Origin of the sequence: Novosphingobium sp. GV079 (assembly GCF_003058045.1) — a bacterium.
Lineage (GTDB): Bacteria > Pseudomonadota > Alphaproteobacteria > Sphingomonadales > Sphingomonadaceae > Novosphingobium > Novosphingobium capsulatum.
The window spans coordinates 57436-113604 of record NZ_QBUE01000012.1; the positions used below are offsets into that span (position 1 = coordinate 57436).

Genomic DNA, 56169 nt, shown 5'->3' on the forward strand with positions numbered 1-56169 from the left:
CGCGCACGGTTTCGGCAAGGGCGGTGCCCTTGTTGCCCGCTTCGCCCAGTTCGGCATGCAGGGCGGTCACGCGCTGGTCCAGTTCGGCAAGGCCGGCCTGGCTGGTGCGCAAGATCTCAGGCAGTTCGTTGCGGCTGTGCTGACCCGCGGCCTGGATCAGTTCGAGCAGGCGCACGGCGGCATCGGTGGTGCGCGCGATGTGATCGTCTTGCGTGGTCAGTTCGATGCCGGTTTCCGCCAGGCGCGTGCGCAGCAGATCGAGCGCGCGGGCCACGGCCTGGGCCGTGGTATCGCCCATGCTGGCCGAGGCCGACAGCGTTTCGGCAAGTTCTGCCGCGCGGGCGGCGGCGGCATCGCATTGTGCGGCCAGGCGGCGCGCTTCATCGTGCTGGCGTGTGCGCTGGGTATCGAGCGCGCGATCGAGATCGGCCAGCTTGTGGGCCAATGCCTCGGTCGCCTCGTTGGCAGCGGCGGCGAGCGCGCTGCGCCGCTCGGCAATGGCGCGGTCGATTTCCACCATGCGGCGGGCCAGCGTCTCGCGCTGGTCATCGGCGCCAGCCGCGAGCGCGGCGCGGCGCTGGGCGACGGCGGCGTCGATCGCTTCGCCTTCGGCGTCGAGGGCAGCCACCAGCGCGCGGCTTTCTTCGGCAAAGCGGGCCAGGCGGGCCTGGGCCTGGGCCTGGGTGCTGTCTTGGGCGGCGGTCAAGTCGTCGAGCGCGGCGCGCAACGTGCGCATCTGCGCCTCGCTGCGGGCCTGCCAGCTGGCGAGCGCGGCGCTTTCCTGCTCGGCCACGGCTTCGCCCAGCGTGGCGCTGGCTTCCTTCAGCGTGGCCAGGCGCTGTTCCAGCGCCGTCAAGCTTTCGCGCTCGGCACTGGCCATGGTGCGGCGCTGCTCGCCCAGCGTATCGGCCAGCGCCTGGGCGCGGGCGCGGATCGCGGCAAGCGCGGCATGCTCTTCCTGGTCGAGCGCGGCGCGATGACTGCTCACTTCTTCTTCCAAGGTGGCAAAGCGCGCCTCGGTCTGGCGGGCAAGGTCAACCCCGGCCGCGGTCAACGCGCCGAGTGCCGCCTGAACCTGATCGCGCACGCTGGCCACCTGGCGCTCGCTGGCCAGGCCAAATTCGTTCAGGCGCTGGAACCCGGCGACCATGTCTTCCAGCTGCACGTGCGCGGTGCGCCCGGCATTGGCGATGGAGTTGGTCACGTCCTTGGCGCTGTTGGCGATCACCGGCAGCTGGCTGCGCAGCTTTTCCATGTTGTCGAGCGCGTTGGCCGCCACATCGGCGATCGCGTTGACCTGCGCGCCGTTGTCCTGGATCAGCCCGCGCAGGCTGTCGGCATGAATAGACAGGCGGTCAGCCGCCACGCGGCCCAGCGCATCGAGATCGCGCGCCTGGGCGGCGATGAAATCGCGGGCGAGGGCCAGCTCGGTGTTGATCGCACCCAGCTGCTGGTGCAGCTGCGCTGATTCGCGCGAAAGGCCGCTGGCAATGCTGGAAAACCGGCGCGCCTCGCGCCCGCTGCCGCGCTGGATCAGCAGCAGGGTGACCAGCACGACCAGCACCGGCGCCGCCCACTGGCCGGTGGCAGCTGCCCATGCGGCGGGGCTGCGCACGGCAACCAGTCCAGGAACGCTGGCCCAGGCAAAAAAGCCCGTCCACACCGCGATCACGCCACCGGCCAGGCCCCATGGCCAAGCAGCCGGTGGCGCGGTGGCGGTATCGTCGAACGCGTCTTCGCTTTGATCGGCAAATTCTTGTAAAGATGGGGTAATGGGCAAGGCGGTTTCTGCCTGTTCACGATCCAGCGCCAGGCCATGCCCGCCGGTTTCCGGCTGGTTGGCTTCGATCGGAATGATCCGTGGTCCCCCATTCATGGCCACGTCTCTATCATGGAAAAGGGGGGCGGTTAAACCCGCCTTAAGCCCTGATGCCACACTATCAACAGCATGGCTTATCTTGGCGATCCGATCGATGCGCAGCTGGCGGCCGTGGCGGGCAGTGACCCGGCGCTGTTTGCCGAACTGCGCGGCGCTTTTCTCGACAGCGCGCGGCGGCAGGTCGATCTCATGCGGCGCTCACGTTGTGACGGCAACTGGTCGATGGCCGGCCTGCGGCTCAAAGGCCTGGCTGCCTCGTTCCACGCGCAAGGCTTGATGCGCCTGGTGGAACAGGCGCTGGCCGGTGCGCCGGGCGATCCGGCGGTCTTGCGCAAGATCGCGATGTGGCTGGATGATTTCAGCGCCGGTGCACAGGATCCGGCGCCAGCAGATCCAGCGCCGATCAGCCCCGATCAGGCCTGATCCGAAACGCCCGACGGGCGCTTGGCACGGCGTGGTTGCCGCCCTACCATGCGCGCGATCAGGAGGCATACAGTTGCGGGTCGCGCTCATATCGTTGATGGAAAATGTGCCGGTCGATCTGGCGGGCGACGGCGCCGTCCAATCGGGTGGAAACCCCGGTTTCTTGCCGATCGCCGGGCACAGCATCGCGCGCCACCAGCTGGGCTTGGCGCTGGCGCTGGGCGCCACGCGAATCGTCGTCCATGCCGAAATGCTCTCGGCCGAGATCGTCGAGATCCAGCACGTCGCCGAACAGCGCGGCGCGCGCTTTCACATCATAACCGCGGCGCGTGCACTGGTGCCGTTGGTTTCGGCCGAGGATGAACTGATCGTCTTTGCCGAAGGGTTCCTGGCCATGCCCGAGGATGCCCGCCGCATTCTGGACGAGGCGCCGGGCGTGTTGGCCTTGCCAGTGGAAGCCGGCGTTGCAGCCGGGTTCGAACGTATCGACATCAACCATGCCTGGGCCGGGGCGATGCGCATGCCCGGCCGGGTGGTGGCCGGGCTGGGCGATCTGCCGCCCGAATGGAACCCGGTTGCCGCGCTGCTGCGCCTGGCGACGCAGGCGCGCCTGCCGTTGCGCGCGGTGCCGCAGGCCCTGCTGGCTGCGGGCCGCTGGCGCCTGGTGCGCAACGAGGCCGATGCTCATGCTGCGGAAAACGATTGGCTGGCCCAGCACACCGCGGCCAGCCACGTCCGCTCGCCGGGGGAATGGCTCGCGGTGCAGGCGGTGCGGCGGATCGGCCCTGCGCTCTTGCATGCCCGCACGCGGCCGTGGGTGGCCATGGCGGCGGCGCTACTGCTCGTGCTGCTCGCGCTGGGCGCGGGCTGGTGGGGCAGGGCGGGGCTGGCGTTTGCGCTGGTTGGCCTGGGCTGGGTGGTGTTGCAGGCCGGACGCTTGCTGGCGCGGGTGGAGCAGGCATCGCTGATGCAGGCATCGGGCCGCTTGCGCGGGGGGGCGCTGTTTGGCCCGCTGGTGGATGGTGCGCTGGTGGCGATCTGCGCCTGGCGCGCCAGTGGCGGGCCCACGGCCCAGACGGCGTGGTTTCCGCCGCTGGTCCTGGTCCTGATCCTCTGGCTGTTTCCGGTGGTGCTGCGCGATTTCCGCTGGACGGCATGGCTGTGCGACCGCCTGCTGGTGGCGCTGACGCTGCTCGTGGTGGGGCTGTTCATGCCGCTGGAAACGGGCCTGCGCGTCATCGTCGTCGTGCTGCTTGCCACGGCCTTGGCACAGGCGCATGGTCTGTTTCCTAACCGCTTACTAACCAATGGAACCTAGAACCACGGGCATGCAGCACCCCGCGCCCCTTTCGCACGAAGACGATGCCTGGCTCGCCGCTGGCCTGGCGCGCGCCAGTGCCGCGCTCGACAGCACGGCCCCTATTTTGCGCCATCTGGTCTTGCAGGAAGAGCGTGCGGTGTTCGGCGATACGGTGATCGCCCATGTGCGCGGCATGATCGATGACGTCGCCCGACAACTGGCGGTGGCCCAGGCCCAGGCCGGTGGCGCGGGCGAAGGGGTTGAGCCCGACATTGACGAAGTGGCCGGGTTTGCCAGCCTGCTCAGCGCCAATGGAGCCTTCTTGGCCGCCGTGCATGGCCAGGCATTGGAATGGCAGCTTGCCTGCCGGCTTGAGCAGGATCACGGCGTGGACATGGTGGTGGCGCCCCTGGTTGAAGCGGCGATTGCCGCGCAGGACGGGGATCGCTCGGCCGCAGCCATGGCGGCCCTGGTGGCGCAGGCCCGGTTCTGCCAGGCGCAGCGGCGCATGCAGCTTCCGCTGGGTGAACTGCCGCAAGACCTGCTGCGTATTGCCCTGGTCACGCTGCACGCCCGCGCGCAAGACGATGCCGAGGCGCAAAGCCGTGCAATCATTGCCGAACGGTCGTTGCGCCTGCGTTTCGATGCCGAGCGCGGGCGTCTGGCGCTGCTTCGCCGCCTGGTCGATACGCTGCCTGACCTGGCGCTGGCGCTCGATCCGTTGCACGCTGGACCGGCGCTGTTCCTAACCGCGCTGGCGCGCGCCATGGGCGCCCCGCGTGAGGACGCCGCGCTGTTGACCGCGCCTTCGCATCTGGCGCGGCTGGCGCTGGTCTTGCGCGCGGCTGGCCTCGATGGCGACGCCGTGCGTGGCCATGTCGCGGTGTTCCATCCCGAAGCGCTGGTGCCGGCAGCCCTGGGCGCGCTGTCGCCGCAGGATGCGGCCGAGCGCCTGGCGCATGCCAGGCTGGGCGGCTGACTTTGGCCACGGCCGATCCGATCCACGCCCGCTGCGATGCTGCGGAAACCCTGGTTGCGGCTGACGAGGCCCTGGCCCGGTTGCAGATCGCGGCCGGTGGTACGATGCCGGGCATGCTGGCGGTTCCGGCGCTGCTGGCGCTGGTCCGCCAGGTGCGGGTTTCCGGTTTGGCGCAGGCGCGGCCGATCGTGGCGATGGATGGCGATTGCGCCATCGCGTTTCATGCCCAGGCCACGCCTGATGACGATGGCATTGCCTTGGTGCTGCGCGATTGGCGCCGCGCGGCCGCGCCCGACGATGGCTTGCCCGCGTTTGATGCGGCGGCGCTGTGGCATCATCTTGCGCAGGGGCATGTCCTGCTGGACGAGCAGCAGCGGGTAATCACCGCCGATCTGGCTGCCGCCGATCTTGCCGAACTGGCCGCAGACCTGGCCAGTTCCACCGGGCGCCACTGGGCCTTGTCTCCGGCGCTGTCGCTTGGCCAGGGGCGCATCGAGACGGCGCGGCTGCACTGGCGGCTGCTCGATGACATGGTCGTTGATGTGGCCGGGTCTGCCCGGCGCTGGCGCGTGCGCCTGTTGCCGCGCGTGGGCAGCGGGTTCGATCTGCTGCTCTTGCCTGAAACGATCCTGGCGCTGCCGGCCGATCCCCTGCGTGGGGCAGAGCCTGCCATGGCCGGCGCCGATGCCCCTCTGCCGCCCTGGACCGGGTTCCTCGGCCGTGATCTTGCCCCTGCATTGCGCCAGCCGATCAGCCGGATCATCGCCAATGCCGAAACCATTCGCAGCCGCCTGGCGGGCCCGCTGGCCGATGCCTATGGCAACTATGCCGCCGACATTGCCGAGGCGGGGCGCCATCTGCTCGGCCTGGTCGAAGACCTGGCCGATCTTGATGCGGTAGAGGCGCCGGGCTTTGCCCCCGCGCCCGATCACATCGACCTCGCCGATTGTGCCCGCCGCGCCGCCGGTATCCTGTCTGTCCGCGCGCGCGAGCGGGGCATCGCCCTGGCCTTGCCGGAGGAGGCGTGCCACGCCCCGGCAATCGGGGAGTTCCGCCGCGTGCTGCAGGTGCTGCTCAACCTCTTGAGCAATGCCATCCGCTACACCCCGGCCCATGCCACCGTCACCCTGGCCTGCGGTGTGGAAGGAGCCACGGCGTGGATCGCGGTGGAAGATCGCGGCGAGGGGCTTACTGCCGACCAGGCGGCGCGCGTGTTTGAAAAGTTTGAACGGCTGGGCCGCAGCGGCGATGGCGGATCGGGCTTGGGCCTCTATATCTCCCGCCGGCTGGCCCGCGCCATGGCCGGTGATCTTACCGTATCGAGCACACCGGGCGAGGGCGCCCGCTTTGTGCTGACCCTGCCGGCCGATCTGCCCAGCGCCGGTATCGTCAACGCGCGCTGATTCTTGGCCGCCAGGTTAACCGCACCTTTTCATGGCATTCCGCAAACGTTCAGACCGTCTCGCCCACAACACCGGGCATCGGGGACCGGAAATCTGACGCTTGTTTCGGAGATTCGCGATGATCAGGAAGATGGCGATGGTCGGCCTGTTGGGCGCCTTGGTGGCGACCCCAGCTCTGGCCCAGGCAATAGACCCCAACCAGCCGTTCAACGATGGTTCGGCAGCAGCATCGATGACGGCCCCTCCGGGCGTGGTCGTTCCTGGCCAGGATCCGGGGGTTAGCGCGGTCAATCGCAACGAAGCGCAGGCGCTGGCGATCGATACAAACACCGCCCGCGCCGAGCGGAACGCCGAACTGCAAAGCTACCACGCTGCGGTGCATGATTATCACCAGGCCGTGCAGGCCCGACGCGACACCATCGCCATGATCCGCACCACCCAGTCGCGACGCGACGCCGCCTATGCGCGGGCAATGGATGCGTGGCACGAGCAGGTCGCGGCCTGCCAGAATGGCAATCACCAGGCCTGCCAGGCGCCCACGCCAGACCCTGCCGCGTTCGAATAAATTGTGGGAATGGCGCGGCCAAGCCGGCCGGCGCGGGTCTTGTGCGATCAGCGCCGGCGACCGGCGCGCCACACGGCGGCAATGCCCAGCAGCGCCAGTACGAGGCCACGCCAGGCCCACGGTCGCTGATCGAGCATGAAGCTTTCGCGCGGCCAGTGCACCAGGCCCAGGCCTTGCGCGATCCACAACAGGCCCATGAAAAAGGCGGCCAAGCCGATGATCCGCAGGATCGCCACCATGACCGCCTTTCTCTTCATCGTGTATCTTCCGGCTTAGCGCTGGTTGATCGGAACGTAGTCGCGCTGCGTCGGCCCGGTGTAGAGCTGGCGCGGGCGACCGATCTTCTGGCCGGGATCGCTGATCATTTCGTTCCACTGCGCCACCCAGCCCACGGTGCGGGCGAGGGCAAACAGCACGGTGAACATCGTGGTCGGGAAACCGATCGCCGAAAGGATGATGCCCGAATAGAAGTCCACGTTCGGGAACAGCTTCTTTTCCACGAAGTAGGGATCGTTGAGCGCGATCTCTTCCAGGCGCAGCGCGGTTTCGAACAGCGGATCGTTGACCTTGAGCGCGTCGAACACTTCGCGCACGGTCTTCTGCATCACCGTGGCGCGCGGATCGTAGTTCTTGTAGACGCGGTGGCCAAAGCCCATCAGGCGGAACGGATCGTTCTTGTCCTTGGCGCGCTCGATATAGTGCGGAATCTTGTCGGGCGTGCCGATCTCGCGCAGCATGTTGAGCGCCGCTTCGTTGGCGCCGCCGTGTGCCGGGCCCCACAGGCAGGCGATACCCGCCGCGATGCAGGCAAACGGGTTGGCACCCGACGAACCGGCCAGGCGCACGGTCGAGGTCGACGCGTTCTGCTCATGGTCGGCGTGCAGGATGAAGATGCGATCCATCGCGCGTTCGACTTCGGGGATCACTTCATATTCTTCGGCCGGAACGCCAAAGGTCATGCGCAGGAAGTTGCCGGTGTACGACAGATCGTTGCGCGGATAGAGGAACGGCTGACCAACCGAATACTTGTACGCCATCGCCGCGATCGTGGGGATCTTGGCGATCAGACGGTGCGAGCTGATCGTGCGGTTCTGCGGATCGGCAATATCGGTCGAATCATGATAGAACGCCGAAAGCGCGCCCACCACGCCGCACATCACCGCCATCGGGTGCGCGTCACGGCGGAAGCCGCTGTAGAACTTGGTCAGCTGCTCGTGCACCATGGTGTGGCGCGTGATCGTGCGGGAGAAGTTGGCCAGCTCGTCCTGGTTCGGCAGTTCGCCGTTCAGCAGCAGGTAGCTCACTTCCATGAAGCTGGAATGCTCGGCCAGCTGGCCGATCGGATAGCCGCGGTGCAGCAGGACGCCTTCGTCACCATCGATATAGGTGATCGCGCTGTCGCAGCTGGCGGTGGAGGTAAAGCCCGGATCGTAGGTGAACTTGCCCGACTGGCCGTAAAGCTTACGGATGTCGAGGACGTCCGGCCCGATGGTGCCGCTCTTGACCGGAAGGTCGATGGTCTTGCCATCGATGGTCAAAGTAGCCTGATTGTCGCTCACGCTAGGCTCTCCTGTACAAAGAAACAGTATGTTCTGTGGGCCACCTGGTCAGGCGGCATGGTCACGCAAACGGGCCAGGCTCTCTTCCTTTCCGAGGAGAACCAGGACATCGAAAATTCCAGGTGAGGTCGCTTGTCCCGTCAGGCTTGCGCGCAGGGGCTGGGCGATCTTGCCCAATCCTACTCCCAGCTCCTCGGCCATTTGCTTGAGATTGGCCTCGAGCGTGGCCGCTGTCCAGTCGTTTGCGCCCTCAAGGCGGGTGATCACTTTGGCAAGGATTGCCCGCGCATCGGCGGTGAGCAGGCCTTGCGCCTTTTCATCGAGCGCCAGCGGGCGCTGGGCAAACAGGAACACCGCGCCCTTGGCCAGCTCGTTAAGATCGGCCGCGCGCACCTTGAGCACCGGCATCGCCTCAGCCAGCTTGGCACGGTCATGAGCCGGCACCAGCGCGTCGAGCCGCGGCGCGACAAGATCGGCCAGGCGCGCATCATCCGCTTCGCGCAGGTAGTGCCCGTTCAAGTTGAGCAGCTTCTTGAGATCGAAGCGCGAGGCGCCCTTGTTGACATTGGCGATGTCGAACCATTCCACCGCCTGGTCGCGGCTGATGATTTCCTCGTCGCCATGGCCCCAGCCCAGGCGAAGCAGGTAGTTGAACACCGCTTCGGGCAGCAGGCCCATCTCGTCGCGATAGGCGTCCACGCCCAGGGCGCCGTGGCGCTTGGACAGCTTGGCCCCATCCGCACCGTGGATCAGCGGGATATGGCCATAGACCGGATCGGGCCAGCCACCTTCGATCGCGTTCATCGCGCGGATGATCACCAGCTGGCGGAACGCATTGTTGATGTGGTCGTCGCCGCGAATGACATGAGTCACGCCCATGTCGTGATCGTCGACCACCACCGCGAGCATATAGGTGGGCGTACCATCGCCGCGCAGGATCACGTAGTCGTCGATTTCCACGTTCTGCACGGTGATCGCGCCCTGAACGACGTCGTCGATCACCGTCTCGCCTTCGCGCGGGGCCTTGACGCGGATGACATAGGGCTTGTCGGCCGGCCAGGTGGCGGGATCGGCATCGCGCCATTCGCTTTCCAGGCGGAATGGGCGGCGCTCTTCCTGCGCCTTGGCGCGGCGCGCGGCCAGTTCTTCCTGCGTCAAATAGCAGCGATAGGCGTGCCCGGCGTCGAGCAGCTGGTGTGCCACCTGGGCGTGGCGATCAGACCGCGCAAATTGGAACACCGGCTCGGCATCGCCGCCCAGGCCCAGCCAGTTGAGGCCGTCAAAGATCGCCTCGATCGCGGCATCGGTGGAACGCGCGCGGTCGGTATCCTCGATACGCAGCAGATAGGTGCCGCCGTGGTGGCGGGCGAAAAGCCAGTTGAACAGGGCCGTGCGCGCGCCGCCGATATGCAGGAAACCGGTGGGCGATGGGGCAAAGCGGGTGACAACGCGTGCCGCTGGGGTGGGGCTGGCGCTGGCCGTACCCGATCCTGCAGAAACGGTGTCAGTCTGGCTTGCCATCGAGGGCGCATTCCTTCCAATTCGGCGCATGGCCGGCCTTGTTGCAACACCGCCTGATCCGCAAACGGCGCTTGGCCGGGATAACGGTGCCGGCCCGCAGATAACCGGTCTTGATATGGGACCGAACGGGCTCGGGCGCCATTGGGCCAAAGCGGCGCGTTTGTCCAGCATGCTCGCGCATGCGAATGCGTGGATCGAGCAGCGCGGCACAGAACGCGGCCCCTGGCTAAGTGTGGCGTTTGCCGCGGGAATCTGCGCCTGGGTGGTGCTTCCAGGCCCCTGGCAGTGGCTGGCCCTTATGGTCGGAATCGGCGGAATTTTGCTGCTTGTGCTGCCTCGCGATCGAGACGGCCGATTCGCCCATTTGCGGTTGGCCGTGCTTTCGCTGGGGCTGATGGTGATGGCCGGCTGTGCCACGATCTGGATCAAGTCTGCCTTTTTGGGCACCCCGCCGATTCCCCGGCCCATGCTGGTGGCGCTCGATGGCACGGTGGTCGATCGCCAGGTCCAGGCGGCGCAGGGCCGTTTGCGGCTGATCCTGCAGACGCGGGTAACCTTGCTGTCGGGCGAAACGCGGGACGGTCAGGTGCGGATCAACGTGCCCTTGGCGCCGGCCGGGCAAAACGATTCGGCGCTGGCCGACGGGGCGCGGGTGCGCCTGCGTGCGCGGCTGATGCCGCCGGCGCCGCCGATGGTGCCGGGCAGCTTTGATTTTGCCCGCAGCGCGTGGTTTTCCGGCCTTATGGCCACGGGCAGCAGCGTGGGGGCGATCACCCTGCTGGCGCCGGCGCCGCCGGGCACGCGGCTCGATGCCGTGCGCCAGCGCCTGGCGGACCACATCCGCACGCAACTGGGTGGATCACCGGGCGCGATCGCCGCCGCCTTTGCCAGCGGCGATCGCGGCAGCATCGCCACGGCAGATGAAGATGCGATGCGCGACGCGGGGTTGACGCACCTCCTGTCGATCAGCGGCCTGCACGTCAGCGCCGTGGTCGGCGCGGTATACCTCATCACCGCGCGCCTGCTCGCGCTGGTGCCGTTTCTGGCGCTACGCCTGCGCGTGCCGCTGGCGGCGGCCGCGATGGGCGCGCTGGCGGGCATTGGCTATACCCTGCTGACCGGGGCGGAAGTGCCCACGATCCGCTCGTGCCTGGGTGCGTTGCTGGTCCTGCTGGCCTTGGCGCTGGGCCGCGATCCGCTGTCGTTGCGGATGCTGGCGGTGGCCGCGTTCATCGTCATGCTGTTCTGGCCCGAGGCCGTGGTCGGCCCCAGTTTCCAGATGAGCTTCGGCTCGGTCATCGCCATTATCGCGTTCGATTCGTCCGCGCCGGTGCGGCGCTTCCTGAGCCACGTGCACGAAGGCTGGGCGATGCGGTTGGTGCGGCATCTGGCGCTGGTGCTGGCCACGGGCCTGGTGATCGAACTGGCGCTGATGCCGATGGCGCTGTTCCATTTCCACCGCGCCGGTATCTATGGCGCGGCGGCCAATGTCGTGGCCATTCCGCTCACCACGTTCGTTACCATGCCACTGATCGCGCTGGCCCTGCTGCTCGATCTGGCGGGGTGGGGCGCCCCGGCGTGGTGGGCGGTGGGCAAATCGCTCGATGCGCTGCTGGGCCTGGCCCACCTCAGCGCCAGCCAGCCCGGCGCAGTGACCCTGCTGCCGGGCATGCCCGGCTGGGTCTTTGGCCTGATGGTGGGCGGGCTGCTGTGGCTAGCGCTGTGGACCGGGCGGGTGCGCCTGTGGGGCCTGGTGCCGGTTGGTCTAGGCGCGGTATTGACCGTGCTGCAACCGACGCCCGATGTGCTGGTGACCGGTGACGGGCACCACGTCGCCCTGGCAGGAGAAGGGCCCAACCTGCTGATGCTCCGCGCCACGCGCAGCGACTATACCCCCTCGATGCTGCTCGAAAACGCCGGGCTGGAGGGAGAGGCCCGCCCGCTTGACACCTGGCCCGGCGCGCAATGCAACGCGGACTTCTGCCGCGCCGTGCTTGTGCGCCAGGGCCGACGCTACACCGTGCTGATGAGCCGCGGCCGCGACCAGGTGGACTGGCAGACCCTCACCACCGCCTGCGCCGCCGCCGATATCGTGATCGCCGATCGCACCTTGCCTACCAGTTGCCACCCCCGCTGGCTCAAAGCCGACCGCCGCCTGCTGCGCCAGACCGGCGGCCTGGCGATCTATCTAGCACAAGGCCGGCTGACGACCGTGGCGGAGACGGAAGGCCAGCACGGCTGGTTTCCGACGCCGGAGGCGTGGGTGGGGGAGGGCAGGTGATGGGTAACGGCAGTGTTGATTTTTGGGGCAGCCTGCCCAGTATTCTGGATTGTCGCAACAGTCCGGGCGATAGGTGGATAGCGCCTACTTTTGACCAAAACGTGTCGTTCCCCATGAGGCTTTGAAAGGCAGTTTCCGCCAGAACCAGCCATTCGCTCAGCGCCAAGCCCTTCGTTTCGGGCGGTAGAAGCCTCTCACGTCGAATGCAGGAAACCACCGGAGAAACTGGTATATGGTTCTGTGCTGAGCGGCGGATCGCTAGACATGGGATCGATTTGCTGACACTTTTGCAGAGGGCATCGGTGGATCGGGCGGGGGATTGATGGCGGAACGCAAGGCTATACCGGCGGCCACACGGCTGCGCTTATTTGCCGCGGCATCGGGTCACTGTCAGCGGCCGGAATGTCTCGACGCCCTGTTCCCGGTTGAGTTGGGAGGCGACAAGCACATCGCGGAGATGGCGCACGTTATCCCACATGGCGATGCCGGCCCGCGCTACGAGGATAGGCCGGATGGGGATTTCGATGCCGATTCCTTCGACAACCTGCTCCTATTGTGTCCGACCTGCCATACTATTGTCGACAAGGATCCCGATGCCCATCCCCGCCAGCTTCTCCTGGATTGGAAGCAGGCCCATCTTGCGAACCTAGCACTCAAGCAGGGTATCAAGGCATATGACGAGCGCGCGGAAGTGCGCGAGGCAGTCGCCGCAGTCCTTTCCGAAAACAGTGCAATCTGGGAGCGATACGCCCCTGTGGACGGAGCTGAGTTCGAATATGATCCGGAGTCCGAGGCTGCGAAGGCGTGGGAGCAGCGTGTGAGGAGCGTGATCTTACCCAACCACTACCGCATGCAGGCCATCATCGAGGCGAACCTCGGACTGGCAACCGACAAGGAGCGCCGGACCTTCGCAGAATATCAGGAACATGTGCGCGGCCTGTCCGAACGCCATGTCTGCGGCGCCGCTGGCCGCGCAAGTCGCTTCCCTCCGGCAATGGAAGGCATATTCGCGTGAACTGGCAAATCACCTATGCGCTCGCAAACTTTGCAAAGCCAGGGCGATCTACTGCAGTGCATGTGGAGGACGACCTGATCAGGGTCATGACCCCGGAACAGCCGGACGTTCTAGCTGCCATAGCGCCCGGGGAGACAATTGACCTGGCAACCGCCACATATTACCGGCACCGATTTCCAGCCATGGACTTCCTTTGCGGCTATCGGTCCAGCTGTGTCTGGCAAGGCGAGGCGATCCGCTTTCTGCAGGATCATGGCGTAGGCTGGGGCAGCTTTGGAACGCTCTCTTCGGCTGCCTTGGATGGCAAGGCCAAGACCGCGTCACACAAGACGTATTTCTTCGTGGACCGCCTCCTTAGACAATATGGTCGTGTGGCCCAGGCCGCTCGCGAGTTTGATCGCATCTATCAGGTCACTCTCAAGAATGGCGTCGTTTTCCGATTAGGCATGATCGCAGAGTACGAACCTACCGCCGATGCGGTTCGCAGCCTTTGGGATCGGTTTGGTCCGATGGATGTCGCGTGGAACATCAACCCGAACGGGAGCCCATCTAAAGAAGCGATCGAAGCGGGAAATGAGCTCGGATGCAAGGTGATAAAGTGGGAAGGGCTGAGGGACTACATCCACCAGAGATCATGAAGGCTGGCGCAATTGCAGCTCATCTGCTGACGTTTTGCGGGTCCTTTGCCAATTTCGACGCTTATATGTTCGGCTCGACCCTGAACGGGGTCGGCAAAGACATCGACATTCTTGTCATTGGCCCCGGCGGTGAAGCGCTATCCAACCTCAAAGCGGAAATGCGGTCGGCCGGCGAACAATTGCCACTCCACATTCTCTGCATGTTGCCATCAGAAGCGGATGAGAGTGAGTTCTTGCTCAAGGAGCGATGCGTATCGCTTGTGGATTTGGCCAAGTCTGCTGTGTCACGCGCCTAGCGCGATCGAGTTCTATTTCGACCGCGCACCGCACAGTTGTGAAGGTAGCTTCGCCATTTGGTCCTTTCAATGCCGACTGACTGCTAACGGCCCCGCCTCTGTCGCAGTGGCGGCACCACCCAGGCGAACCCCGAATATCTGCTCTAAACAAGTGCTGAGGTTCCACCCGGCGCTGTCGAACGGCAGGAAAGCCACACTTAAAGGCATTGCGTATTATCGACCCGGCGCAAGGAAACCTGCGCAGAGCGAGGCAGGCTGGGGAGGTTGACCGCTGCCCAATGGAGCAATCACGCCCAACAGTAGCCCGTTGAAGGGCCCGCACGCAGATGCCTATTCACTCAGCACAAACCCCTCTACCACCACCCTCAATGATACCGCCGCAGCAGCCCTGCCAGCTTGCCTTGCACTTCCACTTCGTCGGGGGCGTAGAACTGGGGGTTGTACGCGGCGTTGGCCGGGTCGAGGCGGATGCGGCCTTTTTCGTGGTGGAGGTACTTGAGAGTCGCTTCCTCGCCACGCACCAGGGCGACGACGATTTCACCGTCGCGGGCGGTGTTGGTGCGGCGCACGAGGGCGTAGTCGCCGTCGAGGATGCCGGCGTCGACCATCGAATCGCCCGACACTTCCAGCGCGTAGTGCTCGCCAGAACCGAGCAGGGCGGCGGGCACGGGCAGCATGGCCGAGCCCTCCATCGCCTCGATCGGGGCGCCCGCGGCGATGCGGCCGTGGAGCGGGATTTCGATCACGTCGTTCGCGGCCACTGGCGCCGGGCGCGGGGTGGCGGACGCGGGGGCAGTGGGGCGCGGCGCGGGATTGCGCGCGGCGGCCTTGGTCGCCAGGCTTTCCGGCTCGCGGATCACTTCGAGGGCGCGGGCGCGGTTGGGCAGGCGGCGGATGAAGCCGCGTTCTTCCAGCGCAGAGATCAGGCGGTGCACGCCAGACTTTGACTTGAGATCGAGCGCTTCCTTCATTTCTTCAAACGAAGGGGAAATGCCGGAATCATCAAGGCGCGTCTGGATGAACGAGAGCAGTTCGTGCTGCTTGCGCGTGAGCATCCGCAAGTCTCCTATGGCGAACGAATGCGGAACGAATAAGCAACCAAACCGAACCCGTCAAGCAAATCCGCCAAATTCGAGCAGATAGATCGGCACCTTGCTCCCTTCCGGTTGCATCGCCGCGCCGGCCTCGCGCTGCACCAGGCAATTGGCGCGGGCAATGGGGGCGATTGCGCCGGAATCCTGCAACGGATCGAGTGTGACGGAAACGCGATCCCAATGGCCGCGCAGGAATTCGGTGCGCCCGCCACCGGCCGGCATCGGCTGGGCCAGCGGCATGTGCAGCGGGCTGGGCAGCGGCTGGGCGGCACCCAGCGCGGCGCGCAGCAGGGGGAGCATGAACAGGTGCGCGGTGACATAGGCCGAGGCCGGATTGCCGGGCAGGCCGAGGATCACCTGCGGCGCGGCGCGGTCCTTGGCGCTGCGTTGCCCCACCAGCAGCGGCTTGCCCGGCTTGATCGCCACGCGCCAGAAATCGATGCGCGCGCCCACTGCCTCCAGCGCGGGGCGAACCAGATCGTGATCACCGACCGAGGCACCGCCGCTGGTGACCACGATATCCGCCTCGTGCACGCTATCGAGCGCGGCGGCCAAGGCATCGAGCCGATCGGGCACCGGGCCGATGCGCTGCACGTCCACCGGCAGGGCGGCGGCCATCGCGGCGAGCATCGGGCCGTTGCTGGCCGGAATCTGGTGCGCGGCCAAGGCGTGGCCGGCTGCGGCCAACTCATCGCCACTGTCGATCACCGCCAGGCGCAGGCGGCGGCAGACTGGCACGTGGCCATGCCCGGCAGCAATCGCCAGCGCGATCTGCGCCGCGCCCAGCCGCGTGCCGGTGGGGAGCAGTGGGTCTTGCGCAGCAAAATCCATGCCCGCCGCGCGGATATGGCGCGAGGGCGGTTGCGGCGGCGTGCCGGTGATGGCGAGCGCGGCGCCATCGCGCGCGCAGTCTTCCTGCAGCAGCACGCAATCGGCGCCTGCGGGCATGGCCGCGCCGGTGCTGATCCGCACGGCCTGGCCGGGCGCTACCGTGCCGGCATAGGGATGGCCGGCGGCGCTTTCGCCCACCACGGTCCATGGGCCGGGCAGATCGGCGCTGCGCAGGGCATAGCCATCCATCGCCGAAAGCGCGGTGGCCGGCTGCGTGCGCGCGGCGACGAGCGGCGCGGCGAGATAGTGACCCAGCGCCTCTGCCGTGGCGCGATGGTCGATCGGCAGGCGCGGGGCGAGGGCGATGAGCCGGGCCTGCGCCTGTTCGAGTGGCAGGGGCGGCTGGCGCGGCGGAGCATTCATGGCGCGGACCAATCGCCCGATTTGCCGCCGCGCTTGGCGATCAGGCGCACGGCTTCGATCACCATGCCCTTGTCCACCGCCTTGGCCATGTCGTAGATTGTCAACAAGGCCACGCAAGCGGCTGTCATAGCTTCCATTTCCACGCCGGTCTTGGCCGTGAGCGAGGCGGTGGCGGTGCATTCCACGCCGCCATCGACAAAGCCAAATTCCACCGCCACGGCATCGAGCGAGAGCGGGTGGCACAGCGGGATCAACTCGCCAGTTTTCTTGGCGGCCATGATCCCGGCAATGCGGGCGGTGGCCAGCACATCGCCCTTGGGCACGGTGCCATCGCGGATCGCGGCCAGCGCCGTTGCCGACATGCGGATCATACCGCGCGCCACGGCCACGCGCTGCGTGGCGGGCTTGGCGCCGACATCGACCATGCGCGCATGGCCCTGGGCATCGAGGTGGGTAAGCTCTGTCATCCCACGCTCATGCCATGCGCAGGGAAAGGCGCAAGCCCTGTTGATCGGCCAGCGGCTGTGGCGGGGCGAGGCCGGCGCGGCGATATTCAAGGGCAATGCCGGCAAGGTTCTGCGCGCGGCCGACATGGCGGACCCGCACGCGCGAAAATGAAACGAGGTCGTTCCGATAGGCGGCAAGGCAATCGGCCGTGGCGGGATGGGCGGCGGTGCGGCCGGCGATCTGGTCGATCACGAAGGCGGAATCGCCGCAGAACACGACGTCAGTTTCGCCAAGCTGCCGGGCGAGGTCCATCGCGCCGAGCAGGGCCAGCCATTCGGCGCGATTGCTGTCACCCACACCGCAATCGGGGACAATCCAAGTGCGGCCGCCGGTGACGACGGCGATTTCCATGCGGCCGGGGTTGGGCCGGCAGCCGCCATCGAACCACAGCTTGCGCGGTGCGGGCGGCGGCAAGCTGGGGTCAGCCCTGCAGCAGCGCCTGGGTGGCGGCGGCCACGTCGGCCTCGCGCATCAGGCTTTCACCCACCAGGAACGTGCGCGCGCCGCAGGCGGACAGGCGAACGAGATCGGCGTGGGTGTTGATGCCGCTTTCGGCCACCAGCAGTGTGCCGGCGGGCGCCAGCGGGGCCAGGCGCTCGGTATTGGCGATGTCGGTGACGAAGCGCTTGAGATCGCGGTTGTTCACCCCGATCAGGCGGGAATGCAGGCGCGCGGCGCGCTCCATCTCGGCCTCGTCATGCACTTCGACCAGCACGTCCATGCCGTGCTCGCGCGCCGCGGCTTCGATCTCGGCCATCTGGGCATCCTCGAGCGCGGCCACGATGATCAGGATGGCATCGGCGCCAATCGCGCGGGCTTCGGCCACCTGCCAGGGATCGACCATGAAATCCTTGCGCAGTACGGGCAGCGCACAGGCGGCGCGGGCGGCGACGAGATAGTCTTCATGCCCCTGGAAATAGGGCGCATCCGTCAGGATCGAAAGGCACGCGGCGCCGCCCGCTTCATAGGCGCGGGCATGGTCGGCCGGCTGAAAATCGGCGCGGATCAGGCCCTTGGACGGGCTGGCCTTCTTGATTTCGGCAATCAGGGCAAAGCCGCTGGCGGCGCGGGCACGCAGCGCGGCTTCGAACCCGCGCGGCACGGTTTGCGTGGCGGCGCGGGCGGCCAGGTCAGCGAGCGATGTGGTGGCCTTGCGCTGGGCCACTTCGGCGCGCTTGGTATTGCAGATTTCGGTAAGCTTGTCGGTCATGTGCACAGAGCCTTACTTCAGCGCGTCGATCCAGCAACGCAGCAGGCCAAGGGCCAGGCCCTTGTCGATGGTTTCGGCAGCTTCTTCAACGCCTTCGTGCCAGTCGGTGACATCCCCGGCGACCATCAGCGCGGCCGCGGCGTTGAACAGCACGGCATCGCGATAGGGGCCGGGCTGGCCATCGAGCAGCGCCTGGAGCGCAGCGGCGTTATAGGCAGCGTCGCCGCCGCGAATGGCATCCACCGGTGCGGTGGCCAGGCCAGCGTCGCCCGGCGCGATGCGGTGCATGAGGATCGCGCCACCATGCACGTCGGCCACTTCATTGCCGCCGGCCAGGCTCAATTCGTCGAGCCCTTCATCCCCCGAAACCACGAACGAGCGCGCCGTGCCAAGCCGCGCCAGGGCATCGGCATAGATCGGCACATAGGCGGGGCGGGCAATGCCGACGAGCTGGCGCTGCACCCCGGCGGGATTGGCCAGCGGGCCCATCAGGTTGAAGATCGTGCGGCGGCCAATGGCACGGCGGATCGGCATGATCCGGCCCATGGCAGGGTGGTGCTTGCCGGCGAACAGGAAGCAGATGCCAAGGTCTGCCAGCGTTTCCTCGGCCGTTTCGACCGCGCGATCGAGGTTGAGGCCCAGCGCCTCCAGCGTATCGGCAGCGCCGGCCTTGGAACTGGCGGCGCGGTTGCCATGCTTGGCCACTGGCACGCCGCAGGCCGCCACGACCAGGCTGACCGCAGTGGATACGTTGAGCGTGTGGTGCCCGTCGCCACCGGTGCCGCAGACATCGATGGCGTTTTCGGGCGCAGCAATGCCGATCATGCGCGCGCGCATGGCCTGGGCCGCGCCGGCAATTTCGCTGGCGCTTTCGCCGCGATCGGACAGCGCAACGAGGAAGGCGATGGTCGCCTCGTCTGCTACCTGGCCATCGAGGATCGCGGAAAAGGCGGCTTCGGCTTCATCCTGATCGAGCGGGATTTCCCCGACCGGGGGCAGCACGGTCATGCCGGCATCCGCGCCGCGATCCCGCACAGTGCCAGGAAATTGGCGATCATCGCGTGGCCATGCTCGGTCGCGATGCTTTCGGGATGGAACTGTACGCCGTGGATCGGCAGGCTGGCGTGGCGAAAGCCCATGGTGTGGCCATCATCGGATCGCGCGTTGACGACCAGGCATTCGGGCACGTCTTCGACCACCAGCGAGTGATAGCGCGTGGCGGTGAACGGCGAGGGCAGGCCGGCGAACACACCGGTGCCATCGTGCGTGACGGGCGAGGTCTTGCCGTGCATCAGGCCGCCGCGCACGACCTTGCCGCCGAAATACTGGCCGATGGATTGGTGCCCCAGGCACACGCCGAGCAGCGGCATGCCCGCTTGCGCTGCCGCGCCGACGAGATCGAGGCTGACGCCCGCTTCGTTGGGGGTGCAGGGGCCGGGCGAGAGCAGGAAGCCCTTGGCACCCGAAGCCAGTGCTTCGGCAGCGGTCAGCGCGTCGTTGCGTACCACGTTCACCTCGGCGCCCAGTTCCATCAGATAGTGGACGAGGTTCCAGGTGAAGCTGTCGTAATTGTCGATGACGAGGATCATGGCCAATCTTCTATATTCCCCGCTTGATACCAGCATCGGAGAGGCATTGTTTAAGCGCTGACAGGTTTGCTTCCCCGATTTGATCCTTGGGCAAGCAGAAAAAAGTCAGAGTGGTTTTTGATAAAAGAAAAAGGCGATCGTTCTCTAGCCAGCCGTTCAAATGCGACCAAGGAAGATTGGAACTTTCGAACGGACCGATTGCCTTTATCCCTTCGTTGTCGAAGCTGAACTGGTAGGGTGCGCGGGCAGATGGCTGTTGCGCGTACAGTTTTTTCGTCAAGCGCGGAACATGCCACAGCAAAAAGATGCGGATGCCTGCATAGGCGCAAAGGGCGACAACGAAGGCGGTGATCGCGTCGGCGGCGAGCTTGATCCACGAATGGGGAAATTCGATGACGACGAATAGCGCTGTGTAGGCAACTGTGATCAGCAGAACGAAGCGCAAGATGCCCGCCAAGGTCCATCGGCTGCGCGACCTCAACCGATTGGCTTCCAGATAGTCCTGGTAGCTCATCGTGATCGTCACTTCGTGAGTCACTGCCCGAACGCCGGCTCTGCCGCAACGCGGATCGCCTCGCGCGCGGCGGCGAACAGGGCGCCAGACTTGTGTTCGCATTCGCGCTGTTCGGCCGTCGGGTCGCTGTCGGCCACGATGCCGGCGCCGGCCTGGACGTGCATCACGCCATCCTTGAGTACGGCGGTACGCAGCACGATGCAGCTATCGACCGAGCCATCGGGCGCGAAATAGCCGACCCCGCCGGCATAGGCGCCGCGCGTTTCGGGTTCGAGTTCGGCGATGATTTCGCACGCCCGCACCTTGGGCGCGCCGCTGACCGTGCCGGCGGGGAAGCCGGCGAGCAAGGCATCGACCGAATCCGCGCGCTTGGCATCGAGCTGGCCGACCACGTTCGAGACGATGTGCATCACGTGGCTATAGCGTTCGATCGTATAGCTTTCGGTGACCTTGACCGTGCCGGCGGCGGCCACGCGGCCCACGTCGTTGCGGCCGAGATCGAGCAGCATGAGATGCTCGGCGCGTTCCTTGGGATCGGCCAGCAGGCTTTCCTCGTTGGCGCGGTCTTCGGCCGGGGTGGCGCCGCGCGGGCGGGTGCCGGCGATCGGGCGGATGGTCACTTCGCCATCGCGGATACGCACGAGGATTTCCGGGCTCGATCCGATCAGGGCAAAGCCGGGCAGATCGAGGAAATAGAGGAACGGCGAAGGGTTGATCCGCCGCAGCGCGCGATAGAGCGCCATGGGCGGCAAGGGGAACGGCGCGGTGAAGCGCTGCGCCAGCACCACTTGGAAGATATCGCCGGCGGTGATGTAGTCGCGCGCGCGGGCCACCATCTGGCCATAGCGTTCGGGCGCCATCTGCGGCTCGCGCACCAGATCGACGGTTTTGGGCAGGCGCGGATCTGCGGGCAGGGGGCCATGCAGGCGCGCCAGCGTGGCATCGATGCGATCAGTCGCACGCTCGACCAAGGCCTGCGGTGTGCCGCCCTCGGCCCACACCGGGGCAACGGCGGTGAGTTCGTCGGTCAGGCGATCAAACACCAGGAGCACGGTGGGGCGCACGAACAGCATGTCGGGCAGTTCCAGCGCGCTTTGCGGGGCGCGTGGCAGCTTTTCCACCAGGCCAATGGTTTCATAGCCGAAATAGCCGACCAGGCAGGCCAGCGTGGGCGGCAGGCCTTCCGGCACATCGATCCGGCAGCGTTCGACCAGCGCGCGCAATTCGGCCAGGCTGTTGCCCGGCAGCGCGGCGAAGGCGGCGCGGTCGGTCTGCCAGGCGGCGTTGATCTGCGCGGTTTCACCCGTGGCGCGGAACACCAGATCGGGATCGAGCCCGACCAGGCTGTAGCGGCCACGCACTTCGCCGCCCTGGACCGATTCCAGCAGGAAATCGCCGCGTTCCGGCTCGAACAGCTTGCGCGCGGCGCTGACCGGGGTTTCGCTGTCGGCAATCAGCTTGCGCCAGACCAGCGCCGGCTTTCCGGCCGCCAGCGCGGCAAGGGCCGCCGCGCTGTTTTCGGGCTGGGCGCCGGTTGGCGCAGGACGCGACAGGATCGTGGTCATGGTCTTACTGGTTACCGACAAGCTTGGTATTGAGCGCACGCAGCGCGGTTTCGTTGCGGGTCACGCCCACCTGGTTGCGGATCGCGGTGCGCAGTTCCTCGGCCACTTCGCGGCCCATATCGAGGCCGAACTGCTTGCCAGCCTGCGCCAGGAACGGATCGCCTGCGGGGATGACGCCGGGCGTCACGGTCTTGAGCGAAACCACGTAGAAGCCGGCATTGCCCGGTGCGGCGAGCGGCTTGGCCGTGCCCTTGGACATGGCGAACAGCAGCACCAGCGGCGGGGGCAACTGGCGGCCGCTTTGCTGCATGGCCGCAAGCTGTTCGCGCGTGATCGCCACCGGCTGCGCGGGCGGCAGAGTCACGCCCAGACCCTTGAGTGCGTCAGCCAGCGAGATGCCCTTGGCCATGGCGGCAAGCACCTTGGCCGAGGCATCCTTGGCCTTGGCGGCGCCCTGTTCGGTGGCATAGTCGCGCGCGACCTGGTCCTTGATCTGGTCAAGCGGCGCGGGGGCGGCAGGCATGATCTGGCCCACGTCGAAGATCGCGATGCGCTTGCCATCGGCGAGCGGCGCAACCTGGCCTTCGCCTTCATGCTCCAGCGCAAAGGCGCCTTGCAGCAGGGCGGCAACATCGGCCGGGGCCTTTTGCCCAGGCTGGCCGAACACGCTGCCGTCGGCAGTGAGGGCGGGAGTGGTGGTCAGCGTCACGCCCTGGGCCTTGGCCACATCAGCGAGGCCGGTGTGGTTTTCGAACTGCTCTTCCAGGCGGGAAGACAGATCGAGCAGCGCGGCGTGGCGCTTTTCGGTGGTCAGTTCCGCCACCAGTTCGGGGCGGGCCTGTTCCAGCGTCTTGCCCGGCTTCTTGACGATGGCATCGACGCGAATGACGTGCCAGCCAAGTCCGCTCTTGGCCGGCGTGGCCACCTTGCCCTGGGCGGCGGCGAAGACCGCATCGGCGACGGCGGCAGAGCTTTGCGCGGCGAGCTTGTCACGCGTGAGATCGGCGATCTTGCTGGCGGCAAGGCCCTTGGCGCGGGCAGCGGCCTCGATGCTGGTGCCGGCAGAAACCTGCGCGGCCAGCGCCTGGGCGGCTTGCTCGGTCGGCACGACGACCTGGGTTACCGTGCGGGTTTCGCTGGGCGCATAGACATCGGCCTTCGCCTTGTAGCGGGCGGCAATGTCAGCGTCGCTGGGGGCAGGCACGTTGGCCAGGCTCGCTTCATCGATCACGGCATAGCGCACGGTGCGGCGCTCGGGCTGCTGATAGCGGGCGGCGTTGGCCTTGTAATAGGTGGCCAGCACGGCATCGCTCGGCTTGTCCTTGCCGGCAAAGGCGATGCTGGGCAGGAAGGCAATGTCGCCCTCGCGCTTTTCCTTGAGCATCGCGGCATAGCGCGCCACGGCCGAGGCGGGCATGGCGGCGCCCGGCGCCACCGGCGACAGCACCTGGCGGACGATCAGGCTTTGCGTGATCGACTTGCGCACGGCGGCATCGGTCATCCCGCGCTGGGCGAGGAACGCGCGATAGACCGCGTCGCTGAACTTGCCATCGGGGCCCTGGAACGCGGGCTGCTTGGCGATTTCGCTGTCGACCAGACGATCGCTGACGCCCATGCCGTTCTTGGCGGCCCATTCCTGCATCGCGGCACGATCAGCCAGGCCGGAAAGGGCATCGTTCATCACGCCCTGGGCCAGGAACTGGCGCATCGTCAGCGTCGGGTTCTGCTCGCGCTCCTGCTCGAACGCGGTGGTGATGGTCTTGCCCAGTTCGTCCACGCCAACCTTGGCATGGCCGACCTTGGCTGCTGCCTCACCGTCCGAAGACTGGCCGACACGCAGGCCGCTCACGTCGGCGCCGGCAAAGGCCAGGGCAAGAAGACCGATGAACACCAGGGCGAAAAGCGCGCCGATGCGGGAATGGATCAGTTTACGAAACAGCGAGAGCATGGGATGCGATCAAATCCGCCTGATGACTTGGATTGGCCTGCCTTAGGAGGCTTGGACCGATCCCGCAATGCCTCTGGCAGGGCACATGCCGCCCAAGCACTTCATCGCGGGGGCCTTGCGCTGGCGGGGCAATTGCAGGCAAGGGGGTTGGCACGGAATCGGGCCTGACAACGCGCCACCGCACAACAACCGGCGCGGCAATCCCGATTTTCGGCGGGCACACAGAACGAGGGATCAAAGCCAGCCATGGCGCAACGACCATATATCGTCGGCAACTGGAAGATGAACGGCAGCCGGGTCATGCTGGCCGAGGCGCGCGCGATCGACCGCGCTGCTGCCCGCCATCCGCAGGTAGATATCGCCCTGGCGCCGCCGTTCCCGCTGATCGGCCTGCTGCGCGAGGCCGTGACCGGCATCGGCGTGGGCGGGCAGGATTGCCATACCGAGGCCAAGGGCGCTCATACCGGTGATGTTTCGGCCGCCATGCTGGCCGATATCGGTGCTGATTTCGTGATCCTGGGTCACAGCGAGCGCCGCCGCGACCATGGCGAGAGCAATGCGCTGGTGCGCGCCAAGGCCGATGCCGCGCTGGCGGCCGGGCTGGGCGTGATCATCTGCGTGGGCGAAACGCTGGAAGAGCGTGACGCCGGCCGCGCCGAAGATGTGGTGGCCAGCCAGGTCGACCATTCCCTGCCGCAGGGCGAAGTGGCACTAGAAGCCGTCGCCGGTGGCAAGCTGGCCGTTGCCTATGAACCGGTATGGGCGATCGGCACCGGCCGTGTGGCCGATGTCGAGGATGTGATTGCCATGCACGCCGCAGTGCGGGCGCGGCTTCATGCCGCCTATGACGAAGCCGGCGCGCGCCCGCGCATTCTTTATGGCGGGTCCGTCAATGCCGGCAACGCCGCTGCATTGCTGGCTGCGCCCGAGGTGGGCGGGGCGCTGGTTGGCGGGGCAAGCCTGACGGCCGATGCCTTCCTGCCGATCGTGGCGGCCGCTGGCGCCGGCGAAGGCTGAGCGCAAAATTCGGCCCCTTGCGCAAGGGCGCCCGGCGCCCTAAGTGCGCCGCAACAGTTTCAGGCGGAACCTCATGTCGCTCTTTATCTTCCTCACCGTTATCCAGGCGCTGGTGGCTGCCGCCCTGGTTGGCGTGATTCTCATCCAGAAGTCCGAAGGCGGCGGCCTGGGCGTGGGCGGCAGCCCGGCTGGCTTCATGTCGGCACGCGGCGCGGCCGATTTCCTCACGCGCGTCACCTCGATCCTGGCGGTTCTGTTCGTCGGGCTAAGCATCGTGCTGGCGGCCATGGCCGTCAACGCCGGTGGCAGCCGCACGCTCGACACGTCGCTCCAGCGCACGGCCGATCCGCTGGCCGGCCAGGCCCAGCAGCCGGTTGCGCCCGCTGCCCCGGCGGCTGATCCTTCGGCCGCAGCCCCTGCTGCGCCGGCCGATCCGCTTGGTGGTGCCGCCAAGCAGTAACCCTATGCAAGCATGAAACCAGGCGTTCCCGCCCCGCAGGCGGGGGCGCCGGTTTTGTTTTTGCGGTCCCTTTCGTGATGCCTGCGCGTGCCTGCAACGGGCATGCGTGGTATTGCGGTTCGCCCTTGCGCCTGTGGATTGCCACGCTGTTCGGCGTCGGTTCTGCTTGCGCTCCCCTCCCTTCTGACGCTAAGGCCCAACTCCCATGGCGCGGTACATTTTTATCACCGGCGGCGTGGTCTCCTCGCTCGGCAAAGGTCTCATGGCGGCAAGCCTCGCGGCGCTGCTTCAGGCACGTGGCTATCGAGTGCGGATCCGCAAGTTCGATCCCTATCTCAACGTCGATCCGGGCACGATGAGCCCGTATCAGCACGGCGAGGTCTTCGTCACCGACGACGGCGCAGAGACCGACCTGGACCTTGGCCACTACGAGCGTTTCACCGGCGTTTCGGCCCGCCAGGCCGACAACATCACCTCGGGCCGCATCTATCGCGACATCATCGCCAAGGAACGCCGCGGCGATTACCTGGGCGCAACCGTGCAGGTGATCCCGCACGTGACCGACGCGATCAAGGACTTTGCCCAGGCCGAAACCGAAGACCTCGATTTCGTGCTGTGCGAAATCGGCGGCACGGTGGGCGACATCGAAGGCCTGCCGTTCATCGAGGCGCTGCGCCAGCTGCATAACGAGCTGGACCGCGACCAGACCTGCTTCGTCCACGTGACGCTGGTGCCCTATATCGCGGCCGCTGGCGAGTTGAAGACCAAGCCGACCCAGCACTCCGTGCGCGAGCTGACCGGCCTTGGCATCCAGCCCGATATCCTGCTGTGCCGCTGTGAAAAGCCGCTGCCCGATGGCGAACGCGCCAAGATCGCGCAGTTCTGCAACGTGCGCAAATCGGCGGTGATTCCGGCGCTTGACGCCAGCAGCATCTATGCCGTGCCACTGCAGTATCACGCCGAAGGCCTCGACGCCGAAGTACTGCGCCATTTCGGCATGACGGCACCGCAGCCGGACCTGGCGGTGTGGGACGATATCGTCGATCGCTATCAGAACCCGGAAGGCGAAGTGACGATCGGCGTGGTCGGCAAGTATGTCGGCCTGCAGGACGCCTACAAGTCGCTCAACGAGGCGCTGGCCCACGGCGGCATGGCCAACCGCGTCAAGGTCAACGTGCGCTGGATCGACGCCGAACTGTTCGAGCGCGAAGACAGCGAGATTGCCGCGCACCTCGAGCCCATGCATGGCATCCTGGTGCCCGGCGGCTTTGGCGAGCGCGGCTCGGAAGGCAAGATCGCCAGCGTGCGCTTTGCCCGCGAGCGCGACGTGCCGTTCTTCGGCATTTGCCTGGGCATGCAGATGGCCTGCATCGAGGGCGCGCGCAACACTGCCGGCATCGCCGAGGCGTCTTCCACCGAGTTCGGCCCGACCAAGGAACCGGTGGTGGGCATCATCACCGAATGGATGACCGCCGAAGGCCTGGAAAAGCGCGAAGCCGGTGGCGATCTGGGCGGCACCATGCGCCTGGGCGCCTATGAAGCGCACCTGGCCGGCAACAGCCATGTGTCGAGCATCTATGACGCCACCACGATCAGCGAGCGCCATCGCCACCGCTATGAAGTGAACGTCGCCTATCGCGATGCGCTGGAGCAGGGCGGCCTGCGCTTTTCGGGCATGTCGCCCGATGGCCTGCTGCCCGAAATCGTCGAGCGTCCCGATCATCCGTTCTTCATCGGCGTGCAGTTCCACCCCGAACTGAAGAGCCGCCCGTTCGATCCGCACCCGCTGTTCAAGAGCTTTATCGCTGCTGCAGTGAAGCAGGCGCGGCTGGTTTGATTTTCTAGTTTCGTTTCAGGCGTCCACCACCCCCCGACCCCCTCCTCTAAAGAGGCGGGGGAGCAAACGGAAAAAGCCCCATCCTCTTTATACGAGGGGGTTGGGGGTGGTGCGAAGCCTTGCACAAACCCAAACCCATGCAGAAAGGGGCGCTGGCCGCATTGGCCAGCGCCCCTTCGCGTTTCCTCAGGTCAATGGATCAGGCGGCCGCGCTGGCGTCGCCACCTTCCACCACCGACAGGGCCTTCTGGTTGCCGATCAGCACCTTCTTGGGCTTCATCGCCTCGGGCACTTCGCGCACCAGGTCGATGGTCAGCAGACCATCGGCGAGGTCGGCCGCGCTCACCCGCACGAAATCGGCGAGTTCGAAGCGGCGTTCGAAGCTGCGGTTGGCAATGCCCAGGTGCAGGTACTGCTTGTCGGTCAGATCGGCCTTGCTGCCCTTGACCACCAGCAGGTTCTGCTGCGCGGTGATATCGAGGTCTTCCGGCTTGAAACCGGCCACGGCCAGCGTGATGCGATAGGCATCCTCACCCTGGCGCTCGATATTGAAGGGGGGATAGTTGTCGCCGGCATTGGCGCGGGCCTGGCGTTCGAGCAGGTCGAACAGGCGATCGAAACCCACGGTGGTGCGGCGATAGGGGGTGAAATCAAAACGGTTCATGGCAATATCCTCAATCAGAGCAATCTGCACATGCCCCTGCCCGGGAAACTCCGGCGCTGGGGCGGGTTTAACGTGGCGTGCCCGTCTTGCGGCGCACGTCACAAACGACCATGTGTGGGCTGCACCGCGCATTTCAAGGCCCCCGGTTTCACCAATTTCATCGGAGCGAACATGACCCAGTCCCCAAGCCCCAAGGTCGAAATCTATACCAAGTGGGGTTGCCCCTATTGCGTGCGCGCCAAGGCCCTGCTCGATGAAAAGGGCGTGGCCTATGAAGAATATGACGTGACTATGGGCGGCCCCAAGCGCGCCGAAATGGTCGAGCGGGCGCCTGGTGCCGCTACCGTGCCGCAGATCTTCGTCAACGATCAGGCACTGGGCGGCAGCGACGATCTCCAGGCGCTCGACCGCGCCGGCAAGCTCGACGCGCTGCTCGGCCTGGCCTGACCTTGGGCATGAACGCGCCCGTGCGTGTGGCGCTGTTGCAGATGACCAGCGGGATCGACCCGCTGGTCAATGCCGCAACCATTGCCGATGCGGCCGCCCGCGCGGCGGGGGAAGGGGCAGCGATGCTGTTCACCCCGGAAATGGCCGGGCTGATCGATCGGGACCGCGCCCGCGCGACGCTGCATATCGTGGCCGAAGCGGCCAACCCGGTGCTGGCTGCCGCACAAGAGGCGGCGGCACGCCATGGCATCTGGGTGCATCTGGGCTCGCTCGCGATCCGGCCGGATCAGCCGGCAGAGGGCGGCGACGCACGCTGGGCCAACCGCGCCTTCGTGATCGACGGCGCCGGCCAGATCGCGGCCCGCTATGACAAGATGCACATGTTCGACGTGGACCTGGCCACGGGCGAAACCTGGCGCGAATCGGCCGCCTATCGTCCTGGTGATGCCGTAGTCACGGTCGAAACCCCGGTCGGCCGCCTGGGCCTGGCGATCTGCTATGACATCCGCTTTCCGGCCTTGTTCGAGGCATTGGGCCAAGCCCGCTGCGATTGCATCGCCATCCCCGCCGCCTTCACCGTGCCCACGGGCGCCGCGCACTGGCACCTGATGCAGCGCGCCCGCGCGGTGGAGGCCAGCGCCTTCGTGATCAGCGCAGCGCAGACCGGCCGGCATGAAGACGGGCGCGATACCTATGGCCATAGCCTGGTGGTCGATCCCTGGGGTGATGTGCTGCTCGACATGGGCGGCAATGCCGGCCTGGGCCTTGCGGAAATCGACCTGGGGCGCCTGGCTGCGGTGCGCCAGCAACTGCCCAGTCTTGCCAACAGGCGCGCCGTGCCCATATCGCGCGCACCATGATTGTCTTCGATCTGCAATGCACCGGCGGCCAGCACCGTTTCGAAGGGTGGTTCGCCTCCTCGGCCGATTATGCTCGCCAGCAGGAACGCGGCCTGGTCACCTGCCCGATGTGTGGCAGCGGCGAGGTGATCAAGGCCGTGATGGCCCCGGCCGTGGGGCGCAAGGGCAACCAGGCGCCGGCCTTGCCCGTGCCAAGCCCGGCGGACGCTGCGCCCGCCGCTGCGGCGCCGGCCAAGTCGTCCCCGCCAGCAAAGCTGCCGCCAGAAGCGTTGGCGATGCTGCGCGCCGTGGCCCTGGCCCAGGCCGAGGCGATCAAGTCATCGACCTGGGTCGGCGATTCCTTTGCCGACGATGCCCGCGCCATGCACTATGGCGACAAGGACGCGGCGCCGATCCACGGCCAGGCCACCGCGCAAGAAGCGCGGGAATTGCTGGACGAGGGCATTGCCGTGGCGCCGCTGCTGATCCCCGTAGTGCCGCCGGGCGAAGCGAACTGACCACGGGCCTGGCCCATGCGGGCAGGGCTGCGCAAACGCACATTGCCTTGCCGCAACCACGCCCCTAAGAGAGGCGCGGGCGCCCGTAGCTCAGCAGGATAGAGCACCAGATTCCTAATCTGGGGGCCATGGGTTCGAATCCCGTCGGGCGCACCAACACCAGGCCGGTCCTGCCAAGGGCCGGCTTTTTTGCGATCGCGATCAGCGTGGGCTGCCGATGCCCTTGCGGCCGAATACAGGGCGCGGTGGTGCCGGTTGGGCGGCGTTGTCCTCGATCGGGGGTGGCGGCGCGCTGGCGCGCTGGGCCAGATGGCGCGCGATGATGGCGTCGGGATCGAAATCGGATTTGGCTGGCAAGTCTTCCAGGCCGGGCGCAGCGGTGGCGCGCGGCCGCGTTTGCGCCGGTTGCATCAGGCGGCGCAGCGAAATCAGGCCGCCCAGCGCCGATGCGGCGGCAAGGGCCCAGACGCCGATGACTGCCGATTGTCCCACCCCAAACGCCCCGGCATCTGGGCCGGCATCCTGCAATTGCCAGGCGCTGACGCCCCACAGGATGGCCGAGCCGAACGCGCCGATCATGCGCAGGGCGTGGCCGGTGTTGCGGCCGGTTTTGACGAGTGTCTTGAACATGCGCCGGCACTTCCCCCGCAGCCGTCAGGCTGATCACGGTGTGTGGTGTACGCCGGCAATCGTGCAGGAAAGGTTGCCGTGCGCCGCCTAAAGCCGCTTTTGCAGAAAGAACCGGCTTTGCCCGCGCGGATGGTCATCAAGCTGGCCGAACACGGCATAGCCGAGCTTTTCATAGAAGCGCGGCGCCTGGAATGCATAAGTATCGAGCCAGATGCCGACGCAGCCCTGCGCCCGGGCATGCGCTTCGGCCTGGTGCATCAAGGCTTCGCCATGGCCTTGGCCACGGTGCGCATCAGGCACGGCGAGCAGCTCGATGAACAGCCAGTCGTAGGAAATCTTGCCCCACAGGCCGCCGACTTCGACGCCGTCGGCATCGGTCAGCATCAGGGCGAGGGACGACAGGCCCGGATCACCCCCCTCGCGCACGTTGTACACGCGCAGCGGCGCCAGGATCGCTTCGCGCTGGGCAGGGGTCGGTTCGGCGGCATGGACAATCGTCAGCGACATGGCCGCGGCTCATGGCGTCTAACCACGAAGGTGACAATCACAAAGCGGTTGAAACGCTCAGCACGTTGCCGGTGTGACCGCAGGCGCCGGGTTGTAGATCTGCGTCAGATCGCGATCGTCACGAACATACATCGCCGCGTCCTTGCGGATAACGGTGGTTTTGAACACCGTGCCGAAAAACAAGGGTTGGTAGTTGTAGGCCACTTCCACGTACATCATCGCATAAGGGCTTTCGACCGTGATGGGGGTGGGCTGCCCCATGCCGGCAAAGCTGGTGCCGGTGCTGCCCGTGCCCTGGACGCCATAGCGCGAGACGTACTTGTTGCTGCCCCAGCAACGCTGCCAGTGAATCCATTGGCCGCCCGAGCTGTTGGTTTCCAGGCTGGAGAGGATCACCCGGCCGTTGACGGGAAAATTGAGGTCTTCCACCGAAAGCGCGGCGCCGGTGAATACCTGGTTCACGTCAAATTCGCGAAACATCGGCGCGCCGCCCACCACCGACTGCTTGGCGCGTGAAGCGTTGTCGGCCACCGAAATGGCCAACTGGTTGAGCCGGACATGCAGGATGCCCAGGTTTACCATTTCCATCGAGCCCAGGGCCATGACCATGACGAACGGCAGGCTGACGCCCAGTTCGACGACGGTAACCGCGCTGGTATTGCGCGCGAGACGGCGCAGGAGCGGGAAGAGAGAGCGACGCTTCAGCATATCTGGGTCACCGTACGAACGGTCTGCGTGGCAAAGGGCTGGTTGCGCAAGATCGTGCTGGCGCTCGCCGTCATGTTGGTTGGCAGGCCAAGCATGCTGGAAAAGCCGAACAGCGCGGTATAGTTCACCGTGACGGTATAGAGCACGACGTCGTTTGCGCCGCCCAGCCCGGTCTTGCCCATATCGGCATCCCAGACCCCGTTGCCATTGGCATCGTTGAAGCATTCGCCCTGATCGTATTGCCCGTTCTTGTTGGAATCGGTGAAGACTTCGGGCTGACCGACGTTGGTGAAATCGGTATAGTTGCGGCGCGAGAACGATACCGTGGCCCATGGCACGACATGCTGGATGCGCGTGGTGACCTCGCTGTCGATGGTGGTGGTCGAGGTTTGCGCGCTTTGCAGCGAGGAATCGCGCCCGGCGGCGTTGATCGTGCCGGTCAACACGGCCTGCACATAATAGGCCAGGCCCAGCTCCAGCAACACGGCCATGATCAGCAGCATGACCGGCGCAGCCAGCGCAAATTCCAGTGCGGTCACGCCCCGGGCATCGCGCCGCAGCCGGCGGACCATCTGGCGAAGCGCGAGGCCGGTCATTTGTTGAGCCGCAGGTTGGCCACCTGGCCGGCGATGTACTGGAACGTGGTGGTCAGCGCCGTGGTATTGGATGCGTAATAGGCGCGGTTGGCCGTGGCGCAGGCCTGCATCTGGGTTGTCAGGGTCTGGCCAAAGCCGATGACCCAGATGGTATAGCCCATGTTCTTGGCCAGGGTGCACGCCGCCAGGAAGCGGTTGTTGTGATAGTTGACGAGGTTCGACGCCGAGGTGGAGGTGGGCGCATCGCGGCCATCGTATTGCGTCACGCCCCACGCCGTATAGTTGGCGGGATAGTTTTCCATGGTGCCGTCGGTCATGAAGATGATGTGGCGGCTCACCGAGGGCAGATTGCCGGCATTGACGTTGCTGGCAAAGATCCCGTTGGGATTGCCCAGGCGCGCGCCCCACAGCATGCCGATGTCGTGATAGGTACCGCCGTTGGCGTAGAGGCTGTTGACGTAATTGTTCAGCCAAGTCGGCACGGTTTGCGGCGCCGTGGTATCCACCGTGGTGAACGGCAGCATCGACTGCGGGCAATAGCCTGTCTGGTTGGACATGTCGGTGGTCGTGTTGAGCGGCATGGAATAGCCGTTGAGATAGAACTCGAGGCTTTCCAGATAGGGCTTCCAGCTGGTGGCGTCGTTGGTTGGCGCGCTGGTCACGTCCATGTCGTAGGCGCCGCTGGGAATGGGCGACATCGATAGCTGCGGCACCGTGTTGCGCTCTTCGATGCAGCCACTCCAAGTATAGCTGGTGGTGGTGACATTGCCCACCGTGCCGGTGGCAGTGGTGCCGGTGGCGAGGTCGCGGATGGTGTAGTAGGGATTGGTGCTGGATGGCTTGGTCGTGACGTAGGATGCGCTCGATGCGTTGTTGCCGTTATAGAGCGTCACGCCCGTCGCCAGCGGCACCGAGCCGAATCCCTTGAACGCGGTCACGTCCATGGTCGTCTGGGCATAGCGATAGCTGATCGCGGGATATCGCGTCTGCTTGTTCACGGTGATGGGGGTGGTGCTGAACTGCACCAACTGGGTAATGTATGGCGAGCTGTTGACGAAATAGTTGCTGGGCATCGCGCCCGACGTCAGCAGCCCTTTGGCGTTGACCGTCATGGAATAGGGTACGAAGCCGAAGCGCACGCGGGTGTTGACCTTGTCGACCACCGCACCCGCCACCGTGGTATAAAACGAGCGGATCGCGTTCTGCAGGCCGACGATCTTGGAATCCGAACCGCTATAGCAATTGCCGCCCGACACATTGCAGGCCATCGACCCGGTCGTATCGAGCACGAACATGACGTCGGCATTGGCCATCTGCAATTCAGCGCTGCACTCCACGGTCATCGGCAGGCTGGAATAGTTGAACAGCTTCATCAGCGTGGTCGGCATCGTGGTGCTGGCCGTGCCGCTGACGTGGCCGGTGGTATCGGCGCTGGTGGTGAAAACCGCGGCAGAGCTTTCAGTGCGGTTTTCGTTGATGTTGAAGTTGAACATCTTGTTGGCCTTGGCCTGTTCGGCAGCGCCATAGACGCCCGAAGCCGCCATCGCCTTGCGTCCGGCAAGCACGCCTGCGTCGCAGGCGTCCTGAAGGCTGGTCTTGGTGAGATACGCGCGCGACATGTCCATGCCCAGGCCTGCCAGCGTGATCATCGTGAACGCCGTCAGCGTCATGATCGCCAGGGCATTGCCAGCCCGGTCCTTGGCCAGGCGGCCCATGAAGCCGCGGGCAGGACCCTGCGCGCGGTGCTGGCCGCGGCTGCCGCGATAGGCCTTCAAGCGCTGACGCAACCAACCCAAAAGCATGATCGAAACCTGAACCTTCCCGTTGCCGTGGCGCTGTCACGCACCACACCCCGGCGGCGATCATGCATCGGCAAGTGCTGCCGACCGGTTAATGTCTCGCGAAATTTTCCAACGCATTGCTACGCAGCGGCAGGCATCGTGCTGGAAGGGCAGGGTCTGCCGTGGTTAACGGGGGCAGGCGCAGCGGTTGGTGTGAGGGCGGCAGGGCCATCGCCGGACGCCGCGAAATTCTGCGGTTTTTCCGTCGCGATGCGCTTGCATTGACTGGCCAAATGTGATTCTTCTTGACGCTATGAAGCGGCGTCGCCCCAACCTCAAACTGCCTCGCAACAGCGTGACCGAGTCGCTGGCGCTGATCGCGTTGCTGCTGATCGGCGCCTGGGCCGTCGCGGGGCCGAGCGGGCTCTTGGCGTGGAGCGAAAATGCCCACACGCTGGAGCAGCGGCAAAAGGAAGTGGCGCAGCTTTCGGCAGAGCGTGATCGCCTGCAAAACCGGGTCAATCTGCTTGATCCCAAGCATGCCGATCCTGATCTGGTGGGCGAACTGCTGCGCGCCGATCTCAACGTGGCCCATCCCGATGAACTGGTTATCCCCCGGCAGGAAGCCGTGACGAACCAATAACTTCGTGCTGCTCAAACGGGGCACGCGCGATCGTTTGGAATAGGGTGGAACCTCTGCGCCGTCCCGGCGTTGCGCGGGTATGAATGCACCAGAGGGGCCACGCGATCCCGCGTCCGGCGTTGCGCCGTCCGATTCCGCCGTTCATCTCGGTAGCGAGGAAGGGATAGAAGAAGGCGTGTGGCGCTATGCCCGCGCAACGCGTGCCCATGCCGTGGTCGATGCGGCAGATTACTTTGCCCTGATGCGTGATGCCATGCTGGCCGCGCGCCAGCGCATCCACCTGATCGGTTGGGATTTCGACACGCGGATCCTGATCGGGGACGGGCGGCGGTGGTGGAACCTGCCGCGCAAGCGCGTCGCGCCGGCGCGGCTGGGGGCTTTCGTGGTATGGCTGGCTAACCGCCGGCGTGGGCTGGAAGTTCTGGTACTGAAATGGAATTTCGGCGCGCTCAAGGCGCTCATGCGCGGGTCGATGGTGGTCGACCTGTTTCGCTGGTGGCGCCATCCACGCATCGGCTACAAGCTGGACGCGGCCCATCCGATCGGCTGCAGCCATCACCAGAAGATCGCAGTGATTGACGATTGCTTTGCCGTGTGTGGCGGGATCGACATGGCGGGAGACCGCTGGGACACGCGCGACCATATCGATGAAGATCCCAGGCGGCGGCGGCCCGGTGGCCAGCCCTATGGCCCATGGCACGATTGCACGATGCTGCTGGAAGGGCCGGTGGCGGCGGCGCTGGGCGAATTTGGCCGCACCCGCTGGCACCAGGCCGGTGGGCGCCATCTCGAGCCCTGCCGCCCCCAGGTGGAAAGCGCCTGGCCCAATGGCATCGTCGCGCAGTTCACCGATGTGGAAGTGGGCATTGCCCGCACGCGCTCACCCTATGCCAATATTGCCGAAGTGCGCGAAATCGAGGCGCTGTTCTGCCGCCAGATTGCCGCCGCAAAGCACTTCATCTATGCCGAAAACCAGTATTTCGCCTCGCGCCGCGTGGCCGAGGCGCTGGCCGCGCGGCTCGATGCGCCCGACGCGCCCGAAGTCGTGCTGGTGATGCCGCAAGAGTCGGACGGATGGTTGGAGCAGGCGGCGATGGACCTGGCCCGCATCCAGTTGTTCGAAGCGGTGAAATGCCACGATCCGCATGGGCGCTTTTCGATCTGGCATCCGTTCACCAAAGGGGGAACGCCGATCTATGTCCATGCCAAGCTGATGATCGTGGACGATCAGGTGCTGCGCATCGGCTCTGCCAACATGAACAACCGCTCGATGGGGTTGGACAGCGAATGCGACGTGTTCATCGATGCGGGCCGGCCGGGTAACGACCACGCCATGCCGGCAATCCGCGCCTTGCGCCATTCGCTGTTGGCAGAGCATTGCGGACTGGCCGAAGAGCAGGTAGCGGCGGCCTTGGCCGATGGCGGCAGCATGGCTGCGCTGGCGGCTGAGTCGGCCAAGGCGGGCGGGCGGCATCTGCGGCCGTTCGTGCCCCGGCCACTGACCGAGGCCGAACAGGCCCTGGCCGATTCCGAAGCGCTCGACCCCGAGCGCCCCGAGGAAATGCTGGCCTTCTACCAACGCGGGCGCCTGTGGCGTGGCGGGCTGGGCAGGAAGCTGGCAAAGTTGCGGCGCCGGCGCGGCAACGCGACACAGGATTGACGCACGGGCCGCGTTGTCCGGGCATTGAGGACGGGACCAGTATGACGAATTTGCCGGGCTGCGGCCATGATCATGGCGATGACGAAGATACCGCGCGCGGCAAGGTGCCGGTGCCGCTCCATGTGCAGCAGGCGATCCGCACCCTGATCGAATGGGCCGGTGACGATCCAGCGCGCGAAGGCCTGATCGATACGCCCAAGCGCGTGGCGCGGGCGTGGCTGGAATATTGCCAGGGCTATGCCGAAGATCCGGCGGTGCACCTCACGCGCACGTTTGCCGAGGTGGGCGGCTATGACGAGATCGTCGTGCTCAAGGACATTCCGTTCCAATCACATTGCGAACACCACATGGCGCCGATCACCGGCAAGGCATCGATCGCCTATCTGCCGCAAAACCGCGTGGTGGGAATTTCCAAGCTGGCGCGCGTGTTGCACGGCTATGCCCAACGGCTGCAGATCCAGGAACGGCTGACCGCCGAAGTCGCGCAATGCATCTGGGATCACCTCCACCCACAAGGCGTGGCCGTGGTGATCGAGGCGCAGCATGGCTGCATGACCGGGCGCGGCGTGCGCACGCCGGGCGTGGGCATGGTGACGAGCCGGCTGCTGGGCTGCTTCCTGGCGGATTCGCGCAGCCGCAAGGAAGTGATGAGCTTGATGGGCTATTGATCGCCGGCAGCGCCGGCTGCCCCATCGCGGAGGCAGCCGGCGCGCCGGTATCAGCTCACAGCTTTTCGAGCACGTATTCCGCCGCACTGACCTTGAAGTCGCCCGGCGCTTCGACGTGGAGCTGTTCGACCACGCCATCGTTGATCACGGCGGCAAAGCGTTGGCCGCGCAGGCCCAGGCCAAACCCGGTGCCATCCATCGTCAGGCCCAGCGCCTTGGCGAAATCGCCATTGCCATCGGCCAGCATCGTCACCTCGGGCGAGCCGCTGGCTTCGCCCCAGGCCTTCATCACGAACGGATCGTTGACCGCGGTGCAGGCGATTTCATCGATGCCCTTGGCCTTGAGTTCGGCGGCTTTGTCGACATAGCCCGGCAGGTGGCGGGCCGAGCAGGTGGGGGTGAAAGCGCCCGGCACCGAAAACAGGGCGACGCGCTTGCCCTTGAAGTATTCAGCCGACTGCACGGCTTCGGGGCCGTCCTTCGTGGCCTTGACCAGCTTCACATCGGGCAGGGTTTCGCCAACGGTGATCGTCATCCCCAAATTCCTTTCATTGTCATCCGCCACGAGGGAGTGGCGGCCGGTTGGGGATATAGGCGCAGGGCAGGGGCGTGCAACCGCCGCGCGCGGCAGGGCGTGGGGAAATTCGCGTTGCCGCGTGGCGGCAGGTGGTAGCGGCCCGGCGGCTGCTGTGCCGGCATCGGTAGGAATGCCGATATAAAGACTTCTTTATATTAACGTTGCCCTGTGCAGGCGGACCCGCTAAGAGCAGCCCATCAGCGGCCTGCCCCTGGCGGGTCTTTTTTGCGTTCAGACGCCCTTTTGTACGGAGATGCCTCGTGGCCAGCGCGCTCGAAGCGAACAAGGACTATGTCATCGCCGATCTCGGCCTGGCCGATTTCGGCCGCGCGGAAATCGCCATTGCCGAAACCGAAATGCCCGGCCTCATGGCGCTGCGCCAGGAATTCGGCGCGTCGCAGCCCTTGAAGGGCGCGCGCATCACCGGCTCGCTGCACATGACGATCCAGACCGCCGTGCTGATCGAGACGCTGGTTGCCCTGGGCGCCGACGTGCGCTGGGCCACCTGCAACATCTATTCCACGCAGGACCATGCCGCCGCCGCGATCGCCGCAGCGGGCATTCCGGTGTTCGCCGTGAAGGGCGAAAGCCTGGCGGATTACTGGGACTATGTCGGCCGCATCTTCGACTGGGGCGATGACACTGCCAACCTGATCCTGGACGATGGCGGCGACGCCACCATGTTCGCGCTGTGGGGCGCGCGCGTGGAAGCGGGCGAAACCCTGTTCGAGCCCAGCAACGCCGAAGAAATCGAATTCTGCCGCGCGCTCAAGGCGTTCCTCAAGGCCAAGCCCGGCTACCTGACCGAGAGCGTCAAGGCCATCAAGGGCGTTTCGGAAGAAACCACCACCGGCGTTCACCGCCTTTACCAGATCGCTAAGGACGGCAAGCTGCCGTTCCCGGCGATCAACGTGAACGATTCGGTGACCAAGTCGAAGTTCGACAACCTCTATGGCTGCAAGGAATCGCTGGTTGACGCGATCCGCCGCGCCACTGACGTGATGCTGGCCGGCAAGGTTGCGTGCGTGGCCGGCTTTGGCGACGTGGGCAAGGGTTCGGCCGCTTCGCTGCGCAATGGCGGCGCCCGCGTGATGGTCACCGAAGTCGATCCGATCTGCGCGCTGCAGGCGGCGATGGAAGGCTATGAAGTGGTGACGATGGAAGAAGCCGTCACCCGCGCCGACATCTTCGTGACCGCCACCGGCAACGAAGACGTGATCACCGCCGAGCACATGAAGGCGATGAAGCCGATGAGCATCGTGTGCAACATCGGCCACTTCGACAGCGAAATCCAGATTTCGGCCCTGTCGAACTACAAGTGGACCGAAGTGAAGCCCGGCACCGACCTGGTCGAATTCCCGGACGGCAAGCAGATCATCATCCTCGCCAAGGGCCGCCTGGTGAACCTGGGCTGCGCCACCGGCCACCCCAGCTTCGTGATGAGCGCCAGCTTCACCAACCAGACGCTGGCCCAGATCGAACTGTTCACCAAGGCCGATCAGTACAAGAATGACGTCTATGTGCTGCCCAAGCACCTGGATGAAAAGGTCGCCGCGCTGCACCTCGAAAAGCTGGGCGTGAAGCTGACCAAGCTGAGCGACAAGCAGGCTAGCTATATCGGCGTGACCCCGCAGGGGCCGTTCAAGCCGGATCACTATCGCTATTGATCCCGGATACATGACCGGCTGCGTGTCGGGCATGGCTGCAAGCGCCCTGCATCCCTTGGGATGTGGGGCCTTTTGCTGCGCGGATACTTGCGCGGGATCGGGCGAATTTCGCGCCGGTTGCGGTTGTATTTCGCCCGCGTGCAGCCTAGCCAAGGGGTGATGCTGTCTCATTCGCCTGCCGCTGTTGCCGTGACCGTTGCCGTGGCGCTGCTGCTGGCAAGCTGGACGCTGGCGGCGGGATGGGCCGTGCTGGCCGCAAGGGCGCGCATGCGCCGCGCCGAACATGCCGAGCGGCTGGCCCGCAAGCTGACCCGCATGGTCGATGAAGCGCCGGCCCTGCCGCTGCTGGTGCGCGCCGACGGGCGGATCGAGGGCGCCTCGCGCCTGGCCGGGTGGATGGGCCTGGATGCCATGCCGGGCTATCTGACCGAACTGGACGGTGGCGAAGGGCGCGGGCTCGACGCCGAAAGCCTGGCGGCGCTGGCCGATGCGGTGCGCCACACGCAAAAGACCGGGGCGCCGCTTGCGCTGTCGCTGGTCCCGCGCGGCGGGGTAACTGCCCTGGCGGTGCGCGGCAGCCTGGCCGATCCGCAGATCGCGCCGGGCGATGCGGCCTTGCTGTGGTTTTTCGACGCGACCGACAGCGTGGCAGAAATCCGCGCCCTGCGTGCCGAGGCAGAGCAGGCCCATGCCGACTTTTCCGGGCTGGCCGGCCTGATTGAAGCCGCGCCCCTGCCGATGTGGTTTCGCGATGCGGCAATGCGCCTGCGGCTGGTCAACACCGCCTATGTGCGCGCGGTGGGCGCGGTGAGCGCGGCATCGGTGGTGGAGAACGGCATCGAACTGGTCGAGCCGGTCGACGGCCTGAGCGCGGCGCACATTGCTGCCGATGTCTTTGCCCAGCGCCGCCCGGCCGAGCGGGTGGTTTCTGCAACCATCAACGGCCAGCGCCGCACCATGCGCGTCAGCGACCTGCCGATCGCTGGCGAAGGCGTGGCCGGCTATGCCGTCGATATCGAGCAGATGGAGGAATTGACCCGACAATTCCGCCGCTTCCGCGATGCCCAGCGGCAGATGCTCGATACGCTATCGGCCGCGATCGCGCAGTTCGACGCTGGCCGCAACCTGGTCTTTGCCAACCAGCCGTTCCTGCGCATCTTTGGCATCAGCCCGAGTTGGGTCAACGATACGCCGCCGTTCGATCGCGTGCTCGATCGCCTGCGCGATGGCGGCAAGCTGCCCGAAGTGCGCGATTTTCCGCAATGGCGGCGCGAGCGCCAGGCCTGGTTCCTGGCGCGTGAGCCGCGCGAGGAGCCCTGGCACCTGCATGATGGCACGCATCTGCGCGTGGTGGGCCAGCCGATGCCCGATGGCGGCCTGCTGCTGATCTTTGAAGACCAGACCGAGCAGTTGCAGCTTTCCGCCACGCGCGACACGCTGTTGCGCACCCGCACCGCCACGTTCGACAATCTGTTTGAATCGCTCGCCGTGTTTGGGCCAGACAGCCGCCTGCAGCTGTGGAACCGGCGCTTTATCCAGGATTGGCGACTGGACGAGGAATTCCTCGGCAGCCATCCGCGCGCCGATCTGCTGCTCACGCGGCTGGCTGGCCTGCTCAAGCGCCCGGCGCAAGTGGGCATGATCGGCCAAGTGATCCAGGCCGCCACGCTGGAACGCAAGCAGACCAGCGGCCGGCTGTCACTGGCCGATGGGCGCCATCTGGAATTTGCCGGGGTGCCGCTGCCCGATGGCAATGGCCTGCTGACGGTGCTCGACATCACGGATTCGCAAAAGGCCGAGGCCGCGCTGCGCGAACGCAATGCCGCGTTGACCGAGGCGGACGCGGTGAAGACGCGCTTCATCGCCAACATGAGCTATGAATTCCGCAATCCCCTGAACTCCATCGGCGGCTTTGCTGAAATGCTGCAAAGCGGGCTGGCCGGGGAATTGACGCCGCAGGCGCGCGATTATGTCGCGGCGATCCTCTCGTCGGTGGAGCGGCTGGGCGAGCAGATCGAGAACGTGCTCGACCTGTCGCAGAGCGAGGCAGGCATGCTGCCCTTGGCGCGCGATGCGGTGGATGTGTTCCCCTTGCTGGCCGATGTGGTGCGCGAGCGCGCCGAGCGGATCAACGCGGCCGGCTTGGCGCTCGATCTGCGCGGCAGCCAGGCCGTGGGCAAGGTAACCGGTGACGCGCGCCGCTTGCGCCGTGTGTTTGGCCAATTGATCGACAATGCCATTGCTGCAACCCCGGCGGGCGGGCGCATCCTGGTGGAATGCACGCGCGGCGCGCGCGATCTGCGCGTGGTGATTTCCGACAATGGCCGCGGCATGGATGCAGCGGCGCTGGCCCGCGCGATGGAGGGCTTGAAGCTCGCCGCCGACGGCCGCACGGCCGAGCGGCGCCAGGGGCTGGGCCTGCCGCTGGTGCGCCAGTTGATCGATGCGCATGGCGGCCGCTTCGAACTGGTTTCCGAACCGGGCGAGGGCACCAGCGCCATCGTGACGCTGCCGTGACTGCAGGCGTCGTGATGGGGCAGGGATCAAGTCCGGGGCGACGGGAATATGATAGACATACTTCCCTCGTTACCGTCACCCCGGACTTGATCCGGGGTCCCGCTTCTCTCTAGCGCGACGCCCTATGACCACGATCCCGCTTCCCGATATCGCCGCCACCCAGGCCCTCGCCACCCGCATCGCGGCAAAACTGCGCCCCGGAGACGTGCTGGCGCTGGAAGGCACGCTGGGCGTGGGCAAGACCACGCTGGCGCGTGAGCTGCTGCGCGCGCTGGGCTATGCCGGCGATGTGCCGTCGCCCAGCTTTACCATCATCGAAACCTATGATCCGCCGCAGGTGCACCTGCCAGTGGTCCATGCCGATTTCTATCGCCTGGAACACCCGGCAGAGGCCGAGGAGATCGGGCTTGATGACTATCGCCATGGGGCGGTGCTGATCGCCGAATGGCCTGATCATGCCGGCGGTTTCGGGCACGAGCCCGATTGCCTCACGCTGCGTCTGGAAATCGCGGAAAACGGGCGGCAGGCCATTGTCTTGGCCGGCAAGGGGTGGTTAGAGCGGCTGCCATGACCAGCACTCTTCCTGCCGGAATCGATGCTTTCCTCGCCCGCGCGGGCTGGACGGGCGCAAGAATCGAACCCTTGCCGGGCGACGCCTCTTTCCGCCGCTATTTCCGCGTGCGCCGGGGCGAGCAGAGCGCGATGCTGATGCATGCGCCGCCGCCGCAGGAAGACCCGCAGCCGTTCCTGCGCGCCGCGCGCTGGCTTGATGGCAATGGCCTGCGTGCGCCGGAAATCCTGGCCGAGGAAGCCGCCCAAGGCTGGGTCTTGCTCGAAGACTTTGGCGACACGCGCATGCGCGAATATGTCGATGCCTGGCCACAGGACGAAGATACCGTCTATCGCGCCGCGATCGATACGCTGGTGCAACTGGCGCAACTGCCGGCCGGGCCGTTCACCGCCTATGGCATGGCCGAATACATGCGCGAGGTGCGCCTGTTCATCGAATGGTTCTGCCCGGCGCGGGCGATCTATGTCGATGTGGCAGGGTTCCAGGCGGCGTGGGAACAGGTGCTGGCCCCGTTGCTGCCAGCGCAGCGCCCGGGCGTGACCGTGCTGCGCGATTATCACGCCGAGAATATCATGCTGCTGGGCGGGCTGGATCAGCAAGGCCTGCTCGATTTCCAGGATGCGCTGGCCGGGCATCCGGCCTATGATCTGGTATCGCTGCTGCAGGATGCGCGGCGCACCGTTTCGCCCGAGCTTGAGGCGCGCATGCTGGACTATTACCTGGCCAAGGCGCAGCCACAGGGTGATTTCCTGGCCGACTATGCCTGCCTGGGGGCGCAGCGCAACACCAAGATCGTGGGCATTTTCGTGCGGTTGTGGAAGCGCGATGGCAAGCCGCGCTATCTCGATTACATTCCCCGCGTCTGGGCCATGCTGGAACGCGACCTGGCCCATCCCGCGCTGGCCCCGGTGGCGGCGTGGTTTGACGCCAATATCCCGGCAGAACTGCGCGATCCGGCCGGGCGCCTGGGTGGGAGCTTTGCCGAATGAGCCGCGATCCGCGCAAGCCGCTGGTGTCTGACACCGCGATGGTGTTGGCCGCCGGCATCGGCAAGCGGATGCGGCCGCTGACCGTCACGCGGCCCAAGCCGCTGGTGCGCGTGGCCGGCAAGCCGCTGATCGACCATGCGCTCGACAAGCTGGCCGAAGCCGGCGTGACCCGCGCCGTGGTCAATGTGCACTACCTGGCCGACCAGCTCGAAGCCCATGTCTTGGCGCGTGACGTGCCCAAGGTCATGGTGTCTGACGAGCGCGAGACGCTGCTGGAAACCGGCGGCGGGCTGGTCAAGGCGCTGCCGCTGATCGACCGTGACACATTCTTCTGTCTCAACAGCGACAACATCTGGCTCGATGGGCCGCGCAATGCCTTTGCTGCGCTCGGCGATTTCTGGGACGAGGAGCGGATGGACGCGCTGCTGCTGCTGGTCAGCCATGCCCAGGCGTTCAACTATACCGGGATGGGTGATTTCCATATCGACCAGATGGGCCTGGTTTCGCGGCGCAAGCCGGGAAGGGTGGCGCCCTATATCTTTACCGGCATCCAGATCGTGTCGCGCCGCCTGTTGCGCGATGCGCCGCAGGGCAGCTTTTCCACCGGGCGCCTGTGGGACCGGGCTATTGCCGAAGGGCGCCTCTATGGCCTACCGCACACCGGGCTGTGGTATGAAGTGGGCGCGCCGGAAATGATCGCCCCCACCCAAGCCGCGCTGACGCAATACTGATGGCGGGCGCCGCCCGGCCCAGCGTCTATACCATTGCCGCGCACCGGGGGTTTGCCGATGCGCTGGTCGCCGGGCTGATCCCGCGCTATCGCGAAGACACGTTTGGCCTGGCCCGGCTGACGCTGCTGTTGCCCAGCCAGCGCGCCGTGCGCAACCTGACCGAGGCCTTCATTCGCGCGTCTGGCGGCGGGCTGTTGCTGCCACGCATGGCGGTGGTGGGCGATCTCGATCTCGACGAGACGCTCGGCGCGCTGCTCGATCCCCTTGGCGGCGGAACCGTGGCACCACCGGCCTGCGATCCGGTGGTGCGCCTGCTGCGCCTGGCGGAGATCCTGCGCGAGGAACTGGCCGCGCTGGGCATCGTGCGGGGCGAGGCAGGCTTGCTGCGCCAGGCGCGGAGCCTCGCCCAGTCGCTCGATCGGCTGGCCGCCGAAGAGGTCAAGCCCGAACAACTGCTGACGATCGACATGCTGCCCGAACTGGCCGAGCACTGGCAGGACAGCCTGCGCCTGTTCGCGCGGGTGCAGGTGCGCTGGCAGTTCGAACTGGATGCGCGCGGGCAGGTGGACGCGCCGGTGCGGCGCAACCTGCTGCTGACCCATGCGGCGCAGGCGTGGCGCGCTGATCCGCCGCCCCATGCGGTGATCGCCGCTGGCGTCACCTCTGCCGCGCCGGCGATTGCCCGCCTGCTGCGCTCCGTGGCCGATCTGCCGCAGGGCGCGGTGGTGCTGCCCGATCTTGACTTGGCCTTGGAGCCAGAGGTGTGGGACGCGCTGGGCCAGGCTGGCGCCAGCGAGGAGCCGGGCGGGCCGCCGTTTGGCCGCGGCGACCAGGTCACCCATCCGCAATACCACCTGAAACTGCTGCTGCATCGCATGGGCCTGTCGCGCGACGATGTGCGCAACTGGCACCGCGCGGGCATTGCCGCGGCCCCGCCGGCGCGCAGCCGTGCCATTTCCAACCTGTTCCTGCCGCCCGAGGCGAGCACGGCGTGGGTAAAGTTGGCGGCGGCCGAACGGCGCCTGGCCGGTGTGCGCCTGATGCACAGCGCCCACCCCGAGGAAGAGGCGCAGGCCATTGCCGTGCTGGTGCGCGAGGCGCTGGCCGTGCCCGAACGGCGCGTGGCGGTGGTCACCCCCGATCGCGGCCTGGCCCAGCGGGTGATCGCGCATCTTGGCCGCTGGAACATTGCCGCCGACGATACTGCCGGCCGCCCGTTGCCGCAGACGGTGGCCGGGCGCCTGCTGCTGCAACTGGCGCAGGCCTGGGCAGAGCGCGCCGCGCCGGTGGGCTTGCTGGCGCTGCTCGGCCATCCGCTGGTCATGGCGGGCGAAGGCCGCGCCGCCTGGCTGGAGCGGGTGCGCCAGTTGGACATGGTGCTGCGCGGCCCGCGTCCCGGGCCGGGGCTGGAGCCGATCCGCGATGCCATTCGCGATCCCGATCGCAAGTGGGGCAAGCGCTTTCCCGGCCTTGCCGCGTGGTGGGATGGGGTGGAACTGCTGCTCGCGCCGCTGCTGGCCGGCCATGCCGCGCTGCCGCTGGGCGCCAGCATCGATCTCTTGGCCGAGATGGCAGAGGCGCTGTGCGGCCCGGCGCTCTGGGCCAATGCCGATGGGCGGTGCCTGGCGCAGTTTGTCGAACAGTGGCGTGATGCGGCGGCGCAGGCCGGCGGCCTGCCGGTCGATCCGGCCGAGTTACCCGCGCTGCTTCGCGATGCGATGGACGAGATTTCGGTGCGCCCGCCCTATGGCGGCCATCCGCGCCTTGCGATCTATGGCCTGCTCGAAGCGCGGATGAGCCGCGCCGACCTGGTGATCTGCGCGGGCATGACCGAAGGATCGTGGCCGGCGTCGCCCGCGCCCGATCCGCTATTGGCGCCGCCAGTGCTGCGCGCGCTGGGCATTCCCGGCGCCGATTTCCGCATCGGCCTGGCCGCGCACGATCTCGCCGCGATGCTGGGTGCGCCCGAGGTGGTGCTGAGCTTTGCCGAGCGGGACGCGGGTGGCCCAGCCATCCCGTCGCGCTTCCTGCTGCGCATCCGCGCGATGCTGGGCGAAGATGGCGTGGCGTGGGAACGCGACGCGGTCGACCTGGCACAGGCGCTCGATGCCGCGCCCCAGGCCGCCGCCTATCCGCGCCCGCGGCCCATGCCATCGCCGCAGCAACGCCGCGTCGATATTGCCGTGACCGCGCTCGATCGCCTGAGGTCAGACCCCTATCAATTCTATGCCTCGGCCATTCTCGGCCTCAGGAGCCTGGACCCGCGCGATGCCGATCCCACCCCGGCCTGGCGCGGCACGGCGGTGCACGCCATTCTGGAAGAGTGGCACCAGGCCGGCGCGCCGCCGGGTGAACTGGTGCCGCTGGCTGAGCGCAAGCTGGCGGAAATGAGCGCGCACCCGTTCATGCGCAGCCTGTGGCGCCCGCGCCTGACTGCCGCGCTCGCCTGGATCGAGGACGAGCAGGAAAGTCTGCTGGCCGATGGGCGCCGCGTGGCGGCGTTCGAGTGCTGGGGCGATACGCAGGTCAACGGCATCCGCATCTTTGGCCGGGCCGACCGCATCGACCTGCTGCCCGATGGCACCCTGGCGATCGTCGACTACAAGACTGGCACGCCGCCATCGGGGCGGATGGTGCAGGAAGGCTTTGCCCTGCAACTGGGGCTGGTCGGCCTGATCGCCCAGGCTGGCGGCTTCAAGGACAAGGACGGCCGCGTGACCGTGGAGGGCGAGCCGACCCGCTTTGAATACTGGTCGCTGGCGCGTAATCCTAATCGTGGCTTTGGGTTCATGCGTGAACCGATCTTGGAGAAAAACAAGAAATCGGGCATCCCGCGCGAGGATTTCCTGCCCGAAACCCGCCGCTTTCTGGATGAGGCGATTGCCCGGTGGATTCTGGGGAACGAGCCGTTCGTGGCCAGGCTCAATCCCGATCTGCCCAGCTATGCCGATTATGACCAGCTGATGCGGCTGGAAGAATGGCAGGGGCGCGGCGGGGGCGAGAGCGCGTGAGCAAGGTCTATCCCCTCAAGGGCAACCAGGCGCGCGCGGTGGCGCCGCATCGCACGGTGTGGCTGTCCGCCTCGGCCGGCACGGGCAAGACCCAGGTGCTTTCGGCACGCGTGCTGCGGCTGTTGCTGCAAGACGGGGTAGAGCCGGAAAATATCCTGTGCCTGACGTTTACCAAGGCGGGGGCAGCGGAAATGGCTACCCGCGTCAACGATGTCCTGGCGCGCTGGGTGCGGCTGGATGATCTGGCGCTGTTCCAGGAACTGGAGGCGATCGGCGCCGACGCGCGACCGGAAACCCTGGCGCGGGCGCGCAGCCGCTTTGCCGCCGTGCTCGATTGCCCGGGCGGCGGCCTGCGGATCGAGACGATCCACGCGTTTTCGCAGTGGCTGCTTTCGGCCTTTCCGGTGGAATCCGGCCTGCTGCCCGGCACCCGCGCGATGGAAGACCGCGATCGCGAACTACTGGTGCGCGAAGTGCTGGCGCAGATGCTGGTTGAAGCAGAGGAAGCGGGCGACGAGGGCCTGCTCGATGCGCTGGCTCACCTGGCGCTGCGCATGGACCAGGGCAGTGTCATCGGCTTTTTGCTGCGCTGTGCCAAGGCGATCGACCTGTGGCAGGAACCGGGCGCGTGGCGGCCGCCGCTGCGCCCGCGTATCAACCAGATGCTCGGCCTGGCGGCAGACGAGGATGGCAGCGGCGTGGCCGCGCTCTGCGCCGACGATGCGTTTGATGTGGCCTCGGTGCGGCGCTGCATGGCCGCCAATGTGGCTTGGGGCACCAAGACCGGCATCGATGCGGCCAACATGATGGGCGATTGGCTGGCCGCCAATCCGCAGGCGCGCCTGGCCGGGATCGACGATTTCGCCAAGCTGTTTCTGACGGCCAAGGGCGAGGCAAAATCTGTCCGCAACCTGGATAAGCACGAGCCGGCCTATGCCGATTATCAGGCGCGGGTGATCGCCGGGATTACGGCGCTGCGCGATCGCCTTGCGCTGGTCAATCTGGCGGCGCTGCTCGATCCCGCGCTCGCTGTCGGGCGGCGCTTTGCCCTGGCGTGGGAGGCGGCAAAGGCGCGCGAAGGCTTCATCGATTTCGATGATCAGATCCGCACCGCCGCCGCGCTGTTGACCGAACGCACCACCGCCGACTGGATTCGCTACAAGCTGGATCGCCGGTTTGACCACGTGCTGGTGGACGAGGCGCAGGATACCAACGAGGCGCAGTGGCGCATCGTGCTCGATGGCCTGGTGCAGGATTTCTTTTCCGGTCAGGGACAAAGCCAGCGAGACCCGCGCACCCTGTTCGTGGTGGGCGATTACAAGCAGGCGATCTTCCGTTTCCAGGGCACCAGCCCGGAAAACTTTGCCAAGGCGCGCGAGCGGGTGCGGCGCGAACTGGCTGGCCTGGCCGAGGCGATGGACGAGCCTGATCGCGCGCTGCTCTCGCTCGGCCTGGGGCAATCCTATCGCACGGCGATGCCGATCCTGGCGTTTGTCGATCGCGCGATTGCCGCCATCGGCCCTGATCGCTTTGGCCTGCCCGAAGCGCCCGAACCCCATGTCGGGGATGTGCGGCCGGGCCTGGTTCGGCTGTGGCGGCCGGTGGGCGAGGGCGCCGGCGACGAGGAAGACCTGCCCGAAGTGGGCGAGGAGGGCGGCGAAAACTGGCTCTCGCGCCCCGATCGCGATCTGGCCGACCGGTTGGCGCGGCAGGTGCGGCAATGGCTCGATACCGGATTCCCGCTGCACAAGGGCACCCCGCGAAATGCCCGTGCCGGCGACGTGATGATCCTGGTGCGCAAGCGCAAGGACTTGGCCGGGCTGATCGTGGCACGCCTGCATGCGCGCGGCGTACCGGTGGCTGGGGTGGACCGGCTGCGGCTGGGCGCGCCGCTGGCGGTGAAGGATCTGATGGCCGCGCTGCGGTTCTGCGCGCAGCCGCTCGATGATCTTAACCTCGCCAACCTGCTGGTGTCGCCGCTGATCGCGTGGAGCCAGGAAGACCTGCTCGAGCGCGGCTATCGCAAGGATGGCGTGCGGCTGTGGATGCATCTGGCGCACAGCCGCGATCCCGCGACCGTGCAGACGGTGGAGCAATTGCTCGACCTGTTGCGCCGCGCCGATTTCGAACCGCCAGCGCAACTGCTGCACTGGCTGCTGGTGGGGCCGTGGCGGGCACGCTTCAAGCTGGTGGCGCGGCTGGGGCGTGAGGCCAACGATCCGATCGACGAACTGCTCAACGCCGCAATGGCCTATGCCACGGGCCAGGTGCCCAGCCTGGTCGGTTTTGTGCAATGGTTCGACAGCGGCGATGGCGAATTGAAGCGCGAGGCGGGGCAGGCCGCCGATCTGGTGCGGGTAATGACCGTGCACGGATCAAAGGGGCTGCAGGCGCCGATCGTGATTCTGGCCGATGCCGCCGATGATCCCGATGCGGCCCTGGCGCGGGGCAGCGAGCTGGTGGAGCACGGGCCGGGCCAACGCCCGCGCAGCGTGCCGCTGCCCGCGTTGCGCAAGGAAGAAAAGGCCCCGCCGATCCGCGCCGCAGAAGAGCAGGCTGCACGGGAAGAGCGCGCGGAACATTGGCGCTTGCTCTATGTCGCGCTGACCCGTGCCGAAGAGGCTCTGTTTATCGCTGGCGCCTGGCCACCCTCGCGCAAGGAACTGCCCGCCGATAGCTGGTATGCCCAGCTTGCCCCCTTGTTCGGCGAGGACGAGGCGTGGGAGCCGGACGCCATCTGGGACGGCGCGCGCAGCATCGGCATACCCGGTCCGCCGGTGGTGGAGGCGCCGCGCACGGTCGAAAACCTGGGGCTGCCGCTGCTGCCGCCCTGGCTTACCACCCCGATCGGCCCCGAACCGCGCCCACCGCGCCCGCTGGCGCCATCGGCGCTGGGCGAGGACGAGGCACCCGATCCGCCCACGCGGCCTGGGCCTGGCGCGCTGTTGGCGGCGCGGCGCGGCACTTTGATCCACAAGCTGATCGAGCGGCTGCCTGCCGTGGCGCCGGGCGAGCGGGCGGAGGCGGCGCTGGCCTGGCTGGCGCGGCAGGGCGCGGAATTTGACGCTGATGCCCATGCCGACATGCTGCGGGCCGCGCTTGCCGTGCTCGATCATCCCGATTGGCAGGCGGTATTCGGCCCCGGATCGTTGGCTGAAGTGCCGCTGGCCGCCGTGGTGGAGGGTCGCGTGGTATCGGGCACGATCGACCGCCTGCTGATCGCGCCCGATCGCGTGCTGATCGTGGATTTCAAGACGGCGCGGCGTCCGCCCGCCAGCCTGGCGGATGTGCCGGCGGCCTATCTGCGGCAGATGGCGGCCTATGCCGCCGCGCTGGCCACGATCCATCCCGATCGCGTGGTGGAGGCGGCGCTGCTCTATACCCACGCCCCGCAACTGATCGCCATTCCCGCAGATGTCCTAGCGCGGCACCGCCCCATGGCCGCGACATAGCTTTTGCAGGGGCGCCCCCAACAAACCTTTCGCGCATCCCGGTTGCCAAGCGCGCGGCAAATCCTAGATACCATCCCAACTGATCAACGGAGTTTCGTTCATGTCGACCAAAGCCGTCACCGACGCCAGCTTTTCCGCCGAAGTCCTTCAGTCCGATAAGCCCGTGCTGGTGGATTTCTGGGCCGACTGGTGCGGCCCGTGCAAGATGATCGCCCCGGCGCTGGAAGAAATCGCCGAAGAACTGGCTGACAAGGTGACCATCGCCAAGGTGGACATCATGGAAAACACCACCATCGCCAGCGATTTCGGCGTGCAGTCGATCCCGCTGCTGATCCTGTTCAAGGATGGCAAGCCGGTGGCGCAAAAGCTGGGCGCCGCGCCCAAGAGCCAGCTCAAGGGTTGGCTGGAAAGCGTTCTGTAAGCTTACAGGGCAACCCCTCCGTCAGGCCTGCGGCCTGCCACCTCCCCACGGTGTGGGGAGGATCTTCTTTATCCTCCCTGCCGAAGGCGGGGAGGGGGAGCACCCGCAGTGCGGGTGGTGGAGGGGCAATTACAAACCCGCCAGCCGTTCCGCCATGGCATCGAACAGCGCGGGTGTGCTGGCGGCAATCAGGCCCTTTTCGCCCAATTGATCCACGCGATAGGGCCGCCCATCGGGCCGCGCGGCCTTGCCGCCGGCCTCGTTGACGAACAAGACCCCGGCGGCATGGTCCCAGGCCAGGGTGCGCTCGAAAATCGAGACATCGTTCACCCCCAGCACCAGGCGCGGGTATTGCTCCGCCGCGCAACGCGGAATGTCCACCACGCTGTAGTGCGGCAGGATATGCTGGCGCATCGCCTCGCGCTGCCCCGCGTCCATGAACACTGTGGAAATGGCGGCGACCGGCGGCACCTGGCTGGTGGGTGTGGCGCGCACCGCGCGGCCATTCACAAAAGCCCCCCGGCCCAGTTGCGCGGTGCACAGTCGCCCGGATGGCACATCGTGAATCCACCCCGCCACGCACTGCCCATGCTCGGCCAGCGCGATCAGCACGCCAAACGGCGGTTTGCCGGCTGCGAAATTGTTGGTGCCATCGAGCGGATCGATGATCCAGCACAGTCCGTCGCCCAGCCGTTCCATCAGCGCGGGATCGGCATGGGCGGCTTCCTCGCCCACGATAGTGGCCTGTGGCAGGATCACGGCGAGCCCCTCGCTCAGCAGCCGTTCCGCGTGGGTATCGGCCACAGTGACCACGTCGTTGACGGCCTTGTTGATCACGTCAGCCTCTGAAAGCTGGCGATAGCGCGGGGCGATGGCTTCCTGCGCGACGCGGGCGATCAGCGCGCTGACGGCGGCGTCGATCTCGGGCGTCCAGCTCATGAGAACGGCACCGCGGCAATGGCCTGGAAGCCGGGGCGGGTGCGCAGCCGTTCCATCCACATCTCCACATGGGGCAGGGCCGGCCGTTCAATCGGCAGGCTGAACCAGGTGTGGGCATAGGTGCCCATGGGGATATCGGCCACGCCAAAGCTGTCGCCCGACAGGAACGGCTGGCGCGCCAACTGCGCATCGACCATCGCCATCAGCGCGGCGCAGGCGGCGGCAGACTTGGCCACCACCGGATCGCTGCCATCCTTGCCGCCGCGCACGCAGCCCAGGAACGCATCGCGCTGCGCATCGGCATAGAGGAACTGCCAGTCCATCCACTGGTCGCCCTGCGCGCGGACTGCCGGATCGGCCGGCCACAGCTGCGGCGCATGGGCGGCAAACAGATAGCGCAGGATGGCGTTCGATTCCCACACCGCCACGCCGCCGTCCTCGATCATGGGCACCAGGCGGTTGGGATTCTTCGCCAGGTATTCAGGCGTATAGCCAAAGCTGCCGCCCATGTCGCGCCGCTCGAAATCCAGGCCGCATTCGTGCGCGCCCCAGACCACCTTCTTGACGTTGTGGGAATTGATCCGCCCCCAGATGATCAGCATGGCAGCTCAGCTCCGGTAATCGGCGTTGATCGAGATATAGCCGTGCGTCAGGTCGCAGGTCCACACTGTGGCGCGGCCCTGGCCGAGGCCGAGGTCCACCTCGATCGAGATTTCGCGGCCCTTGAGGTGGGCGGCAACCGGCGCTTCATCATACCCGGCGAGCGGCTGCCCGTCCTTGGCCGCCCAGGTACCGCCAAAGCCGATCGACAGGCGGTCACGGTCGGCCGGTTCGCCGGCCTTGCCCACGGCCATCACCACGCGGCCCCAGTTGGCGTCTTCCCCGGCAATGGCGGTTTTTACCAGCGGCGAATTGGCAATCGCCAGCCCAACACGGCGCGCGCTTTCGTCGGAAACAGCGCCGGAAACGGCCACGGCGATGAACTTCTGCGCGCCTTCGCCATCCTTGACCACCAGGTGCGCCAGTTCGCGGCACACCTGCTCCAGCGCGGCGGCAAAGGCTTCCCCGCCGATGTCGTCCCGGCTGGTCATCGGGGCATTGCCTGCCTTGCCGGTGGCAAAGGCCATGACCGTGTCGCTGGTGGAGGTGTCGCTATCGACCGTGATGCACGAAAAAGTGCGCTGGTTGGCGGCCGACAGGCATTCCTGCAGGAAGGTGGGCGAAACCGCGGCGTCGGTAAAGATATAGCCCAGCATCGTCGCCATGTCGGGCGCGATCATGCCCGAGCCCTTGATGATGGCCGACAGCGTCACCGTGGTATCGCCCACGATCGCGGTGGCCGTGGCGCCCTTGGCAAAGGTGTCGGTCGTGCCGATCGTGTTGGCCGCCTCTTCCCAGGTGCAGGGCGGAGCCAGCAGTGCGGCCTTGATCCCGGCGCGGGCCTTGTCCTTGGGCAGGGGCACGCCGATCACCCCGGTCGAGGAAACGAACACTGCCTCGCGCGCGCAGCCCAGGTGCGCGGCGACCTGGTCCATGATCGCCTCTACCGCCTCACGCCCGCGATAGCCGGTAAAGGCGTTGGAATTGCCGGCATTGACCACCAATGCGCGCGCCGCCCCTTGGGCCGCGTTCTGCCGCCCCAGTTCCACTTCGGAAGAACAGCACACATTGCGGGTGAACACCCCGGCCACGGCCGTGCCTTCGTCCAGCTCCACATAAGTGAGGTCACAGCGTCCCCAATCCTTGTACCCGGCACGGGCCACGCGCGGGGTCACGCCGGCAATCGCGGGCAGGGCGGGGAAGGGCGAGGCGAGCGGGGAAATGGCGTCTGACATGGCCGCGTTCCCTAGCGATTCGATTTCCCGCCGTCCATGGCTGAGCCGGCCGCAGCACGCCGCTGGGCAGACAATTGACGCAAGAATGCGGCACCGGCATCACTTTGCCGTGAAACGGGGAAACAGACACATGCAGCATGCGATGCGCCACGCGTTCTTGATCGGCTTGGGAGTAATGCTCTGCGCGCCGGCTGCGGCGATGGCGCGCCCGCGATCGCGCCCGCCGGTCGAAACACCGGCCAAGCCCAATGGCGACGCCGGGCAATGGGTTTTGCCTGACGATTATCCTCCTGCGGCGCTGCGCAACAACGATACCGGCACGACCGGCTTCCGCCTGACTTATGACGAGACGGGCAAGGTGACCGATTGCGAGGTGACGTCAAGCAGCGGCTATGCCGATCTCGACGCCACCACGTGCCGGGTGTTGCTGCTGCGGGCCAGCTTCATACCCGGCACCCGCAATGGCAAGCCGGTGGCGAGCGCCTATACCAGTTCGGTGCGGTGGAGCATTCCCGACACCGACGACGATGATACCGACACGCCGCGCACCCTGCCGACCGCGTACAAGGGCCAACTGGTCTATACCATTGCCGCCGATGGCACGGTGGCGCGGTGCGAGGCGGTGGAAAACGATGGCACGCGGCACGAGGTGGCAGCTGGCTCCGGCCTGGTCGCCTGTCCGGCTGGCAAGACATTCCCCATTCCGCGCGATGCCAGCGGCAAGCCGGTGGCGCGGCGCGTGACCACCACGTTTTCCGTTGCGGTCGACGATGTGCCATGAACCGCGCCATCCCGGTTGACGCGCCCGTGTTCGCGCATCATCACGGTGGCTACAACGCATCAGGGACAGGGAACGGGGCAATGGCGCGGAAACTGACGGCGACGAGCTTGGCCATCGGGTTGCTGATCGGGATGCCGGCGCTGGCGCAAGACTCGACCCCGGGACGGCCTGTCACCAATCCCGGGACGTGGATCTCGGCGGCGGATTATCCGGCCAGCGCACTGCGCAATGCCGAACAGGGCGCAGTCCACTTTGCCCTGACATATGACGACACTGGCATGCCGACGACTTGCGAAGTGACGGCAAGCAGCGGTTCGTCGCAGCTGGATGATACCACGTGCCGGATACTGATGGCACGGGCGCGGTTCGTGCCCGGCACCAAGCATGGCAAGCCTGTGGGCGATACCTTTCGCAGTTCCATCAACTGGCGCCTGCCCGGTGGGGGAGGCGGCAACGGCCTCAATGTTGTTCCGGCGCCCACCAAGCAGCAGATGGCGTTCGTGGTTGGTGCCGACGGCAAGGTGTTGCGCTGCGAGGCGTCTGAAAATGGCGGGGCATGGCATGAGGTTGCGCCGGGGACCGGCCTGATTTCCTGCCCCGTGGGCAAGCGGTTTGCCCCGGCAAAGGACACGACCGGCCGAACCGTTGCCAAGCGGGTGACGGTAACCTTTACCATCGCCGTGGACGATGCGTCCTGAGCGTGCGTTCCAGCGCTTGGGTTGAATCAAAATCTGCCGATTGCGCTTTACGCGCGGCGAGCCGTTCCCTATCTCCCATCGCAATGCGCTTTTTGCTTGTCCTGTTTGCCCTGCTCAGCGGCCTGTCGCTGCCCGAGGTGGCCAATGCCACCACGCGCACCGAAGTGGCGGGCGCCGAGCATGCCGGGCTGGCAGTGGCCCCGGTGGCCGCGCATTGCGTGGTCCAGGCGGCGCGGGTGCGCGCTGCGCGCCCGGTTTTCGACGTGGCGCAGCAGGCCGTGCCGGCGATGTTTGCGCCGTTCGCGCTGGCCAGCACCGCCACCTATCGCAGCGACCGCGCGCGCGAATAAGCCGCGCTGCTGCCCCGTTGCGGGCACCAATCCCTGACTTTCGCGTTGCCGGCCCGATGCGCGCCCGAATTTTATCACGGCCCGCGCCCGGCACTTGCCATACCCATTCGCATAACAGGAAACACCGCCATGCTCGGCGCCCTTGCCAAGTCCATTTTCGGTTCGTCCAACGATCGCTACGTCAAGTCGCTCGACAAGCAGGTGAAAAAGATCGCCGCTTTCGAGCCGGAAGTGCAGGCGATGAGCGACGAGCAGCTTGCCGCGCAGACGGTGAAGTTCCGCGCTGCCCTCGAAGCGGGCGCCAGCCTCGATGACCTGCTGCCCGAAGCCTTTGCCACGGTGCGCGAAGCGGCCGTGCGCACCATGGGCATGCGCCACTTTGACGTGCAGATGATCGGCGGCATGGTGCTGCACCGTGGCGAAATCGCCGAAATGCGCACCGGCGAAGGCAAGACCCTGGTGGCGACGCTGGCGGTCTATCTCAATGCGCTGGAAGGCAAGGGTGTTCACGTCGTGACCGTGAACGACTACCTCGCCAAGCGCGACGCCGAGACGATGGGCGTACTCTACAAGTTCCTTGGCCTGACGGTCGGCGTGATCGTGCCCAATCTCAACGAGTATGAGCGGCGCGAGGCCTATGAGGCCGACATCACCTATGCCACCAACAACGAGTTGGGCTTCGACTACCTGCGCGACAACATGAAGCACGAACGCTCGCAGATGGTGCAGCGGCCGTTCAACTATGCGATCGTCGACGAAGTGGACTCGATCCTGATCGACGAGGCGCGCACGCCGCTGATCATTTCCGGCCCCACCGACGACAAGAGCGACCTCTATATCTCGGTCGATGCGGTGGTGAAGCAGATCGACCCGTCGCTCTATGAAGCCGACGAAAAGACCAAGAGCATCACCCTGACCGAAGACGGTGTGGAATGGGTGGAGCGCGCGCTGGAGGCAGATGGCCTGCTGGTTGGCTCCAACCTCTATGACGTCGAAAACACCATGGTGGTGCACCATCTCGACCAGGCGCTGAAGGCCAATGTCATGTTCAAGCGTGACATCGACTACATCGTCAAGGACGACAAGGTCATCATCATCGACGAGTTCACCGGCCG

Annotated in this window: 54 protein-coding genes and 1 tRNA gene (2 of these 55 cut by a window edge); 31 read left to right on the forward strand and 24 right to left on the reverse strand. The window is 66.4% G+C overall.

All coding sequences use genetic code 11. The features are described 5' to 3' along the window. Positions 1 to 1876 carry the 5' portion of a hypothetical protein gene (locus C8K14_RS15340; RefSeq protein WP_107717321.1) on the reverse strand. It extends 851 nt beyond the left edge of the window, so 1876 of the gene's 2727 nt are visible here — the first part of the coding sequence; the start codon lies at positions 1874 to 1876; its stop codon lies beyond the left edge, outside the window. A gap of 72 nt (positions 1877 to 1948) precedes the next feature. On the opposite strand from C8K14_RS15340, the gene C8K14_RS15345 reads away from it, so the two are divergent. The 5 genes from C8K14_RS15345 (at position 1949) to C8K14_RS15365 (ending at position 6549) form a co-directional block, all read left to right on the forward strand. After that, positions 1949 to 2302, forward strand: coding sequence for an Hpt domain-containing protein (locus tag C8K14_RS15345; RefSeq protein WP_107717323.1), 354 nt, complete (start codon positions 1949 to 1951; stop codon positions 2300 to 2302). A gap of 73 nt (positions 2303 to 2375) precedes the next feature. Then, positions 2376 to 3620, forward strand: coding sequence for a hypothetical protein (locus C8K14_RS15350; protein ID WP_233251102.1), 1245 nt, complete (start codon positions 2376 to 2378; stop codon positions 3618 to 3620). Further along, on the forward strand, positions 3610 to 4581 hold the full coding sequence (locus C8K14_RS15355) for a hypothetical protein (RefSeq protein WP_133726840.1): 972 nt from the start codon (positions 3610 to 3612) through the stop codon (positions 4579 to 4581). The genes C8K14_RS15350 and C8K14_RS15355 overlap by 11 nt, the downstream gene beginning before the upstream one ends. Before the next feature lie 2 nt (positions 4582 to 4583). Next, positions 4584 to 5984, forward strand: a complete 1401-nt coding sequence (locus tag C8K14_RS15360) for a sensor histidine kinase KdpD (protein ID WP_107717329.1) — start codon at positions 4584 to 4586, stop codon at positions 5982 to 5984. Between the two features lie 118 nt (positions 5985 to 6102). After that, positions 6103 to 6549 carry a hypothetical protein gene (locus C8K14_RS15365; RefSeq protein WP_107717331.1) on the forward strand — a complete coding sequence of 149 codons (447 nt, stop codon included), beginning with the start codon at positions 6103 to 6105 and terminating at the stop codon, positions 6547 to 6549. Positions 6550 to 6596: 47 nt separating this feature from the next. Here the strand turns inward: C8K14_RS15365 and C8K14_RS15370 are convergent, their stop codons facing one another. Genes C8K14_RS15370 through gltX form a run of 3 tightly spaced genes read right to left on the reverse strand, consistent with a single transcriptional unit; the run spans position 6597 to position 9629 of the window. Next, complete coding sequence (locus C8K14_RS15370) at positions 6597 to 6806, reverse strand: hypothetical protein (protein ID WP_054130987.1); 210 nt, start codon at positions 6804 to 6806, stop codon at positions 6597 to 6599. Positions 6807 to 6821: 15 nt separating this feature from the next. Then, positions 6822 to 8108 carry a citrate synthase gene (locus tag C8K14_RS15375; RefSeq protein ID WP_022676546.1) on the reverse strand — a complete coding sequence of 429 codons (1287 nt, stop codon included), beginning with the start codon at positions 8106 to 8108 and terminating at the stop codon, positions 6822 to 6824. A 48-nt stretch (positions 8109 to 8156) separates the two neighbouring features. Further along, a complete protein-coding gene (gltX, locus tag C8K14_RS15380) occupies positions 8157 to 9629 on the reverse strand; it encodes a glutamate--tRNA ligase (RefSeq protein WP_107717333.1) in 1473 nt (490 codons plus the stop codon). Between the two features lie 169 nt (positions 9630 to 9798). Between gltX and C8K14_RS15385 the strand changes: the two genes are divergently transcribed. From C8K14_RS15385 to C8K14_RS15400, 4 genes are all read left to right on the forward strand, one after another. After that, entirely contained in the window at positions 9799 to 11910 is a 2112-nt protein-coding gene (locus tag C8K14_RS15385) for a ComEC/Rec2 family competence protein (protein WP_255420067.1), read from the forward strand. 322 nt (positions 11911 to 12232) lie between these two features. After that, entirely contained in the window at positions 12233 to 12925 is a 693-nt protein-coding gene (locus tag C8K14_RS15390) for an HNH endonuclease (protein ID WP_107717335.1), read from the forward strand. Continuing rightward, on the forward strand, positions 12922 to 13563 hold the full coding sequence (locus C8K14_RS22900; protein ID WP_199223747.1) for a hypothetical protein: 642 nt from the start codon (positions 12922 to 12924) through the stop codon (positions 13561 to 13563). Before C8K14_RS15390 ends, C8K14_RS22900 begins: the two co-directional genes overlap by 4 nt. Next, positions 13560 to 13859, forward strand: coding sequence for a nucleotidyltransferase domain-containing protein (locus C8K14_RS15400; RefSeq protein WP_199223748.1), 300 nt, complete (start codon positions 13560 to 13562; stop codon positions 13857 to 13859). The genes C8K14_RS22900 and C8K14_RS15400 overlap by 4 nt, the downstream gene beginning before the upstream one ends. Positions 13860 to 14224: 365 nt before the next feature. On the opposite strand, the gene lexA is transcribed toward C8K14_RS15400, so the two are convergent. Genes lexA through C8K14_RS15450 form a run of 10 tightly spaced genes read right to left on the reverse strand, consistent with a single transcriptional unit; the run spans position 14225 to position 23540 of the window. Next, positions 14225 to 14914 (reverse strand): transcriptional repressor LexA, encoded by a 690-nt coding sequence (gene lexA / locus C8K14_RS15405; RefSeq protein WP_107717339.1) that lies wholly within the window; start codon positions 14912 to 14914, stop codon positions 14225 to 14227. Between the two features lie 57 nt (positions 14915 to 14971). After that, positions 14972 to 16207, reverse strand: coding sequence for a molybdopterin molybdotransferase MoeA (locus C8K14_RS15410; RefSeq protein WP_107717341.1), 1236 nt, complete (start codon positions 16205 to 16207; stop codon positions 14972 to 14974). Continuing rightward, on the reverse strand, positions 16204 to 16674 hold the full coding sequence (gene moaC, locus C8K14_RS15415) for a cyclic pyranopterin monophosphate synthase MoaC (protein WP_107717343.1): 471 nt from the start codon (positions 16672 to 16674) through the stop codon (positions 16204 to 16206). Before moaC ends, C8K14_RS15410 begins: the two co-directional genes overlap by 4 nt. A gap of 7 nt (positions 16675 to 16681) precedes the next feature. Beyond that, positions 16682 to 17128 carry a reverse transcriptase-like protein gene (locus C8K14_RS15420; RefSeq protein ID WP_233251104.1) on the reverse strand — a complete coding sequence of 149 codons (447 nt, stop codon included), beginning with the start codon at positions 17126 to 17128 and terminating at the stop codon, positions 16682 to 16684. A gap of 7 nt (positions 17129 to 17135) precedes the next feature. Further along, positions 17136 to 17924, reverse strand: a complete 789-nt coding sequence (gene trpC, locus C8K14_RS15425) for an indole-3-glycerol phosphate synthase TrpC (RefSeq protein ID WP_107717345.1) — start codon at positions 17922 to 17924, stop codon at positions 17136 to 17138. Between the two features lie 12 nt (positions 17925 to 17936). After that, entirely contained in the window at positions 17937 to 18932 is a 996-nt protein-coding gene (trpD, locus tag C8K14_RS15430; protein ID WP_028657655.1) for an anthranilate phosphoribosyltransferase, read from the reverse strand. Continuing rightward, a complete protein-coding gene (locus C8K14_RS15435; protein WP_107717347.1) occupies positions 18929 to 19513 on the reverse strand; it encodes an aminodeoxychorismate/anthranilate synthase component II in 585 nt (194 codons plus the stop codon). Before C8K14_RS15435 ends, trpD begins: the two co-directional genes overlap by 4 nt. 10 nt (positions 19514 to 19523) lie before the next feature. Then, the gene (locus C8K14_RS15440; protein ID WP_158272940.1) at positions 19524 to 20039 is read right to left on the reverse strand and encodes a YcxB family protein; all 516 of its coding nucleotides are present in this window, start codon (positions 20037 to 20039) and stop codon (positions 19524 to 19526) included. An 8-nt stretch (positions 20040 to 20047) separates the two neighbouring features. Beyond that, positions 20048 to 21592: an anthranilate synthase component I gene (trpE, locus tag C8K14_RS15445; RefSeq protein WP_054130994.1), complete on the reverse strand. Its 1545-nt coding sequence runs from the start codon at positions 21590 to 21592 to the stop codon at positions 20048 to 20050. A gap of 4 nt (positions 21593 to 21596) precedes the next feature. Next, the gene (locus C8K14_RS15450; protein ID WP_107717351.1) at positions 21597 to 23540 is read right to left on the reverse strand and encodes a peptidylprolyl isomerase; all 1944 of its coding nucleotides are present in this window, start codon (positions 23538 to 23540) and stop codon (positions 21597 to 21599) included. 246 nt (positions 23541 to 23786) lie between these two features. Between C8K14_RS15450 and tpiA the strand changes: the two genes are divergently transcribed. The 3 genes from tpiA to C8K14_RS15465 all read left to right on the forward strand — a co-directional run bounded on the left by tpiA (position 23787) and on the right by C8K14_RS15465 (position 26854). Beyond that, positions 23787 to 24557: a triose-phosphate isomerase gene (gene tpiA / locus C8K14_RS15455; RefSeq protein ID WP_107717353.1), complete on the forward strand. Its 771-nt coding sequence runs from the start codon at positions 23787 to 23789 to the stop codon at positions 24555 to 24557. Between the two features lie 73 nt (positions 24558 to 24630). Further along, positions 24631 to 25017, forward strand: a complete 387-nt coding sequence (secG, locus tag C8K14_RS15460; protein WP_022675537.1) for a preprotein translocase subunit SecG — start codon at positions 24631 to 24633, stop codon at positions 25015 to 25017. Positions 25018 to 25222: 205 nt separating this feature from the next. Further along, positions 25223 to 26854, forward strand: a complete 1632-nt coding sequence (locus C8K14_RS15465; RefSeq protein ID WP_022675538.1) for a CTP synthase — start codon at positions 25223 to 25225, stop codon at positions 26852 to 26854. A 199-nt stretch (positions 26855 to 27053) separates the two neighbouring features. On the opposite strand, the gene C8K14_RS15470 is transcribed toward C8K14_RS15465, so the two are convergent. Beyond that, positions 27054 to 27518: an Hsp20 family protein gene (locus C8K14_RS15470; RefSeq protein WP_028657657.1), complete on the reverse strand. Its 465-nt coding sequence runs from the start codon at positions 27516 to 27518 to the stop codon at positions 27054 to 27056. Positions 27519 to 27689: 171 nt separating this feature from the next. On the opposite strand from C8K14_RS15470, the gene grxC reads away from it, so the two are divergent. The 4 genes from grxC (at position 27690) to C8K14_RS15490 (ending at position 29478) form a co-directional block, all read left to right on the forward strand. Continuing rightward, the gene (gene grxC, locus C8K14_RS15475) at positions 27690 to 27965 is read left to right on the forward strand and encodes a glutaredoxin 3 (RefSeq protein ID WP_028657658.1); all 276 of its coding nucleotides are present in this window, start codon (positions 27690 to 27692) and stop codon (positions 27963 to 27965) included. 8 nt (positions 27966 to 27973) lie between these two features. Next, positions 27974 to 28825, forward strand: a complete 852-nt coding sequence (locus C8K14_RS15480) for a carbon-nitrogen hydrolase family protein (RefSeq protein ID WP_107717356.1) — start codon at positions 27974 to 27976, stop codon at positions 28823 to 28825. Further along, the gene (locus C8K14_RS15485; protein WP_107717358.1) at positions 28822 to 29322 is read left to right on the forward strand and encodes a DUF1178 family protein; all 501 of its coding nucleotides are present in this window, start codon (positions 28822 to 28824) and stop codon (positions 29320 to 29322) included. The genes C8K14_RS15480 and C8K14_RS15485 overlap by 4 nt, the downstream gene beginning before the upstream one ends. A gap of 79 nt (positions 29323 to 29401) precedes the next feature. Next, a tRNA-Arg gene (locus tag C8K14_RS15490) sits at positions 29402 to 29478 on the forward strand. A gap of 45 nt (positions 29479 to 29523) precedes the next feature. On the opposite strand, the gene C8K14_RS15495 is transcribed toward C8K14_RS15490, so the two are convergent. The 5 genes from C8K14_RS15495 to C8K14_RS15515 all read right to left on the reverse strand — a co-directional run bounded on the left by C8K14_RS15495 (position 29524) and on the right by C8K14_RS15515 (position 33538). Beyond that, positions 29524 to 29952, reverse strand: coding sequence for a hypothetical protein (locus tag C8K14_RS15495; protein WP_054130999.1), 429 nt, complete (start codon positions 29950 to 29952; stop codon positions 29524 to 29526). A gap of 87 nt (positions 29953 to 30039) precedes the next feature. After that, on the reverse strand, positions 30040 to 30459 hold the full coding sequence (locus C8K14_RS15500) for a GNAT family N-acetyltransferase (protein ID WP_022675544.1): 420 nt from the start codon (positions 30457 to 30459) through the stop codon (positions 30040 to 30042). 57 nt (positions 30460 to 30516) lie between these two features. Continuing rightward, positions 30517 to 31167 carry a TadE/TadG family type IV pilus assembly protein gene (locus C8K14_RS15505; protein WP_022675545.1) on the reverse strand — a complete coding sequence of 217 codons (651 nt, stop codon included), beginning with the start codon at positions 31165 to 31167 and terminating at the stop codon, positions 30517 to 30519. Next, on the reverse strand, positions 31161 to 31763 hold the full coding sequence (locus tag C8K14_RS15510) for a TadE/TadG family type IV pilus assembly protein (RefSeq protein ID WP_054131000.1): 603 nt from the start codon (positions 31761 to 31763) through the stop codon (positions 31161 to 31163). Before C8K14_RS15510 ends, C8K14_RS15505 begins: the two co-directional genes overlap by 7 nt. Beyond that, entirely contained in the window at positions 31760 to 33538 is a 1779-nt protein-coding gene (locus C8K14_RS15515) for a TadE/TadG family type IV pilus assembly protein (RefSeq protein WP_158272941.1), read from the reverse strand. The genes C8K14_RS15510 and C8K14_RS15515 overlap by 4 nt, the downstream gene beginning before the upstream one ends. A 319-nt stretch (positions 33539 to 33857) precedes the next feature. Here C8K14_RS15515 and C8K14_RS15520 point away from each other — a divergent pair, with 319 nt between their 5' ends. From C8K14_RS15520 to folE, 3 genes are all read left to right on the forward strand, one after another. Next, entirely contained in the window at positions 33858 to 34187 is a 330-nt protein-coding gene (locus C8K14_RS15520) for a septum formation initiator family protein (RefSeq protein ID WP_043608143.1), read from the forward strand. A gap of 79 nt (positions 34188 to 34266) precedes the next feature. After that, complete coding sequence (locus C8K14_RS15525) at positions 34267 to 35847, forward strand: phospholipase D-like domain-containing protein (RefSeq protein WP_107717362.1); 1581 nt, start codon at positions 34267 to 34269, stop codon at positions 35845 to 35847. A gap of 41 nt (positions 35848 to 35888) precedes the next feature. Further along, on the forward strand, positions 35889 to 36515 hold the full coding sequence (folE, locus tag C8K14_RS15530; RefSeq protein WP_107717364.1) for a GTP cyclohydrolase I FolE: 627 nt from the start codon (positions 35889 to 35891) through the stop codon (positions 36513 to 36515). A 55-nt stretch (positions 36516 to 36570) separates the two neighbouring features. On the opposite strand, the gene C8K14_RS15535 is transcribed toward folE, so the two are convergent. Continuing rightward, positions 36571 to 37050: a peroxiredoxin gene (locus C8K14_RS15535; RefSeq protein ID WP_054131002.1), complete on the reverse strand. Its 480-nt coding sequence runs from the start codon at positions 37048 to 37050 to the stop codon at positions 36571 to 36573. Between the two features lie 302 nt (positions 37051 to 37352). On the opposite strand from C8K14_RS15535, the gene ahcY reads away from it, so the two are divergent. The 8 genes from ahcY (at position 37353) to trxA (ending at position 50451) form a co-directional block, all read left to right on the forward strand. Continuing rightward, positions 37353 to 38759 (forward strand): adenosylhomocysteinase, encoded by a 1407-nt coding sequence (gene ahcY / locus C8K14_RS15540; RefSeq protein ID WP_022675552.1) that lies wholly within the window; start codon positions 37353 to 37355, stop codon positions 38757 to 38759. Positions 38760 to 38918: 159 nt separating this feature from the next. Further along, on the forward strand, positions 38919 to 41276 hold the full coding sequence (locus C8K14_RS15545) for a PAS domain-containing sensor histidine kinase (RefSeq protein WP_107717366.1): 2358 nt from the start codon (positions 38919 to 38921) through the stop codon (positions 41274 to 41276). A gap of 124 nt (positions 41277 to 41400) precedes the next feature. Beyond that, positions 41401 to 41847, forward strand: a complete 447-nt coding sequence (gene tsaE, locus C8K14_RS15550) for a tRNA (adenosine(37)-N6)-threonylcarbamoyltransferase complex ATPase subunit type 1 TsaE (RefSeq protein ID WP_054131004.1) — start codon at positions 41401 to 41403, stop codon at positions 41845 to 41847. Then, entirely contained in the window at positions 41844 to 42836 is a 993-nt protein-coding gene (locus C8K14_RS15555; protein WP_107717368.1) for an aminoglycoside phosphotransferase family protein, read from the forward strand. The genes tsaE and C8K14_RS15555 overlap by 4 nt, the downstream gene beginning before the upstream one ends. Then, the gene (locus tag C8K14_RS15560; RefSeq protein ID WP_022674763.1) at positions 42833 to 43567 is read left to right on the forward strand and encodes a nucleotidyltransferase family protein; all 735 of its coding nucleotides are present in this window, start codon (positions 42833 to 42835) and stop codon (positions 43565 to 43567) included. Before C8K14_RS15555 ends, C8K14_RS15560 begins: the two co-directional genes overlap by 4 nt. Beyond that, positions 43567 to 46578 (forward strand): double-strand break repair protein AddB, encoded by a 3012-nt coding sequence (gene addB, locus C8K14_RS15565; RefSeq protein ID WP_107717370.1) that lies wholly within the window; start codon positions 43567 to 43569, stop codon positions 46576 to 46578. The genes C8K14_RS15560 and addB overlap by 1 nt, the downstream gene beginning before the upstream one ends. Beyond that, on the forward strand, positions 46545 to 50030 hold the full coding sequence (addA, locus tag C8K14_RS15570) for a double-strand break repair helicase AddA (protein ID WP_107717372.1): 3486 nt from the start codon (positions 46545 to 46547) through the stop codon (positions 50028 to 50030). Before addB ends, addA begins: the two co-directional genes overlap by 34 nt. A gap of 100 nt (positions 50031 to 50130) precedes the next feature. Continuing rightward, a complete protein-coding gene (trxA, locus tag C8K14_RS15575) occupies positions 50131 to 50451 on the forward strand; it encodes a thioredoxin (RefSeq protein WP_107717374.1) in 321 nt (106 codons plus the stop codon). A gap of 129 nt (positions 50452 to 50580) precedes the next feature. Here trxA and C8K14_RS15580 read toward each other — a convergent pair whose 3' ends face one another. From C8K14_RS15580 to argJ, 3 genes are read right to left on the reverse strand one after another with little or no spacing between them, the layout of a single operon-like run. Continuing rightward, positions 50581 to 51390, reverse strand: a complete 810-nt coding sequence (locus C8K14_RS15580) for an inositol monophosphatase family protein (RefSeq protein ID WP_107717377.1) — start codon at positions 51388 to 51390, stop codon at positions 50581 to 50583. Beyond that, entirely contained in the window at positions 51387 to 51992 is a 606-nt protein-coding gene (locus C8K14_RS15585) for a glutathione S-transferase family protein (protein ID WP_107717378.1), read from the reverse strand. The genes C8K14_RS15580 and C8K14_RS15585 overlap by 4 nt, the downstream gene beginning before the upstream one ends. A gap of 6 nt (positions 51993 to 51998) precedes the next feature. Beyond that, a complete protein-coding gene (gene argJ / locus C8K14_RS15590; protein WP_107717380.1) occupies positions 51999 to 53225 on the reverse strand; it encodes a bifunctional glutamate N-acetyltransferase/amino-acid acetyltransferase ArgJ in 1227 nt (408 codons plus the stop codon). Between the two features lie 142 nt (positions 53226 to 53367). Between argJ and C8K14_RS15595 the strand changes: the two genes are divergently transcribed. The 4 genes from C8K14_RS15595 to secA all read left to right on the forward strand — a co-directional run. After that, complete coding sequence (locus tag C8K14_RS15595) at positions 53368 to 54006, forward strand: energy transducer TonB (protein WP_158271925.1); 639 nt, start codon at positions 53368 to 53370, stop codon at positions 54004 to 54006. A gap of 80 nt (positions 54007 to 54086) precedes the next feature. Further along, a complete protein-coding gene (locus C8K14_RS15600; protein WP_158271926.1) occupies positions 54087 to 54704 on the forward strand; it encodes an energy transducer TonB in 618 nt (205 codons plus the stop codon). A gap of 83 nt (positions 54705 to 54787) precedes the next feature. Next, a complete protein-coding gene (locus tag C8K14_RS15605; protein ID WP_022674885.1) occupies positions 54788 to 55054 on the forward strand; it encodes a hypothetical protein in 267 nt (88 codons plus the stop codon). A gap of 129 nt (positions 55055 to 55183) precedes the next feature. Further along, positions 55184 to 56169, forward strand: the beginning of a protein-coding gene (gene secA, locus C8K14_RS15610; protein WP_107717384.1) for a preprotein translocase subunit SecA. 1750 nt of this gene lie beyond the right edge of the window; the window shows 986 of its 2736 coding nt (coding positions 1-986); the start codon lies at positions 55184 to 55186; its stop codon lies off the right edge, out of view.

Excerpts from the sequence above, each read along its gene's own strand:
- C8K14_RS15345 (WP_107717323.1), top strand. The coding sequence starts at position 1,949 with ATGGCTTATCTTGGCGATCCGATCGATGCGCAGCTGGCGGCCGTGGCG.
- C8K14_RS15355 (WP_133726840.1), top strand. The coding sequence starts at position 3,610 with ATGGAACCTAGAACCACGGGCATGCAGCACCCCGCGCCCCTTTCGCAC.
- C8K14_RS15365 (WP_107717331.1), top strand. The coding sequence starts at position 6,103 with ATGATCAGGAAGATGGCGATGGTCGGCCTGTTGGGCGCCTTGGTGGCG.
- C8K14_RS15370 (WP_054130987.1), bottom strand. The coding sequence starts at position 6,806 with ATGAAGAGAAAGGCGGTCATGGTGGCGATCCTGCGGATCATCGGCTTG.
- gltX (WP_107717333.1), bottom strand. The coding sequence starts at position 9,629 with ATGGCAAGCCAGACTGACACCGTTTCTGCAGGATCGGGTACGGCCAGC.
- C8K14_RS15385 (WP_255420067.1), top strand. The coding sequence starts at position 9,799 with ATGCTCGCGCATGCGAATGCGTGGATCGAGCAGCGCGGCACAGAACGC.
- C8K14_RS15390 (WP_107717335.1), top strand. The coding sequence starts at position 12,233 with ATGGCGGAACGCAAGGCTATACCGGCGGCCACACGGCTGCGCTTATTT.
- C8K14_RS15400 (WP_199223748.1), top strand. The coding sequence starts at position 13,560 with ATGAAGGCTGGCGCAATTGCAGCTCATCTGCTGACGTTTTGCGGGTCC.
- lexA (WP_107717339.1), bottom strand. The coding sequence starts at position 14,914 with ATGCTCACGCGCAAGCAGCACGAACTGCTCTCGTTCATCCAGACGCGC.
- C8K14_RS15410 (WP_107717341.1), bottom strand. The coding sequence starts at position 16,207 with ATGAATGCTCCGCCGCGCCAGCCGCCCCTGCCACTCGAACAGGCGCAG.
- moaC (WP_107717343.1), bottom strand. The coding sequence starts at position 16,674 with ATGACAGAGCTTACCCACCTCGATGCCCAGGGCCATGCGCGCATGGTC.
- trpC (WP_107717345.1), bottom strand. The coding sequence starts at position 17,924 with ATGACCGACAAGCTTACCGAAATCTGCAATACCAAGCGCGCCGAAGTG.
- trpD (WP_028657655.1), bottom strand. The coding sequence starts at position 18,932 with ATGACCGTGCTGCCCCCGGTCGGGGAAATCCCGCTCGATCAGGATGAA.
- C8K14_RS15435 (WP_107717347.1), bottom strand. The coding sequence starts at position 19,513 with ATGATCCTCGTCATCGACAATTACGACAGCTTCACCTGGAACCTCGTC.
- trpE (WP_054130994.1), bottom strand. The coding sequence starts at position 21,592 with ATGACCACGATCCTGTCGCGTCCTGCGCCAACCGGCGCCCAGCCCGAA.
- C8K14_RS15450 (WP_107717351.1), bottom strand. The coding sequence starts at position 23,540 with ATGCTCTCGCTGTTTCGTAAACTGATCCATTCCCGCATCGGCGCGCTT.
- tpiA (WP_107717353.1), top strand. The coding sequence starts at position 23,787 with ATGGCGCAACGACCATATATCGTCGGCAACTGGAAGATGAACGGCAGC.
- secG (WP_022675537.1), top strand. The coding sequence starts at position 24,631 with ATGTCGCTCTTTATCTTCCTCACCGTTATCCAGGCGCTGGTGGCTGCC.
- C8K14_RS15465 (WP_022675538.1), top strand. The coding sequence starts at position 25,223 with ATGGCGCGGTACATTTTTATCACCGGCGGCGTGGTCTCCTCGCTCGGC.
- C8K14_RS15470 (WP_028657657.1), bottom strand. The coding sequence starts at position 27,518 with ATGAACCGTTTTGATTTCACCCCCTATCGCCGCACCACCGTGGGTTTC.
- grxC (WP_028657658.1), top strand. The coding sequence starts at position 27,690 with ATGACCCAGTCCCCAAGCCCCAAGGTCGAAATCTATACCAAGTGGGGT.
- C8K14_RS15480 (WP_107717356.1), top strand. The coding sequence starts at position 27,974 with ATGAACGCGCCCGTGCGTGTGGCGCTGTTGCAGATGACCAGCGGGATC.
- C8K14_RS15485 (WP_107717358.1), top strand. The coding sequence starts at position 28,822 with ATGATTGTCTTCGATCTGCAATGCACCGGCGGCCAGCACCGTTTCGAA.
- C8K14_RS15495 (WP_054130999.1), bottom strand. The coding sequence starts at position 29,952 with ATGTTCAAGACACTCGTCAAAACCGGCCGCAACACCGGCCACGCCCTG.
- C8K14_RS15500 (WP_022675544.1), bottom strand. The coding sequence starts at position 30,459 with ATGTCGCTGACGATTGTCCATGCCGCCGAACCGACCCCTGCCCAGCGC.
- C8K14_RS15505 (WP_022675545.1), bottom strand. The coding sequence starts at position 31,167 with ATGCTGAAGCGTCGCTCTCTCTTCCCGCTCCTGCGCCGTCTCGCGCGC.
- C8K14_RS15510 (WP_054131000.1), bottom strand. The coding sequence starts at position 31,763 with ATGACCGGCCTCGCGCTTCGCCAGATGGTCCGCCGGCTGCGGCGCGAT.
- C8K14_RS15520 (WP_043608143.1), top strand. The coding sequence starts at position 33,858 with ATGAAGCGGCGTCGCCCCAACCTCAAACTGCCTCGCAACAGCGTGACC.
- C8K14_RS15525 (WP_107717362.1), top strand. The coding sequence starts at position 34,267 with ATGAATGCACCAGAGGGGCCACGCGATCCCGCGTCCGGCGTTGCGCCG.
- folE (WP_107717364.1), top strand. The coding sequence starts at position 35,889 with ATGACGAATTTGCCGGGCTGCGGCCATGATCATGGCGATGACGAAGAT.
- C8K14_RS15535 (WP_054131002.1), bottom strand. The coding sequence starts at position 37,050 with ATGACGATCACCGTTGGCGAAACCCTGCCCGATGTGAAGCTGGTCAAG.
- C8K14_RS15545 (WP_107717366.1), top strand. The coding sequence starts at position 38,919 with ATGCTGTCTCATTCGCCTGCCGCTGTTGCCGTGACCGTTGCCGTGGCG.
- tsaE (WP_054131004.1), top strand. The coding sequence starts at position 41,401 with ATGACCACGATCCCGCTTCCCGATATCGCCGCCACCCAGGCCCTCGCC.
- C8K14_RS15555 (WP_107717368.1), top strand. The coding sequence starts at position 41,844 with ATGACCAGCACTCTTCCTGCCGGAATCGATGCTTTCCTCGCCCGCGCG.
- C8K14_RS15560 (WP_022674763.1), top strand. The coding sequence starts at position 42,833 with ATGAGCCGCGATCCGCGCAAGCCGCTGGTGTCTGACACCGCGATGGTG.
- addB (WP_107717370.1), top strand. The coding sequence starts at position 43,567 with ATGGCGGGCGCCGCCCGGCCCAGCGTCTATACCATTGCCGCGCACCGG.
- addA (WP_107717372.1), top strand. The coding sequence starts at position 46,545 with ATGGCAGGGGCGCGGCGGGGGCGAGAGCGCGTGAGCAAGGTCTATCCC.
- trxA (WP_107717374.1), top strand. The coding sequence starts at position 50,131 with ATGTCGACCAAAGCCGTCACCGACGCCAGCTTTTCCGCCGAAGTCCTT.
- C8K14_RS15580 (WP_107717377.1), bottom strand. The coding sequence starts at position 51,390 with ATGAGCTGGACGCCCGAGATCGACGCCGCCGTCAGCGCGCTGATCGCC.
- C8K14_RS15585 (WP_107717378.1), bottom strand. The coding sequence starts at position 51,992 with ATGCTGATCATCTGGGGGCGGATCAATTCCCACAACGTCAAGAAGGTG.
- argJ (WP_107717380.1), bottom strand. The coding sequence starts at position 53,225 with ATGTCAGACGCCATTTCCCCGCTCGCCTCGCCCTTCCCCGCCCTGCCC.
- C8K14_RS15595 (WP_158271925.1), top strand. The coding sequence starts at position 53,368 with ATGCGCCACGCGTTCTTGATCGGCTTGGGAGTAATGCTCTGCGCGCCG.
- C8K14_RS15600 (WP_158271926.1), top strand. The coding sequence starts at position 54,087 with ATGGCGCGGAAACTGACGGCGACGAGCTTGGCCATCGGGTTGCTGATC.
- C8K14_RS15605 (WP_022674885.1), top strand. The coding sequence starts at position 54,788 with ATGCGCTTTTTGCTTGTCCTGTTTGCCCTGCTCAGCGGCCTGTCGCTG.